This is a genomic window from Ralstonia sp. Ralssp110, from assembly GCF_047325135.1.
GTDB lineage: Bacteria > Pseudomonadota > Gammaproteobacteria > Burkholderiales > Burkholderiaceae > Ralstonia > Ralstonia mojiangensis.
In genome coordinates this window covers 2,202,720-2,258,474 of the sequence record NZ_CP168610.1, presented here as the reverse complement: position 1 = coordinate 2,258,474, position 55,755 = coordinate 2,202,720, and the positions used below count along the sequence as shown (strand labels likewise).

General features: G+C 64.0%; 54 protein-coding genes and 3 tRNA genes (2 of these 57 running past the window's edge). 40 read left to right on the top strand and 17 right to left on the bottom strand.

What is annotated here, in order from left to right; genetic code table 11:
- The 5 genes from ACEN9T_RS19470 to ACEN9T_RS19450 form a co-directional block, all read left to right on the top strand.
- On the top strand, positions 1-698 hold the final stretch of the coding sequence (locus tag ACEN9T_RS19470) for a FecR domain-containing protein (RefSeq protein WP_413708481.1). The gene continues 982 nt to the left of window position 1, outside the view; the window shows 698 of its 1,680 coding nt (coding positions 983-1,680); its start codon lies beyond the left edge, outside the window; it ends in the stop codon at positions 696-698.
- Positions 691-3,024: a CHASE2 domain-containing protein gene (locus tag ACEN9T_RS19465; RefSeq protein ID WP_413706805.1), complete on the top strand. Its 2,334-nt coding sequence runs from the start codon at positions 691-693 to the stop codon at positions 3,022-3,024. The genes ACEN9T_RS19470 and ACEN9T_RS19465 overlap by 8 nt, the downstream gene beginning before the upstream one ends.
- Positions 3,025-3,200: 176 nt before the next feature.
- Entirely contained in the window at positions 3,201-3,404 is a 204-nt protein-coding gene (locus ACEN9T_RS19460; protein ID WP_092971560.1) for a hypothetical protein, read from the top strand.
- 34 nt (positions 3,405-3,438) lie between these two features.
- A complete protein-coding gene (locus ACEN9T_RS19455) occupies positions 3,439-4,146 on the top strand; it encodes a response regulator transcription factor (protein WP_092971559.1) in 708 nt (235 codons plus the stop codon).
- A 25-nt stretch (positions 4,147-4,171) separates the two neighbouring features.
- On the top strand, positions 4,172-4,423 hold the full coding sequence (locus ACEN9T_RS19450; RefSeq protein ID WP_092971558.1) for a GlsB/YeaQ/YmgE family stress response membrane protein: 252 nt from the start codon (positions 4,172-4,174) through the stop codon (positions 4,421-4,423).
- A 304-nt stretch (positions 4,424-4,727) separates the two neighbouring features.
- Here the strand turns inward: ACEN9T_RS19450 and ACEN9T_RS19445 are convergent, their stop codons facing one another.
- Positions 4,728-5,483, bottom strand: coding sequence for a FadR/GntR family transcriptional regulator (locus ACEN9T_RS19445; RefSeq protein ID WP_413706804.1), 756 nt, complete (start codon positions 5,481-5,483; stop codon positions 4,728-4,730).
- Between the two features lie 87 nt (positions 5,484-5,570).
- On the opposite strand from ACEN9T_RS19445, the gene gudD reads away from it, so the two are divergent.
- The 5 genes from gudD (at position 5,571) to ACEN9T_RS19420 (ending at position 12,981) form a co-directional block, all read left to right on the top strand.
- Complete coding sequence (gudD, locus tag ACEN9T_RS19440) at positions 5,571-6,941, top strand: glucarate dehydratase (protein ID WP_092971556.1); 1,371 nt, start codon at positions 5,571-5,573, stop codon at positions 6,939-6,941.
- 87 nt (positions 6,942-7,028) lie between these two features.
- The gene (locus ACEN9T_RS19435; protein WP_092971555.1) at positions 7,029-8,321 is read left to right on the top strand and encodes an MFS transporter; all 1,293 of its coding nucleotides are present in this window, start codon (positions 7,029-7,031) and stop codon (positions 8,319-8,321) included.
- 10 nt (positions 8,322-8,331) lie between these two features.
- Entirely contained in the window at positions 8,332-10,743 is a 2,412-nt protein-coding gene (locus ACEN9T_RS19430; protein WP_413706803.1) for a TIM-barrel domain-containing protein, read from the top strand.
- 94 nt (positions 10,744-10,837) lie between these two features.
- On the top strand, positions 10,838-12,046 hold the full coding sequence (locus ACEN9T_RS19425) for a porin (RefSeq protein WP_413706802.1): 1,209 nt from the start codon (positions 10,838-10,840) through the stop codon (positions 12,044-12,046).
- The gene (locus ACEN9T_RS19420) at positions 12,046-12,981 is read left to right on the top strand and encodes an aldose 1-epimerase (RefSeq protein ID WP_413706801.1); all 936 of its coding nucleotides are present in this window, start codon (positions 12,046-12,048) and stop codon (positions 12,979-12,981) included. Before ACEN9T_RS19425 ends, ACEN9T_RS19420 begins: the two co-directional genes overlap by 1 nt.
- Before the next feature lie 14 nt (positions 12,982-12,995).
- Here ACEN9T_RS19420 and ACEN9T_RS19415 read toward each other — a convergent pair whose 3' ends face one another.
- Positions 12,996-13,910 carry a LysR family transcriptional regulator gene (locus ACEN9T_RS19415; protein WP_413706800.1) on the bottom strand — a complete coding sequence of 305 codons (915 nt, stop codon included), beginning with the start codon at positions 13,908-13,910 and terminating at the stop codon, positions 12,996-12,998.
- 130 nt (positions 13,911-14,040) lie between these two features.
- Here ACEN9T_RS19415 and leuC point away from each other — a divergent pair, with 130 nt between their 5' ends.
- From leuC to ACEN9T_RS19400, 3 genes are all read left to right on the top strand, one after another.
- Positions 14,041-15,477 carry a 3-isopropylmalate dehydratase large subunit gene (gene leuC, locus ACEN9T_RS19410; protein ID WP_413706799.1) on the top strand — a complete coding sequence of 479 codons (1,437 nt, stop codon included), beginning with the start codon at positions 14,041-14,043 and terminating at the stop codon, positions 15,475-15,477.
- Positions 15,470-16,132 carry a 3-isopropylmalate dehydratase small subunit gene (gene leuD / locus ACEN9T_RS19405; protein ID WP_413706798.1) on the top strand — a complete coding sequence of 221 codons (663 nt, stop codon included), beginning with the start codon at positions 15,470-15,472 and terminating at the stop codon, positions 16,130-16,132. Before leuC ends, leuD begins: the two co-directional genes overlap by 8 nt.
- Before the next feature lie 98 nt (positions 16,133-16,230).
- Positions 16,231-17,553: a 2-hydroxycarboxylate transporter family protein gene (locus tag ACEN9T_RS19400; RefSeq protein WP_413706797.1), complete on the top strand. Its 1,323-nt coding sequence runs from the start codon at positions 16,231-16,233 to the stop codon at positions 17,551-17,553.
- Between the two features lie 141 nt (positions 17,554-17,694).
- Here ACEN9T_RS19400 and ACEN9T_RS19395 read toward each other — a convergent pair.
- Together ACEN9T_RS19395 and ACEN9T_RS19390 are read right to left on the bottom strand one after the other, a co-directional pair.
- Positions 17,695-17,770: transfer RNA gene (locus ACEN9T_RS19395), tRNA-Lys, on the bottom strand.
- A gap of 39 nt (positions 17,771-17,809) precedes the next feature.
- Positions 17,810-18,736: a LysR family transcriptional regulator gene (locus ACEN9T_RS19390; protein WP_413706796.1), complete on the bottom strand. Its 927-nt coding sequence runs from the start codon at positions 18,734-18,736 to the stop codon at positions 17,810-17,812.
- A gap of 92 nt (positions 18,737-18,828) precedes the next feature.
- On the opposite strand from ACEN9T_RS19390, the gene ACEN9T_RS19385 reads away from it, so the two are divergent.
- Together ACEN9T_RS19385 and ACEN9T_RS19380 are read left to right on the top strand one after the other, a co-directional pair.
- On the top strand, positions 18,829-19,932 hold the full coding sequence (locus tag ACEN9T_RS19385) for a YeiH family protein (protein ID WP_413706795.1): 1,104 nt from the start codon (positions 18,829-18,831) through the stop codon (positions 19,930-19,932).
- 148 nt (positions 19,933-20,080) lie between these two features.
- A complete protein-coding gene (locus tag ACEN9T_RS19380; protein WP_413706794.1) occupies positions 20,081-20,815 on the top strand; it encodes a DUF899 domain-containing protein in 735 nt (244 codons plus the stop codon).
- A 42-nt stretch (positions 20,816-20,857) separates the two neighbouring features.
- Here ACEN9T_RS19380 and ACEN9T_RS19375 read toward each other — a convergent pair.
- The 5 genes from ACEN9T_RS19375 to ACEN9T_RS19355 form a co-directional block, all read right to left on the bottom strand.
- Positions 20,858-20,948: transfer RNA gene (locus ACEN9T_RS19375), tRNA-Leu, on the bottom strand.
- 80 nt (positions 20,949-21,028) lie between these two features.
- Positions 21,029-21,104: transfer RNA gene (locus ACEN9T_RS19370), tRNA-Asn, on the bottom strand.
- 108 nt (positions 21,105-21,212) lie between these two features.
- On the bottom strand, positions 21,213-21,542 hold the full coding sequence (gene fdxA / locus ACEN9T_RS19365; protein WP_004626101.1) for a ferredoxin FdxA: 330 nt from the start codon (positions 21,540-21,542) through the stop codon (positions 21,213-21,215).
- 178 nt (positions 21,543-21,720) lie between these two features.
- Positions 21,721-23,415 carry a single-stranded-DNA-specific exonuclease RecJ gene (gene recJ, locus ACEN9T_RS19360; protein ID WP_413706793.1) on the bottom strand — a complete coding sequence of 565 codons (1,695 nt, stop codon included), beginning with the start codon at positions 23,413-23,415 and terminating at the stop codon, positions 21,721-21,723.
- A gap of 12 nt (positions 23,416-23,427) precedes the next feature.
- On the bottom strand, positions 23,428-24,507 hold the full coding sequence (locus tag ACEN9T_RS19355; protein WP_092971543.1) for a hypothetical protein: 1,080 nt from the start codon (positions 24,505-24,507) through the stop codon (positions 23,428-23,430).
- A 71-nt stretch (positions 24,508-24,578) separates the two neighbouring features.
- Here ACEN9T_RS19355 and ACEN9T_RS19350 point away from each other — a divergent pair, with 71 nt between their 5' ends.
- From ACEN9T_RS19350 to ftsB, 14 genes are all read left to right on the top strand, one after another.
- A complete protein-coding gene (locus ACEN9T_RS19350) occupies positions 24,579-25,829 on the top strand; it encodes a lipoprotein-releasing ABC transporter permease subunit (RefSeq protein ID WP_092971542.1) in 1,251 nt (416 codons plus the stop codon).
- A complete protein-coding gene (gene lolD, locus ACEN9T_RS19345) occupies positions 25,822-26,550 on the top strand; it encodes a lipoprotein-releasing ABC transporter ATP-binding protein LolD (protein WP_092971541.1) in 729 nt (242 codons plus the stop codon). Before ACEN9T_RS19350 ends, lolD begins: the two co-directional genes overlap by 8 nt.
- An 84-nt stretch (positions 26,551-26,634) precedes the next feature.
- Entirely contained in the window at positions 26,635-27,447 is an 813-nt protein-coding gene (locus ACEN9T_RS19340; RefSeq protein ID WP_413706792.1) for a TatD family hydrolase, read from the top strand.
- A 9-nt stretch (positions 27,448-27,456) separates the two neighbouring features.
- Positions 27,457-29,979, top strand: a complete 2,523-nt coding sequence (locus ACEN9T_RS19335; RefSeq protein ID WP_413706791.1) for a DNA internalization-related competence protein ComEC/Rec2 — start codon at positions 27,457-27,459, stop codon at positions 29,977-29,979.
- A 103-nt stretch (positions 29,980-30,082) separates the two neighbouring features.
- Positions 30,083-31,567 carry a circularly permuted type 2 ATP-grasp protein gene (locus ACEN9T_RS19330; RefSeq protein ID WP_045204342.1) on the top strand — a complete coding sequence of 495 codons (1,485 nt, stop codon included), beginning with the start codon at positions 30,083-30,085 and terminating at the stop codon, positions 31,565-31,567.
- Between the two features lie 65 nt (positions 31,568-31,632).
- Positions 31,633-32,583, top strand: coding sequence for an alpha-E domain-containing protein (locus ACEN9T_RS19325; RefSeq protein ID WP_092971878.1), 951 nt, complete (start codon positions 31,633-31,635; stop codon positions 32,581-32,583).
- Positions 32,584-32,640: 57 nt separating this feature from the next.
- The gene (locus tag ACEN9T_RS19320; RefSeq protein ID WP_092971537.1) at positions 32,641-33,486 is read left to right on the top strand and encodes a transglutaminase family protein; all 846 of its coding nucleotides are present in this window, start codon (positions 32,641-32,643) and stop codon (positions 33,484-33,486) included.
- A gap of 83 nt (positions 33,487-33,569) precedes the next feature.
- The gene (locus tag ACEN9T_RS19315) at positions 33,570-34,472 is read left to right on the top strand and encodes a peptidase (protein ID WP_092971536.1); all 903 of its coding nucleotides are present in this window, start codon (positions 33,570-33,572) and stop codon (positions 34,470-34,472) included.
- 18 nt (positions 34,473-34,490) lie between these two features.
- Positions 34,491-35,312 carry an alpha/beta fold hydrolase gene (locus ACEN9T_RS19310; protein ID WP_413706790.1) on the top strand — a complete coding sequence of 274 codons (822 nt, stop codon included), beginning with the start codon at positions 34,491-34,493 and terminating at the stop codon, positions 35,310-35,312.
- 91 nt (positions 35,313-35,403) lie between these two features.
- A complete protein-coding gene (locus ACEN9T_RS19305) occupies positions 35,404-37,068 on the top strand; it encodes a CTP synthase (protein ID WP_092971534.1) in 1,665 nt (554 codons plus the stop codon).
- A 23-nt stretch (positions 37,069-37,091) separates the two neighbouring features.
- Positions 37,092-37,946, top strand: a complete 855-nt coding sequence (gene kdsA, locus ACEN9T_RS19300; RefSeq protein WP_092971533.1) for a 3-deoxy-8-phosphooctulonate synthase — start codon at positions 37,092-37,094, stop codon at positions 37,944-37,946.
- Positions 37,947-38,039: 93 nt separating this feature from the next.
- The gene (locus tag ACEN9T_RS19295) at positions 38,040-38,330 is read left to right on the top strand and encodes a DUF1330 domain-containing protein (protein WP_413706789.1); all 291 of its coding nucleotides are present in this window, start codon (positions 38,040-38,042) and stop codon (positions 38,328-38,330) included.
- Between the two features lie 54 nt (positions 38,331-38,384).
- Positions 38,385-39,668, top strand: coding sequence for a phosphopyruvate hydratase (eno, locus tag ACEN9T_RS19290; RefSeq protein ID WP_092971532.1), 1,284 nt, complete (start codon positions 38,385-38,387; stop codon positions 39,666-39,668).
- Between the two features lie 91 nt (positions 39,669-39,759).
- The gene (gene ftsB / locus ACEN9T_RS19285; RefSeq protein ID WP_252692910.1) at positions 39,760-40,095 is read left to right on the top strand and encodes a cell division protein FtsB; all 336 of its coding nucleotides are present in this window, start codon (positions 39,760-39,762) and stop codon (positions 40,093-40,095) included.
- Between the two features lie 57 nt (positions 40,096-40,152).
- On the opposite strand, the gene ACEN9T_RS19280 is transcribed toward ftsB, so the two are convergent.
- The 3 genes from ACEN9T_RS19280 to ACEN9T_RS19270 all read right to left on the bottom strand — a co-directional run bounded on the left by ACEN9T_RS19280 (position 40,153) and on the right by ACEN9T_RS19270 (position 42,209).
- The gene (locus tag ACEN9T_RS19280) at positions 40,153-40,566 is read right to left on the bottom strand and encodes a hypothetical protein (RefSeq protein ID WP_413706788.1); all 414 of its coding nucleotides are present in this window, start codon (positions 40,564-40,566) and stop codon (positions 40,153-40,155) included.
- 105 nt (positions 40,567-40,671) lie between these two features.
- Entirely contained in the window at positions 40,672-41,685 is a 1,014-nt protein-coding gene (locus tag ACEN9T_RS19275) for an Hsp33 family molecular chaperone HslO (RefSeq protein ID WP_413706787.1), read from the bottom strand.
- A complete protein-coding gene (locus ACEN9T_RS19270; RefSeq protein ID WP_004626140.1) occupies positions 41,682-42,209 on the bottom strand; it encodes a gamma carbonic anhydrase family protein in 528 nt (175 codons plus the stop codon). The genes ACEN9T_RS19275 and ACEN9T_RS19270 overlap by 4 nt, the downstream gene beginning before the upstream one ends.
- A 115-nt stretch (positions 42,210-42,324) precedes the next feature.
- Here ACEN9T_RS19270 and ACEN9T_RS19265 point away from each other — a divergent pair, with 115 nt between their 5' ends.
- Complete coding sequence (locus ACEN9T_RS19265; protein WP_413706786.1) at positions 42,325-43,167, top strand: ferritin-like domain-containing protein; 843 nt, start codon at positions 42,325-42,327, stop codon at positions 43,165-43,167.
- A gap of 79 nt (positions 43,168-43,246) precedes the next feature.
- Complete coding sequence (locus ACEN9T_RS19260) at positions 43,247-44,164, top strand: alpha/beta fold hydrolase (RefSeq protein ID WP_413706785.1); 918 nt, start codon at positions 43,247-43,249, stop codon at positions 44,162-44,164.
- A 9-nt stretch (positions 44,165-44,173) separates the two neighbouring features.
- On the opposite strand, the gene ACEN9T_RS19255 is transcribed toward ACEN9T_RS19260, so the two are convergent.
- The 3 genes from ACEN9T_RS19255 to ACEN9T_RS19245 are packed head-to-tail and all read right to left on the bottom strand — an operon-like array spanning position 44,174 to position 46,194.
- Positions 44,174-44,563 carry a thiol-disulfide oxidoreductase DCC family protein gene (locus tag ACEN9T_RS19255; RefSeq protein WP_092971527.1) on the bottom strand — a complete coding sequence of 130 codons (390 nt, stop codon included), beginning with the start codon at positions 44,561-44,563 and terminating at the stop codon, positions 44,174-44,176.
- Positions 44,560-45,105 carry a DUF4166 domain-containing protein gene (locus tag ACEN9T_RS19250; RefSeq protein ID WP_092971526.1) on the bottom strand — a complete coding sequence of 182 codons (546 nt, stop codon included), beginning with the start codon at positions 45,103-45,105 and terminating at the stop codon, positions 44,560-44,562. The genes ACEN9T_RS19255 and ACEN9T_RS19250 overlap by 4 nt, the downstream gene beginning before the upstream one ends.
- A 9-nt stretch (positions 45,106-45,114) precedes the next feature.
- A complete protein-coding gene (locus ACEN9T_RS19245) occupies positions 45,115-46,194 on the bottom strand; it encodes an NAD(P)/FAD-dependent oxidoreductase (RefSeq protein WP_092971877.1) in 1,080 nt (359 codons plus the stop codon).
- Between the two features lie 149 nt (positions 46,195-46,343).
- Between ACEN9T_RS19245 and ACEN9T_RS19240 the strand changes: the two genes are divergently transcribed.
- The 8 genes from ACEN9T_RS19240 to ACEN9T_RS19205 all read left to right on the top strand — a co-directional run bounded on the left by ACEN9T_RS19240 (position 46,344) and on the right by ACEN9T_RS19205 (position 53,465).
- Positions 46,344-47,204 (top strand): 3',5'-nucleoside bisphosphate phosphatase, encoded by an 861-nt coding sequence (locus ACEN9T_RS19240; RefSeq protein WP_413706784.1) that lies wholly within the window; start codon positions 46,344-46,346, stop codon positions 47,202-47,204.
- A gap of 13 nt (positions 47,205-47,217) precedes the next feature.
- Positions 47,218-47,841 (top strand): L-threonylcarbamoyladenylate synthase, encoded by a 624-nt coding sequence (locus ACEN9T_RS19235; protein ID WP_413706783.1) that lies wholly within the window; start codon positions 47,218-47,220, stop codon positions 47,839-47,841.
- A gap of 66 nt (positions 47,842-47,907) precedes the next feature.
- The gene (locus tag ACEN9T_RS19230) at positions 47,908-48,573 is read left to right on the top strand and encodes a site-2 protease family protein (RefSeq protein ID WP_092971523.1); all 666 of its coding nucleotides are present in this window, start codon (positions 47,908-47,910) and stop codon (positions 48,571-48,573) included.
- Positions 48,574-48,594: 21 nt separating this feature from the next.
- On the top strand, positions 48,595-49,797 hold the full coding sequence (locus ACEN9T_RS19225) for a tryptophan--tRNA ligase (protein WP_092971522.1): 1,203 nt from the start codon (positions 48,595-48,597) through the stop codon (positions 49,795-49,797).
- Positions 49,798-49,807: 10 nt separating this feature from the next.
- Positions 49,808-50,374 (top strand): class I SAM-dependent methyltransferase, encoded by a 567-nt coding sequence (locus tag ACEN9T_RS19220; RefSeq protein WP_413706782.1) that lies wholly within the window; start codon positions 49,808-49,810, stop codon positions 50,372-50,374.
- 118 nt (positions 50,375-50,492) lie between these two features.
- The gene (dapA, locus tag ACEN9T_RS19215; RefSeq protein ID WP_413706781.1) at positions 50,493-51,377 is read left to right on the top strand and encodes a 4-hydroxy-tetrahydrodipicolinate synthase; all 885 of its coding nucleotides are present in this window, start codon (positions 50,493-50,495) and stop codon (positions 51,375-51,377) included.
- Positions 51,378-51,448: 71 nt separating this feature from the next.
- Positions 51,449-52,645: an outer membrane protein assembly factor BamC gene (bamC, locus tag ACEN9T_RS19210; protein WP_092971519.1), complete on the top strand. Its 1,197-nt coding sequence runs from the start codon at positions 51,449-51,451 to the stop codon at positions 52,643-52,645.
- A 34-nt stretch (positions 52,646-52,679) separates the two neighbouring features.
- Positions 52,680-53,465, top strand: a complete 786-nt coding sequence (locus ACEN9T_RS19205; RefSeq protein WP_413706780.1) for an MBL fold metallo-hydrolase — start codon at positions 52,680-52,682, stop codon at positions 53,463-53,465.
- A gap of 156 nt (positions 53,466-53,621) precedes the next feature.
- On the opposite strand, the gene ACEN9T_RS19200 is transcribed toward ACEN9T_RS19205, so the two are convergent.
- Positions 53,622-53,867, bottom strand: a complete 246-nt coding sequence (locus ACEN9T_RS19200) for a hypothetical protein (protein WP_253536844.1) — start codon at positions 53,865-53,867, stop codon at positions 53,622-53,624.
- Positions 53,868-54,105: 238 nt separating this feature from the next.
- Positions 54,106-55,335 carry a JmjC domain-containing protein gene (locus ACEN9T_RS19195; RefSeq protein WP_413706779.1) on the bottom strand — a complete coding sequence of 410 codons (1,230 nt, stop codon included), beginning with the start codon at positions 55,333-55,335 and terminating at the stop codon, positions 54,106-54,108.
- Positions 55,336-55,346: 11 nt separating this feature from the next.
- On the opposite strand from ACEN9T_RS19195, the gene ACEN9T_RS19190 reads away from it, so the two are divergent.
- Positions 55,347-55,755: the 5' portion of an FKBP-type peptidyl-prolyl cis-trans isomerase gene (locus tag ACEN9T_RS19190; RefSeq protein WP_092971515.1), read on the top strand. The gene runs 119 nt beyond the window's last position; the window shows 409 of its 528 coding nt (coding positions 1-409); its start codon is at positions 55,347-55,349; its stop codon lies beyond the right edge, outside the window.

Sequence of the window (55,755 nt, the reverse complement as noted above, 5' to 3'; positions counted from 1 at the left end):
AAAGCATCGATGCGCTCGGGCTGACAAGCGAGTCGGCCACGCGGCCGTTCACCGTGCGCCTGCACCCGGAAGCGCCCTATACGATCCAGCCCGCCACCGGCCGGACTTACCGCAGCGGCGACGTGGCATTCGCATGGGCTGCCGTGTCCGATGCTGGCAGCTACGACATGGAAGTCGCAGACGCAGAGACCTTTGCCTCGCCGGCTGTCCAGCAGCATGCCAAAGATGTGCGTCTGACCAAGCCATTGACGGCCGGCACATGGTGGTGGCGTGTGCGCTCCGTGGCCGCAGACGGCAAGACGGGCCCGTGGAGCGATGCGCTGCGTTTTCGCGTGCTCGACATTCCACCGGATGCCGTGCCGACAGCCGCAGTGGAAGCCGGCGACGATGGCAAGCTGCACGCTCACTGGTCTGCGCTGCCGCCGGAGTTGGCGGCATCTGGCGCGCGCACGCGTGTGCAACTGGCGGGCGACACAAGCTTCGCCAAGCCCATCGCCGACATTGTGAGCGAAGGCAATGAGGCCACCATTCCGCGGCCGCCGTCCGGCGTGTATTACATCCGCACCGGCGTAGACCTGGGCGATGCGGCATCGGTGGTCTACGCTAAGCCGCAGCGCATTGACGTCGGCACCTTCGTCGGTGACTCCGCGCGCAGCCCGGTGCAGAGCGGCGGCAGCAATCTCCTTCTCAATGACTGAACCCGTACCCGCCAAGTCGGATGTGCGCAGCCTGGGGCGGCGCGCGTTGGTGGAGTGGGGCGTGCTGGTGGTGTTGGCTGCGCTACTGACGTTGGGTGCGGTGCGCTGGAGCGTGGTCGCGCGGCTTGACGCGGCGCTGTACGACACCGTCATCACGCTGCACGGGCATGCGCCGCGCGACGATATCGTCATCGTGGCCATTGATGACCAAAGCCTTGACGCGGTGGGGCGCTGGCCGTGGCCGCGCAGCCGGCTGGCCGATCTGATTGCGCGCGTGGGCCAGGCGCAGCCGCGCGCCATCGGCGTCGATATTCTGCTGATCGAGCCCGATCTTGCGCAGCCCGAAGGCGATCGGGCGTTGACCGCTGCCATCGAGCGGGCTGGAAACGTCATCCTGCCCGCGCTGCCTGAGCGCACGGAGCAGGGGCGCGTGTATCACTATCCGTTCCTTGGTATCAACGCGTCCGTCGCACATATCAATGCCGCTCCCGACGCGGACAGCGTCGTGCGTGGCATGTATCTGGCCGAGGGCCCGCGTGCTCATGTGCTGGACCATCTTGCCGTGCAGCTCGCGCGGCAGGTAGCGCAACCGCCGGCCTCCATACCGGTGTTGTCTGATGTGGAGACCGATGCCGGCGGCTGGACGCGGCGGGCGCATATCCGCCTGAATTTTGCGGGCCCGGCCGGTACATACCGGCATGTGCCGGCGCTGGATGTGCTCAATGGTCACGTGCCGCCCGAGGTGCTTGCCGGCAAGCTGGTGCTAATCGGGGCGACGGCATCGGGCGTGTCCGATATCTTTGCGACGCCGCCTTCGCGCACGATGAGCGGCGTCGAAGTGCTGGCCAACGCCACGCAAACCGTACTCGACGGCAGCGCCATCCTGCCTGTGCCTGCGGGCGTGTTCTGGGCGATGACGCTGCTTCCCTTGCTGATGACCGCGTTTGCCGTGCGTTGGCTCACGCCGCGCATGGCGCTTGCCGTGGCGCTGGCGGGTGCCGCCGTGTTGTTGTTGAGCACGGTTGGTGCGCTGGTGTTCGGCAATCGCTGGTTGCCGCCGTTTGCCGCGTTGGTTGGCCCGCTGGTGCTGTATCCGCTGTGGAGTTGGCGCCAGCAGGAAGCCGCGTTGCGCTTTCTGCGCGACGAGATGCAGCGCCTGGCGCGCGAGCCCGGCTTGTTGGGCGATACCGCGCCGCTCGCCCGCACCGGCCGCACCTTGGGCGCGCACATGGATGCCGTCGCCTCGCTCATTGACAAGCTGCGCGGGCTGCGCCGCTTCCTGGCCGATGCCCTGGAGAGCCTGCCTGATGCCACGGTCGTCTGCACGCACGACGGCGCGATCCGCCTGGCGAACGGCCGCAGCGCAGATCTGGCCGGCCAATTGCAGACGCCCGGCCAGAACCGCGCCGCCGCGTTGCGCGACCTGCCGACGCTGCTGGCGCGTGCGTTTTCCGACCCCGCCGCTGGCGAGTACTACTGGGCGCGCTGGCTGGCCAATCCCACCGGGCTCGAGCCTGTCGAGTTGCAGACACACGATGGCCGCTCGATGTTGATGCACGCAGCCGCGTTGCGGGACGAAGCGGGTCGCCCCGTCGATATCATCGTCAGCTTTGCCGACATCACCCCCGTGCGCCAGGCCGAGCGCCATCGCGAAGAAGCGCTGCGCTTCATCTCACACGACATGCGTTCGCCGCAGAGCGCCATCCTGGCTCTGATCGAACTGCAGCGCGATGCGTCGCGCGCGTTGGATCGCGACGTGCTGCTCTCACGCATTGAGCAACTGTCGTCGCGCACGCTGGAACTGGCCGACGCCTTCATCGACCTGGCGCGCGCCGAATCGCAAACACTCAAGCTGGTGGATGTGGACCTGGTGGGCCTGGTCCTCGACGCCGCTGACGAGGTCTGGCCGCTCGCGAATCGTCACCAGGTGGAAGTGCGCGTGGTGGCCGACATCGAAGCGGCCGTGCGGGCCGAGCCGCGTTTGCTCGTGCGCGCACTGGTGAATCTGCTCAACAACGCCATCAAGTTCAGCGCGGCGGGTTCTGTGGTCACCGTGTCGGTAGAACAGGACGAGGCGACGTTCTCAGTGGCCGTGGCCGACCAAGGTGCCGGTATTGCCCTGCCTGATCAGCCGCGCTTGTTCCAGCCGTTCCACCGCTTGCATGAGGACATGGCCAACGCGCCGTCCGGCAGCGGGCTGGGCCTCGTATTCGTGAAAACGGTGGTCGACCGGCACGGCGGCCGCATTGCCGTGCAAAGCGCTCCGGGGCTTGGTTCCACCTTCACGCTGTCGCTACCGCGCGTCGCGCATCGCCACGACGCCTGAGGCCATCGCGGTCTCGTGTGGCCTTTGCCACATTTCCTTTTCAATCATTTGCATTTTGGTATTGCGGCGGCCCTACAGTTCATTGGCCGACCCGCACAGCATGCGCCGGTGACACACCGGTCGAGAGACGACGGCACCTTGGAAAACTGAGCACAGACACGCCCGAGGCGCCACGAATGTTGAGCCAGACTGCAACCGATGTTTTGAGCGAATGCGAATACGAACGCGTTCGCGCCCAACTGCATCAAGCCCTGCGCGGCGACGGGAACCCGCCGCAGGTCGAACGCTTCTGGCTGGCTGGTCGGCACGTATCCATGTGGCGCGGCGATGGTCGCGACGACAGCAATGCACAACTGCACTATCGTCGCACCACCGCTTGACCGCGCCGCACGCAGTCAACTACGAAACCGAGCCATGAAAATCGGTCTGATCGACACGCACCTCGCCCGCCAGCAGGCGATTCACAACGCGCTGCAGCCCACGCGCTTCGAATGTGTGCCGCTGTTTCTCTCCCGCCAAGTTTTTGAAGCCATTGATGTGCACGGCATCAACTTGCTGATGGTCGGCGCGCATGCGCATGACATGCCGGGCCTATCGCTCGTGCGTACCGTGCGCGAGCGCGTCGGCCCAGGTATGGCAATCGTCTACCTTGCCGACGGTCAGGCCGATACCGAGACGGCAGACGCACTCAACCACGGCGCAGACCTGTGCTTCCAAGGCGATATCCGTCCACCGGAGTTGCTCGCGCGGCTCGATGCGTTGATCCGCCGCTTTGCCGTGAGCCGGGCTGTGAGAGCGTCGGAGATTCGACTAGGGCCGTACACGCTCGATCGACAGAACCGTTCCATCCGCCTGCATGATGCTTCGGTGTCAGTACATGCGCGTGAATTTGAGCTCGCGCTGTTGTTGTTCGCGAATGCGGGGCGTGTGCTCTCGCGCGCAGACATCGAACTCGCGCTCTGGGGCCGCGAGCTGAGCCCATATTCACGTACGCTCGATACACATGTCTCGCGCCTGCGCAAGAAGTTGCGGCTTGGCACGGAGAACGGTCTGCGCCTGCGCGCCATCTACGGGCAGGGCTTCTGCCTGGAGCGCGTGATGGAAGCGGTGGCAACGCACTGACCGCCTTGACCACGGAGCCACTGCCATGCAATTGCTCTGTATCACCATCCTCATCGGCTTTCTTGCCGGGCTTGTGTCCCGGTGGATCACGCCAGGACGAGGCGTCAGCGGTTTCCTTCTCACGATCATGGTGGGAATTGCCGGCGCGCTGACAGCCGCATTTCTCGGCCAGTTGATGCGCTGGTATGAGCCTGGGCAGTCGGCGGGGTTTGTCGGGTCGGTGGCGGGCGCCGTCATCCTGCTGGCCGGTTATCACCTGATGGCACGCGAGCGCTGAGCTCGGCGTTCGAAAGCATAAAAGCCCCGCGAGTCGGGGCTTTTTCATTGGTCGGGCAGGCGGCTCGAGCGGCGGCTGCCAAAAAGAAACGCCCTGATACTCGGGACAGCAGCATCAGGGCCAAGAAGGCCGCGGCTCTCTCTTCCGCGACCGGAGCGCACCCACGAGGGGTCGGTGCAAGCTCAGGTTACGTGGCTGAGAGCGAGGGAATGCAAATCTTTATCAACGGCGCCAGCACGTCGGGGCGCGATATGGTGGTGCTGCGTAATAAGATGTCGTACAACTGAACGTTCTTCGGGTCAACTCAGCCCGCCGTTGCCGCTGCTTGCGTGCCGGCCGCTTCATGCGCGCGGCGCAGGCGTTCGCGGCTGTTTGACAGGTGCATGCGCATGGCAGCGCGCGCCGCTTCCGGGTCTTTGCGGGCGATGGCTTCAAAGACGCTGTGGTGCTCGCGGTTGACCGTGGCGCGCAATTCCGGAGCGTTCAGGTAGCCTACCTGCGCCAGCCCCATCCGCGTTCGTGGGATGAGCGTTTTGCCGAGCTGGGCAAGGGCGCCGACGAAGTGTTCATTGCCCGTGGCGCGAGCGATGCTCAGGTGAAATTGCAGATCGGAGGTAGCGCTGTCGTTGCCGTCCGCCTGGTCCTGCTCGATGGCTTCAAGTGCCATGCGCAGGGCGTCGATCTCGGCGGGAGAGATGCGCTGCGCGGCCAGCCCTGCGCACTCTGTCTCGATGGCGACGCGCAATTCCAGCATGCTCAGGATGTCGTGCAGTGTGGACGCATCGCCCAGCTGGATGCTGTTGTCGGCGCGCGGCGGCAGGACAAAGCTGCCAATGCCGTGGCGCGTTTCGATCAGCCCCTTGGCCTGCAGGCGCGAAATGGCTTCGCGTATCACCGTGCGGCTTACGCCCAGTGCTTCCATCAAAGCGGATTCCGTCGGCAGCTTGTCGCCAACGCGCAGGGATTCATTGGCAATACGCCCCTTGATGTGGTCCACCACCACGTCCGCCAGGCTTTGGGTGCGGCGCACAAGCGTTGCGGGCGAATTGGGGGCGGGCATGCGGTCTCCGGATGGGGGCGGGTTTACCAGGGGTGGTTCGACAGGAATGGGTCAATTATAGTCCCATTCCATGTTGTACGACGACTGATGACATACGTGATGACTATGAATCACCCTGCCTCTGGCACCCCAGTACACACGCCGCGCGTTACGCGCCTGCAGGTCATTCCCGTGGCTGGCCGCGACAGCATGCTGCTGAACCTGAGCGGCGCACACGGCCCGTTCTTTACCCGCAACATCGTCATTCTGGAAGACTCCGAGGGGCATACCGGCGTGGGCGAGGTGCCGGGTGGCGAGTCCATCCGCAAGACCATCGAGGACGCGACGCCCCTGGTTGTCGGACAACCGATCGGCGCGTACAACAACGTGCTCAACAGCGTGCGCCGTCAATTTGCCGACCGCGACGCCAGCGGCCGCGGGTTGCAGACCTTCGATCTGCGCACCACCGTGCATGCGGTGACGGCGCTGGAAAGCGCGTTGCTCGACTTGCTCGGCCAGCACCTGGGCGTGCCCGTGGCGGCGCTGCTGGGGCAGGGGCAACAGCGCGACAAGGTGCCGGTGCTCGGCTACCTGTTCTTCGTGGGCGACCGCAAACGCACCGACCTGGATTACGCCGACGGCAGCGACGCCACGGACGACTGGACCCGTGTGCGCCACGAAGAAGCGCTCACGCCGGAGGCGGTCGTGCGCTTGGCCAAGGCGGCCCATGCGCGCTACGGCTTCAAGGATTTCAAGCTCAAGGGTGGCGTGCTGAGCGGCGATGATGAAATGGTCGTCACGACGGCACTGGCCGAAGCGTTTCCTGAGGCGCGTGTCACGCTGGACCCGAACGGCGCGTGGTCGCTGGCAGAGGCTATTCGCCTGTGCCGCGACAAGCACGACGTGCTCGCCTACGCCGAAGACCCGTGCGGCGCCGAGGGCGGTTACTCGGGCCGCGAGGTGATGGCCGAGTTCCGCCGTGCCACCGGCCTGCCGACGGCCACCAACATGATCGCCACCGACTGGCGCCAGATGGGGCACGCCATTCAGTTGCACTCGGTCGACATTCCGCTGGCCGATCCGCATTTCTGGACGATGCAGGGCTCGGTGCGCGTGGCACAGATGTGTGACGACTGGGGTCTGACCTGGGGTTCGCACTCCAACAACCACTTCGACATTTCGCTGGCGATGTTCACGCACGTGGCCGCAGCCGCGCCGGGCAACATCACCGCGATCGATACGCACTGGATCTGGCAAGACGGACAGCGCCTGACCCGCGAGCCGTTCCAGATCGTGGGCGGCGAGATTGACGTACCGGCCGCACCGGGCCTGGGCGTCACGATCGACATGGCGCAACTGGAGAAAGCCCACGCGCTCTACAAGCAGCACGGCCTGGGCGCGCGCGACGACGCGATCGCCATGCGCCAACTGATTCCCAACTGGCAGTTCGACAACAAGCGCCCCTGCATGGTGCGCTGACCGCTACGGCGGAAATCGAGGCGGCGCACGTCGTGGCACGCCGCCTCGTAGATCGGTAACCAATAAAAAAATATCGGAGACAACACCGTGAAGACCATCAAGGGCTTGCGCTGGTGGATCATCGTGCTGGTGTGCCTGGGCACGATCGTCAACTATCTGGCGCGCAACTCGCTGGGCGTGCTGGCGCCTACGCTCAAGGACGAGCTGGGGATGAGCACCCAGCAGTATTCCTATGTGGTGGCGGCCTTCCAGGTCGGCTACACGATCATGCAGCCGGTCTGCGGCTTTATCGTTGACCTTGTCGGCTTGCGTATCGGCTTTGCGTTGTTTGGGGTGTTGTGGTCGTTTGCCGGCGTGCTGCATGCGGGCGCTACCGGCTGGCTGTCTCTGGCAGGTTTTCGCGCCTTGATGGGGTTGACCGAAGCCGCTGCCATTCCGTCCGGCATGAAAGCCGTGGCCGAATGGTTTCCCGACAAGGAAAAGTCCGTTGCCGTCGGCTGGTTCAATTCGGGTACGTCGCTCGGCGCGATGTTGGCGCCGCCGCTGGTGATCTTCCTGCATCTGCGTTACGGCTGGCAGTCGGCATTTGTGGTGACCGGCGCCCTCGGCTTCTTGTGGGCCGCGTTGTGGTTCGCGTTCTACCGTTCGCCGAAGGACCACGCCGCGCTGTCCGACGCCGAGCGCGAAAAGATCATCGGCGGGCAGCTCCGCCCCGTGAGCGCCGAACGCGGCAAGCGCCCGGTCAAGGACGTCGTGACGTCCCGCCGTTTCTGGGCGATTGCGCTGGCGCGCTTCTTTGCCGAGCCTGCCTGGCAGACGTTCAGCTTCTGGATTCCGCTGTACTTCGTGAACGAGCGCCACCTCGATCTGAAAGCGATCGCCATGTTCGCGTGGCTGCCGTTCCTGGCGGCGGACCTGGGCGGCCTGGTGGGCGGTTACCTGTCGCCGTTCCTGATCAAGCGTTTCCGCATTCCGCTGGTGTGGTCGCGTGTGTGCGGCGTTGTGCTCGGTGCATTCATGATGATCGGTCCGGCGTGCGTCGGGCTCGTGGCGTCTCCTTACACGGCGATTGCGTTGTTCTGCGTGGGCGGCTTTGCGCACCAGATGATCTCCGGCCTGGTCAACACGTTGTCTGCGGACGTGTTCGACCCGGAGGAGGTCGGCACCGCCAGCGGCTTTGCCGGCATGGCGGCGTGGATCGGCGGCCTGGGCTTCTCGCTGTTGGTGGGCGCGCTGGCTGACAAGGTCGGTTATGGTCCGCTGTTCGGCCTGCTCGGCGCGTTTGACCTGATTGGCGCTGCGTTGCTGATTGTGCTGATTCGCGGCCAGTCGCATGAAGAACGTGCCGCGCGTCAGATGCGTCTGTCTGCTTCAAACTGAGTTGAAACCGATGTCCATGTTGCATCCCCCCCGATTCGAACTCCAGGCGCACGAAGGCAACCGGCTGCGTCTGGCCAGCAGCGCCGGCGCTGCGATTGAACTCTTCGTGCTGGAAGAAGACATCATCCGCGTGCTCGTGCTGCCGCAGGGCGACCTGCGCGGCCCGGCCACGTGGTCGATCGCCCCCGGCGGTGACGACACGCCGCTCGAAGGGCGCGACCGCCGTGACCTCGCTGGCTTCTCGCTCCCAGCATTCCAGTTGCACAGCGATGCCGACACGCTGCGCGTGGAAACCAGCAAGGTCCGCCTGAGCGTTGCGCTCGCCGGGGGTTTTTGCACATGGCAGATCCGCGGGGCTGGCGAATGGCAGACCGTGCTGAATGATCGCCCCACGCAGGCCTACAACTTTGGCTACTGGGACGAGCAGGTCTACCACTACGTGCGCCGCGAATCCGGCGAGATGTACTTCGGCCTGGGCGAGCGCGCTGGTGATATGAACCGCGCGCACCAGCGCTACGAGATGCGCAACATCGATGCGATGGGCTACAGCGCGCGCACGACCGATCCGCTGTACAAGCACATCCCGTTCTACGTGACGTGGCAGCCGGAAAACCGCACCGGCTTCGGGCTGTTCTACGACACGCTGTCCGATTGCAGCTTCGACATGGGCCGCGAGCTGGACAACTATCACGGCCTCTATCGCTACTTTGTCGCGCCGCATGGCGATCTCGACTACTACTTCATCGCCTCGCCCGACACGCCGCTCGACGCCACGCGCCGCTTTACGTGGATGACCGGCCGCCCCGCGTGGATGCCGAAATGGGGCCTCGGTTATTCCGGCTCGACCATGACGTACACCGACGCGCCCAACGCGCAGGAACAGATGGCCGAGTTCATCAAGGGGTGCCGTGAGCACGACATCCTGTGCGATTCGTTCCATCTGTCGTCGGGCTATACGTCGATCGGCCCGAAGCGCTACGTCTTCAACTGGAACACCGACAAGTTCCCGGATGCGCGCGGCTTCGTCCAGAGCTATCTGGACGCGGGCATTCGGCTGTGCCCCAACATCAAGCCGTGCCTGCTGCGCGATCACCCGAAGTTTGAAGAAGCCAGGGAAGCCGGCCTGCTGATTTGCGACGCAAACGGCGAGCCGGCCTGGGTGCAATTCTGGGATGAGGTGGGTGCGTATCTCGACTTCACCAACCCGAAAACGCTCGACTGGTGGAAGGCCAACGTCAAGAGCGCGCTGCTTGAATACGGCATGGCGTCGACCTGGAACGACAACAACGAGTTTGAAGTCTGGACGCCCGACGCTTTCGCTTACGGGTTTGGCAAGAAAGCGCCCATCCGAGAAGCCAAGGTGCTGCACACGATGCTGATGATGCGCGCCTCGCGCGAAGCGCAGCTTGAGTTCGCGCCACAGCGTCGGCCGTTCCTGGTGTCGCGCTCGGGCGGTGTGGGCATGCAGCGCTACGTGCAGACGTGGTCTGGCGACAACTACACGTCGTGGGAAACGCTGCGCTACAACCTCAAGATGGGACTGGGGCTCGCGTTGTCGGGTGTCTCGAACATCGGTCACGACATCGGCGGGTTTGCAGGCCCGGCGCCGTCGCCGGAGCTGCTGGTGCGCTGGGTGGCGTTTGGCGTGTTCATGCCGCGCTTCTCCATCCACTCGTGGAACGATGACAAGACCGTCAACGAACCGTGGATGTATCCGCAGGTCACCTCGCAAATCGCCTCACTGATCAAGCTGCGCTATCGGCTGATTCCGTATCTGTACGAACTGCTGTGGCAATCCACGCAGGCCTACGAGCCGGTGCTGCGTCCTACATTTGCCGAGTTCCCGAACGACCGCCGCTGCTACGCCGAGTGCGATGACATGATGCTCGGCTCGTCACTGCTGGTGGCGCCTGCCGTGGACGAAGGGCAGACCGAACGCACCGTCTATTTGCCAGCCGGCGCGCGCTGGGTCTCGTACTGGAGCGGGGAAGCATTCGAGGGCGGACAGACCGTCACGCTGCCTTCGCCGTGGGACCAACCCGTCATGCTGATTCGCGAAGGCGGCGTGATCGCGCTGAACGTGGCGGAACAGCATTTCGACCAGCGCGCCGATCAACGCGGCTTCCTTGTCGTGCCCATGCAAGGTGTTGGTGAGACCGCTGGCGGCAGTGTTGAAGACGACGGCGAAACCGAAGCGTGGCGCGACGGCGAGCAGAGCCGCTGGAGCGTGCGTGCGATGTCAGACGCGCAATCCATCACGCTGCACGTATCGCGCGAAGGCAAGATGCCGACGCCGACCGACACGGTGGAGATTCATCTGCCCGCCAGTGATGCGCGGCAGGTGCAGACGCCGCATGCCCGCGTGCTGGAAACTGTTGTTGTGGGTGGCTGGCGCCGCCTGACGTTGCAATTGCTGGCCTAGTGCCGCATTCTCGCTGCGCAGCACGTTCGGGTCCGCAGAGACTCCGTGATGCGCGGTGTTTCCCTTGGTGCAGGAGATTTCCGAGATAACAACGATGAAAACCACACGAGCCAAACGTTCCCGTTCCCTCACGCCGGTCTATGCGTCGGTTGCGCTGCTTTGCGCGGGCGCTTCGATGCACGCCGCAGCGCAAACGTCGGTCACGCTGTATGGCGTGGTTGACAATGCCTTTGCCTATTCGAGCAACCAGGGCGGCCACTCCAACACCTACATCAATTCGGGCGCCTTGCTGGCCAGCAAGTTCGGCCTGTACGGCACGGAAGACCTGGGTGGCGGCAACACGGCGCTGTTCCGTCTGGAGAGCGGCTTCAATGCCGACACAGGCCAGCAAGCCCAGGCCGGCTACATCTTCAACCGTCAGGCCTACGTCGGCCTGAGCAACACGAACTACGGCCAGGTCACGCTGGGCCGTGCATACACGCCGTACTTCCAGTACGTCGCGTCGCTGGGCCCGACCAACGTGCTGACGGGTGCCACCGGCGCGCACCCCGGCGATGTGGATGCGTTGGATACCACGCTGCGCTTCAATAACTCCATCACCTACACCACGCCGGTGTGGGGTGGTCTGCAAGCCGGCGTGCAATACGGCTTTGGCGAGCAAGCCGGCAGCGTTTCGAACGGCAGCAGCGTGAGCACCGCGTTGCGCTACGACTACCAGGCCTTTTCGTGGGGCGTCGGCTACACGCGTCTGAAGAACGTGTCGACCGGCACGACGGCCGGCAACTTCAGCAACGTCGGGACGTTCGCCAACAACTCGCCGGTCAACGCCGGCTATGCCACGGCAGACTCCGCCCAGCTCATCGCTACGGCCGCGCGCTATACGTTCGGCAAGCTGATGGTGGGCCTGAACTACTCGAATGTTCAGTACAAGCCGGGCGCGCTGTCGCTGTTCACGCAATCGGCCACGTTCAATACGGTGGGCGCGATTGCCACCTACGATCTGACGCCCGCATTGCGGCTCGCTTTTGGCTACAGCTACACGGCTGAGAAGGCACGTAACGGCATCAGCTCGCCGGCCAAGTACAACCAGTTCTCGATGGAACAGTTGTATTCGCTGTCCAAGCGCACCGCGTTCTACGCAATTCAGGCGTACCAGCGCGCCAACGGCCAGACGCTGCGCGCTTCCGGGACGAGCACCTCCATCGTGGATGCGGTGGCGTCGGTGGGCGACTCGCAGAACGGTACGCCGTCGAATGGACGCAGCCAGTTTGTGGGCATGGTCGGCATTCGGCATTCGTTCTGATGCATAGCCAGACCTGGCTTGCGCCCGGGCCGGTGCACACGCTGCAGGCCGGCGCGTTGACGATGGTCGTCGCGCCGGCGGCAGGTGGCCGCATTGCCTCGCTGGCTTCGGCCGGCGAGGGCGGACGGCGTGTCGACTGGCTCGCGCCGATGTCGGCGGAGTCCCTCCGCGACGGCTTCGAGGGGCTGGCATGGCCCAAGGCCGGGTGCTATCCGCTGCTGCCGTTCTCCAACCGCATCCGCGATGGGCGCTTCCATTGGGATGGCCGCGAGGTCCGTCTCGCGCCGCATCCCGGCCAGGCGCATGCCATGCATGGACTGGCGCATGCACGCGCCTGGACGGTGGAGCACGTGACAGCGTCGTCGATCGACCTCGGCTTGCGCTATGTGCCGCAGCCAGACAACTGGCCCTGGCCGTTCACCGCCACGCAAACGCTGGTGCTGGGCGAATCCGGTCTGGAGGCTGTCATGACCCTGCGCAACGACGGCGACAGCAGCATGCCGGCGGGTGGCGGCTTTCATCCGTACTTCGCGCGCACGCCCGATACACGCGTGCAGTTCGATGCTGCAACGATGTGGCCGACCGACGCCGGTGAAGTTGCCGTCCGTCGCGAGCGGATCACGCCGCGGGAAGATTTCCGTCACGCCCGCGCATTGCCGGATGCAGCACTCAGTGTCTACTACAGCGAATGGCAGCAGCGTGCCGTGGTGTCGTGCGCGGGTGGTGTGCTGACGCTCAGCGCCGATGGCCCGCTCGATCACTTCATCCTCCACGCGCCACACGCGCAGCCGTATTTCTGCCTGGAGCCCATTTCGCACGTGGCCGACGCGATCAACTTGGCGGCCAAGGGATGGGGAGGTACGGGCCTGCGCGCTTTGGCGCCGGGCGAGACGCTGCATATGCGCATGCAATTGCGCATCGAAACGACGGCCTGAAGTGCGACGCGGCGTTAGCGGCGCTCACCCGCCCACACCGCTTCTTTGCCGAACCACTCCGTCAGGAAGTCGATAAACGCGCTGACCTTGGCCGACAGATTGGCGCGTTCCGGATACACGGCGAAGATGTCCGCCACGGGGAGCGCCCAGTCCGCCAGCACCGGCACCAGCCGGCCCGCGCGCACATGCTCGTGGATATCCCATTCCGATCGCATGAGGATGCCGTAACCGGCCAGAGCCCAGAGCACGCCGGTTTCGCCGTCGTTCGTGCTGAGCACGCCGCGCACCTTGATGGTTTCCTGTCGGCTGCCGCGCGTGAGATACCACGTGCCGTAAGCGGCGTCACTTTCGCGCAGCACGATGCACTGATGAGATTGCAGATCGCGCGGCACCTGCGGTATGCCTGCACGCCTCAGATAATCGGGCGAGGCGCACAGCATGCGCTTATTGCTCACGATCTTGCGCGCCACCATGCGCGAATCGGGCACCGTGCCAAACCAGATGCCGATGTCGAACGCCTTGTCGGTCAGGTTGACGGAGCGGTCGGTCAGTTCAAGCTGCACCTCCACCTCCGGATACCGTCGCGCGAATTCCACAATGGCGGGCGCCACATGCTGGCGCCCGAAGCCGAACGTGGCGTTGATGCGCAGCAGACCCTTGGGCGTGCCACGGCTGCTGGAGACAGTCTGCTCCAGCTCCTGCAGCTCTTCGAGCAAGCGTGCGCCGGTGGCCAGATAGATTTCACCTTCGTGGGTGACGCTCAGCCGCCGCGTGGTGCGGTTCAGTAGCCGCACGCCCAGTCGCTTTTCCAACTGCGCCAGACGCGCGGTGATGGCGGGCGGCGTCACGCCAAGCTCGCGCGCCAGCGCCGCCAGCGAGCCCTGCTTGACGAGCTGGGTGAAAAACTCCAGATCCGATACGCGATCCATTATTCAGATGAAATGAAGAATAGATAAATTTTCGCGCCAATTATAAAACCGTTCTGCATGTCTACACTTCTTCTGGCCAGTGGTCCGGTCGCCTTTAGTGAAGCGGCCGGCCACGCGAATTGGAGGAAGCATGGCGAAGACGCTGTATCAGAAGCTGGTCGAATCGCACACTGTTGCCCAGCTCGATGCGCAGAACGTGCTGCTCTACGCAGACCTGCACATCATGAACGAATACACCAGCCCCCAGGCCTTTGCCGGCTTGGCGGAAGCTGGCCGCGCGGTGGTTGTGCCGGGCCAGCAGATTGCGGTGGTGGACCACATCATCCCGACGCATCCGGTGCGCGTGCGTGTCATCCAGGACCCAGCGTCGGCGCTGCAGGCGTCCAACCTAGCGAAGAACTGCCGCGAACACGGCATCGTCCTGTTCGACACCAACGATGCGCTGCAGGGCATCGAGCATGTGATTGCGCCCGAGCTGGGCATGATCCGACCGGGCATGGTGGTGCTTTGTGGAGACAGCCACACGACCACTTATGGCGCGTTCGGCGCGCTCGGTTTCGGTATCGGCACGTCTGAGGTCGAGCACGTGCTGGCGACGCAGACGCTGGTCTACCGGCTGGCGCAGGACATGCGCATCCGTGTAGAGGGCGAACTGCCCGTTGGCACCACGGCAAAAGACCTCATCCTGCACATCATCAGCCGCATCGGCGCGCAGGGCGCCCGCGGCTATGTGGTCGAGTTCACGGGCAGTGCCATTGCCGCGCTTTCGATGGAGGCGCGCATGACCCTGTGCAACATGGCTGTCGAGGCCGGCGCGCGCGGCGCACTGATCGCGCCCGACGCCAAGGCCACGCGCTACGTGCTCGAACATGCGCGCGACGTGGCGCATACCCATGTAAGCGCCGCGCTGGCGGATTGGCGGCAGTTGTTCAGCGATGCACAGGCGCATTTCGACGTCGAGCACGCGTTTGACGCGCGCGACGTTGCCCCGTACGTGACATGGGGCACCAGCCCCGATCAGGCGATTCCCATCACCGGCAAGATTCCGCAACCCGACGGGGGAGACGACGCGGCGGCGCGCGCCGCCTCGGCCCGGGCATTGCGCTATACGGGCCTGCAGGCCGGCGCCGCCATCGAGGGCGTGCCCGTGCAGCGCGTGTTCATCGGCTCGTGCACCAACGCCCGGATTGAAGACCTGCGCGCCGTGGCCGGCATCGTCAAGGGCCGCAAGGTGGCGCAGGGGGTGCGCGCCATGGTCGTGCCGGGTTCTGGCGCCGTGCGTGTGCAGGCGGAGCAAGAGGGGATTGCCGACATCCTGATCGCCAGCGGCTTTGAATGGCGCCAGCCCGGCTGCTCGATGTGCCTTGCCATGAACGACGACGTTCTTGCCCCCGGTGAACGCTGCGCCTCCACCACAAATCGCAACTTTGAAGGGCGTCAGGGGCGGGGCGGCATTACGCATCTGATGAGCCCGGCCATGGCGGCGGCGGCGGCCATCATCGGCCGCATCACCGACGTCCGCAAACTGCAGACGCACCCGGCGCAAGCGGAGGCTGCCCATGTCTGACACCAAACACATCCATGGCACGGCGGCACCGTTGCCCACGCCCAACCTCGACACCGATCAGATCATGCCCAAGCAGTTCCTGCGCGGTATCGACAAATCGGGGCTGGACAAGGGGCTGCTCTACGACCTGCGTTACGACGCCGATCACCAGTTGCGCGGCGATTTCGTGCTCAATCAGCCGGCGTATCAGGGCGCGTCCATCCTCGTGGGCGGCAGCAACTTCGGGTGCGGCTCCAGCCGCGAGCACGCGGTGTGGGGGCTGCAGCAATTCGGTATCCGCGCCGTGATCGCGCCCAGCTTTGGCGAGATCTTCTACAGCAACGCCATGAACAACCGCCTGCTGCTCGTGATGCTCGACGAGGCGACGGTGGAACGCATCCTGGCCGACGTGTCGGACGCGGCCACGAGCCGCATCGCCATCGACGTGGAATCGATGACCGTGCGCAGCCATAGCGTGGAGGCGTCGTTCACGCTGTCCGAGCGCCACCGCCACATGTTCCTGCACGGGCTCGACATGATCGGCGCGACGCTCGCACGCTGGAGCGACATCGACACGTTCCAGCAGGCGCATTGGAAGACGCGCCCGTGGCTGCGCGACATCGCGGCCACTACCCGTGCACGTCTGGCTGCCATGGCGCCGAGCGGCAGCCTCTGAATTTTCCCAATACGTTTTCGCAATCCCACACAGCGACGCCGGCGCTTGTTCATCTCGCGTGAAGACGAGGCGCGCCGCGCGGCTGATCAGGAGACATCATGGAAGCATCCATTCGGGCGCAGGAAGACGCGCGCGCGGGCCTTTGGCGCACGCTCAGCGGGTACAGGATCGGGCCGTTGCCTCTTCCCGTGTACGCCACGATTGCCGTCATCACGCTGCTAGCCGCGTTCAACAAGAAGCTGCCCGACGACATGATCGGCGGCTTGGCCGTGCTGATGCTGCTCGGTTTCCTGCTGGGCGAAATCGGTGCGCGGCTGCCGGTGTTCAAACACATTGGTGGCGCGGCCATCCTGTGCCTGTTCGTGCCGTCGGCGCTGGTCGGCTACAAGGTGATCGACCCCGAGATGTTGAAGGCGCTCACGACGACGATGAAGACGGCCAACCTGCAATATCTGTACATCGCCTGCCTGGTGGCGGGCAGCATCCTGGGGATGAGCCATCGCGTGCTGGTGCAGGGCTTCATGCGGATGTTCATTCCGCTGCTGATCGGCACGCTGGCGGCCATCGTGGCGGGGGTGACGGTCGGGCTGTTCTTTGGCTATGACCCCAAGCACACGTTCTTCTTCATCGTCATCCCGATCGTCGGGGGCGGTATCGGTGAAGGCATCCTGCCGCTGTCGATCGGATATTCCGAGATTCTCGGTCGGCCGCAGGCAGAGTTGATTGCCATGCTGGTGCCGGCGGCGCTGCTGGGCAACGTTGTTGCCATCTTGTCGAGCGGCGTGCTCAAGTCGCTGGGCGACAAGCGGCCGCACCTGACCGGCAATGGTGATCTCGTCAGATCGGGCAGCGACACCGATCTGCTGTGCAATGATCACAACGAGGCGCCGGTCAATCTGGGCCTGATGGGCGCCGGCCTGCTGATCAGCTGCGCGTTCTTCATCTTCGGCGCGCTGCTGTCGCGCTTCACGGGGATTCCCGGTCCGATCCTGATGATCATCAGCGCGGCGCTGCTGAAGGTGTCGAAGGTGCTGCCGCAGAACATGGAGCTCGGCGCTTATCAGATGTACAAGTTCGTTTCGACCAACCTGACGTTCGCGATTCTCGTCGGCCTCGGCACGCTGTTCGTGTCGTGGAAGGGGCTGGTGGCGGCGTTCACGCCTGGCTATTTCGCGATCTGCGCGGCGACGGTCTTGGCGCTGGTGGCGTCAGGCTTCTTTGTCGGCAAATGGCTGGGGATGTATCCGGTGGAGTCCGGCATCGTGACCGCGTGCCATAGCGGATTGGGTGGCACGGGTGATGTGGCGATTCTCTCGGCGTCGAATCGTATGGGTCTGATGCCGTTCGCGCAGATTTCGACGCGTATCGGCGGGGCGGCGACGGTGGTGATCGCGACGATCCTACTCAAGCTGCTGCATTAAGCAGGGGGCAGGGATTCTGGGGGAGCATCGGCCGGCGCACGAGCGTCGGCCGATTTGTTTTCTGCGCACTGAAGCGAAAGCGCGTCGCAAATCGCACAAATGAAAAAGGCCCGACAGTTGCCTGTCGGGCCTTCCATATTCTGGTGGGGCGTGAGTGACTCGAACACTCGACCTACGGATTAAGAGTCCGCTGCTCTACCAACTGAGCTAACGCCCCGCGAAGAAACGAGACTATATCAACCTTTTTTGGATCGCGCTAGTCCTTTGCGCGAATTTTTTTCGAATCGGCGCTGCGACTGCGTAGCACGTCGATGAATTGCGTGAGTCCGTGCGTCGGGTGCTTGTCGCGATGGCGCACGATCAGCAGCGGTCGGGCGATGCGCGGCAGGCCGCTGGCGACCTCGACCAAGCGGCCATCGCGCAAGGCGTCGGCCACCACGTGACGCGACAGGCAACTGATGCCGTAGCCGGCTGCCACCGTGCGCTGAATGGCTTCGGAGTGGCCAAGTTCGAGCGCCACATGCAGCGGCCCGACCACCGAAGCAATGCGGCTATCGATCAGTTCGCGCGTGCCGGAGCCCGGTTCGCGCATCAGCCAGCCCGCTTCGCGCAGCGCTGCGTGTGAGACAGGCCCTGTTCCTTGGGTGAGCGGGTGCCCGGGCGCGGCCACGATCACCATCTCATCGTCGATCCATGTTTCGATTTCCAACGCCTCGCCGCGACACGTGCCTTCAATCAGGCCGATGTCGACCTCGAAACGCTGCACGGCATCGACCACGTCCTGCGTATTGCCGATCAGCACGTCGAGCTGGCTGTCGGGTGCGATCTCGTGCCGGAAGCCCGCCAGCAGGGCGGGCAGCACGTAATTGCCGATCGTGCTGCTGGCCGCGAGCTTCAGGCGCACGTTTGGCTGAGCGGTTGCATGTTCCAACGCATCGGCATGATCCAGCAGCGCCTGCGCTTGTGGCAGAAGCTGCCGGCCCAGCGCATTCAGATGCAGGCGGCGGGCATGCCGGTCAAACAGCGGATGTCCGAGTGTGGATTCCAGCTCTGCCAGCGCTGCGCTAACGGCCGATTGCGACAAGCCAAGAGCGTCGCCGGCCGCGGTGGTCGTCTCACTGCGTGCGATGGTGGCGAAAACGGCCCATTGCCGGAGGGTGACGCGAGGCGCTTTGTTATCCATAAAACTGGTTGGAATTACAAAAATTACCTGTTTTACATGTTATCACGGTCCGCATATCGTTATGCGTATAACGAATAAGCAAGGCGGATGTGATGACGATTGCACAGAAGCAGTTGGCGCCCCAAGGCGTGACGGCGGGATTTGATGGGTGGACGCTCGCCAGCGTGGCGGTGTTGTTCGGGTGTGCGGGGACTGCGGTGGTGCTCGGGGCAATGCCGTGGGCAGGGCATCTTGGCTTGAGCGCACTGACGCTCGCTATCCTGCTCGGCATGGCTGTGGGTCATGTGCCGGGGCACCAGCGTTGGCTGACGCCGGGGGCAATCCAGTTTGCACGCCATACGCTGCTGCGCGCTGGCGTGATTCTCTACGGCGCCCGGCTGACGCTGGCGCAGATCCAGGATCTGGGTACTTCGGGCGTGGTGATTCCGCTGGTGGTGTTGGCTGCGACGATGCTGGCCGGCACGTGGATCGGCACGCGTTGGTTTCGCCTCACGCGCTCACAAGCTGTGCTGGTGGCAGCAGGCAGTGCAGTATGTGGGGCGGCGGCTGTGCTGGCTGTTGCGCCAGCGGTGAAGGCCTCACCACGCGAAACGGCCGTGGCGATCGCTAGCGTGGTGCTGTTCGGCACGATCGGCATCTTTCTGTACCCGTGGCTGTACGCGCTTGTGGCGCATGCCGGGGTGGCCATCACACCGGAGCACTTTGGCGTCTACATCGGTTCGACGATGCACGAAGTTGCGCAGGTGATTGCCGCAGCGCGTCCGCTGGGCGACGACGCCACCAACGCGGCGGTCGTCAGCAAGATGGTGCGTGTGCTGGCGCTGGCCCCCTTGCTGGTTGTGCTGGCGTGCACAACCCCCAGTGAAGCTCAGGGTCCTGCTTCGATGTCTCCGTGGAAAGCGCTTCGCAAAGCCGCCGGCCACGCATGGAAAGCCATGCCCTGGTTTGCGGTTGGGCTGCTGATTGTGACGCTGCTCAATTCCGCCGGTGCGATCCCCGCTGCATGGCATGCCCCCATCGACGCCATCGACACTGCCATGCTGGCCTGTGCGATGTTTGCTATCGGCACGCAAACGCATGTGCCGATGCTGCTGAAGTCCGGCGTGCGACCGCTGCTGTGCGCCGCTGTGTTGTGGGTCGGGCTGGTAGGCGGCGGCGCGCTTATCAACGTGGGCGTGCGCTGGCTGGTGGGCTGATCCGGCACCTGCAGTTGCATGTGCAGAGACGGCTGATTCTCTTCGATGGCGCGTAAGTCGCATCCGGGTGGCGACTTGCGCGCCGCGGCTTTTCATTCGAGTGAGGCCGCCTAGTATGAAGTCCTGAGTCTTAGACAGAGGGGCAACCATGCAAACGCATCCCGTAGTTTCAAGAGACGAATGGCTCATCAGGCGCCGAGCGTTGCTGGCGCGCGAGAAAGAGGCCATCCACCTGCGCGACGCCGTCAACGCCGAGCGCCAGGCGCTGCCGTGGGTCAAGGTCGACACGGAATACGTATTTGAATCATCGGAAGGCAAGAAGACGCTGGCCGAGTTGTTCGACGGCCGTAGCCAGTTGGTGGTCTACCACTTCATGTTCGGGCCCGACTGGGATGCGGGCTGCCCAGGGTGCTCCTTCTTCTCCGACCATGTTGGCGGCATGCTCACGCATCTGAACCACCATGACGTGACGTTCGTCGCCGTGTCGCGCGCGCCGATGGACAAAATCGCGGCTTACAAGAAGCGCATGGGCTGGCAATTCCCGTGGGTGTCGTCGTTCGGCACAACGTTCAATCACGACTATCGCGTGAGCTTCTCGCAAGACGAACTCGCTAGCGGCTCGGTCGACTACAACTACACCGCTACGCCCCGCGAAGAAGCTCATGACGAGCTGCCCGGATTAAGCGCGTTTTACAAGGACGAGGCGGGCGATGTCTTCCACACGTACTCGACCTATGCGCGCGGCTTGGAAGACATGGTGGGTACGCTGCTACTGCTCGATCGCGCGCCGCTCGGCCGCAACGAAGCCGGCCCCTTGTCATGGGTGCGCCGTCACGACGAATACGAAGAAGCACCGAAGGCGCATGCGTGCTGCGCATCGTAAGGCGCTGGAGGGGAAGGGCGCGAGGGGAGGCGAAGAAAGGATTGGTGCCCGAGGCCGGGATCGAACCGGCACGCGCCGATTAGGGCGCAGCGGATTTTAAGTCCGCGGTGTCTACCAATTTCACCACTCGGGCTTGGGGCGGGTGCAAAACAATACACGACACCGACGCCACAAATGAAAACGCCCCGCACGAAGCGAGGCGTTTTGTTATTTTGGCTCCCCGACCTGGGCTCGAACCAGGGACCTACGGATTAACAGTCCGGCGCTCTACCGACTGAGCTATCGGGGAATCGCTGCAACAGCGAAGAAATGAATTCTAGCTAGTTTCCGATCTGCCCGTCAACACCTTTTTGCGATGCACTACAAAAAATGTGCCGGGCAAGTTCACTCAACTAGTTCAGCCGCGGTCGAGGTACTGCTCCTTGTCCTTCACGTCCTTCCAGTCGTCGGCGTCGGGCAAGGGTTGCTTGGTCTTGGTGATGGACGGCCAGCCGGCTTGTGCAAGCTCGACATTGATGGCGATCCATTTCTGCTGATCAGCGGGCACGTCTTCTTCGGCATAGATGGCGTTGACCGGGCACTCGGCCACGCAGACGGCGCAGTCGATGCACTCGTCCGGATCAATCGTCAGGAAGTTCGGGCCTTCACGGAAGCAGTCGACGGGGCAGACGTCCACGCAGTCGGTGTACTTGCAGCGGACACAGCTTTCGGTAACGACGTGAGTCATTTCGCTTGGAAGTTGAAGCTAGGAATTCGTGGGGCGCGCGGCCATGGATGCTTGTGCGTCCCCATGCCGGCAATCCCGCATTGTAACGCACCGGCCGTGCCCGACCGCAGCGTTATCCGTGCGCCGTCAGACAGTTTTGGCATGTGTTTATGCGTTGGCGCAAGGTTTGACCAATCCACTATTGCGCATGCTCGATCACCATCTGCACGCGCGTGATGCCGTTGAAGGTGTTGTTGTCGAGCCGGTAGGCCACATACGCCGAGGCACCCAGCGGCTCTGCGTGGTTGAACCAGATCGCGTCGAAATGCTGCTTGCCGCGGCCGAGCTTGAGCTTCAGGTGCTTGTCTTTCAGCACGGCCTGCGAGAGCACATCGAATTCGCCGCAGAAGCTTGGTGCCGGAAAGCCCTGACCCCAGACCTGGGTTTCAAGCAGCTCGACGAACTGCGGTGTGAAGCATTCAGGGTCGGCTTCGCCATCGGTCTCGAGCACGCGTGAGAGCAGCGCCTCGGTCAGCCATTCGCGGCCGACGGCCTCGAAGGTGGAGACGAATGCATCGAAACCGTCTTCGCGCAGCGTGAGTCCTGCCGCCATGGCGTGGCCGCCGAACTTCACGATCAGGCCCGGGCTGCGCTTGTGTACGGCGTCCAGCGCATCGCGCAGGTGGAAGCCGGGAATCGAACGGCCCGAGCCCTTGATGACGCCGTCGTCGCCGGGCGCGAAGGTGAAGACGGGGCGATGGAATTTGTCCTTGATGCGAGAGGCGACGATGCCGATCACACCCTGGTGCCACGTCTCGTTGTAGACCGCGATGGTGTGGCGGCCCGCGCCATCCAGGGCGTTCATGCTGTCAAGGATGGCGAGCGCTTCCTGCTGCATGCCGGCTTCGATCTCGCGGCGCTCGCGGTTCATGCCGTCGAGTTCGGCGGCGATGGCCATGGCGCGGTCGTAGTCATCGGTGAGCAGGCATTCGATGCCCAGTGACATGTCGGCCAGGCGCCCGGCGGCGTTCAGGCGCGGGCCCAGGCCGAAGCCCAGGTCGAACGTCGACGCGCGACGCGCCTCGCGGCCAGCCACGCGGAACAGCGCGGCAATGCCCGGGCACATCCGCCCCGCGCGCATGCGCTTGAGGCCTTGCGCGACCAGCAGGCGGTTGTTGGCGTCGAGCTTGACCACGTCGGCCACGGTGCCGAGTGCCACCAGATCGAGCAGCGCATCCAAGCGCGGCTGATCCTGCGGAGTGAATACGCCGCGCTTGCGCAACTCCGCCCGCAGTGCCAGCAGCACGTAGAACATCACGCCCACGCCTGCCAGATTCTTGCTTGGGAAGCCACAGCCCGGCTGGTTCGGGTTGACGATCACGCGCGCCTCGGGCAACTGCGCCCCGGGCATGTGGTGGTCTGTCACGACAACGTCGATGCCCAGCGCATTGGCCGCAGCCACGCCCGCCACGTCGGCGATGCCGTTATCGACGGTGACCAGCACGTCCGGCTTCTCGCGCGCCGCCAGTGCCACGATTTCGGGCGACAGGCCGTAGCCGTACTCAAAGCGGTTCGGGACGATGTAGCTGACCTGCGCGCCGAGCATGCGCAAGCCGCGCACGCCGACGGCGCAGGCGGTGGCGCCGTCGCAGTCGTAGTCGGCAATGATCAGCAGGCGCTTGCCGGCGGCGATGGCATCGGCGAGGTAGTGCGCTGCGTCGTCAATGCCCTTGAGTTGCGCGGGGGGCAGGAGGTCGGTCAGCTCGGTCGACAGTTCGTCGGGCCGGGCGACGCCCCGGGCGGCGAGGATGCGTGCGAGCACAGGGTGGATGCCGTGGCCGGCCAGCGTGGTGGCGGCGTCAGCGGAATGCGAACGGACAGCGATGCGGGTCATGCAGGATCAGGCTCAAGCGGCCATGGAAAGCGGGGAGAGCGCATCACGCAAGGTGCGTGGACGACTGAAGCGGCGCAGCCAACCAAACGGGCCAATGGCGAGTTCGCGGCGGGTGACACGGTAGTGGGCGTAGTGCGAGTCGCCGGTCAGCACGAGCGAGACGGCGTCGATTCGGCCGTCGGCCAGCGCATCGGCGGCGGGGGTGAACCAGTCGCGGTCGTACGCGCGCAGGGCTTCGATCCAGTCGTACCAGTTGGCGGAGAGATACGGCTTGCCGGCGTCGCCCAGCAGCGCGGCGGCGCTTGTGTCGTCGAACGGCACGGCGGCCAGCATTTCCGCGCACAGCTCGGTAGCGTTGCCGGCGTGACACAGGCCGGCGAAGAACGGATCTGCGCCGATCATGCGTTCAGCAATCGGGCGGGCATCGACCAGCGCGCCCTGGCCAAACAGCCAGACCGAATTGACCGGAAGCAGCCCACGCGCCTCGCGCGCTTGGTTGACGGGGTGGTCGTACCACGTCATCTGAATTTCGTTCTGGAACTTGCGCCAGGCGCGCTCCTGCTCGCCCTTGTGCATCCAGATGTCGATGTTGTGGCCGGTGGCGCGCTGCGGCGCGGCGGCAATCAGGTCGCCAAAGGGCGAATCGGCGACGTACCAGCGCGCGGCGTGCGTGGCATCGAGCGTGATGCCCATCTCGTCAACCAGGGGAGCGATGGCGGCGCGCAGCGCTTCGGCGTCGGCGGCTTCCAGGCGGAGCTGGGCCGGGTCGAGCATCACCAGATGGTCCCGGGCGGCGTGGATGTGGACCGGCTGCAGGCAGGCCCAGGTGCGCGTGTCGGCGCTGCCGCCGTCCGCCAGGCGCATGTACGGCGCCGACGGCAGCGGAGAAATGGGCACCCCGGCATGCGCAGCCAGCCAGCGCTCGTGCGGCAGCGTGGGCAGGTAGGCGTCGTCGTGGCGCTCGCGTTCTGCCTCGCGCGCACGGGCGAGCAACCTTTCCAGGCCTGGCAAGGTCAATTGACGGTAAGCGTCGTCGGCCACCTCGGCAGCGGGCGCGCAAAACGGGACAATCAGGGTGAGTTCAGGAATCATGGCTCCGAGATTGTAAACTTCCGGCTCGTCGGCCAGTGAGCCGGACAAATCACACCCACGGGGAACCCCCTTTGAAACTTCCATACGAATGGCAGATCGGCTGGCGGTATACACGCGCAAGCAAGCGCGCCAGCCGCAACAGCTTCATCTCTTTCATTTCGCTCATCTCCATGCTCGGCATTGCGCTGGGGGTGGCAGCGCTGATCATCGTGCTTTCGGTCATGAACGGCTTCCAGAAGGAAGTACGAGACCGCATGCTGTCGGTGCTGGCGCATATCGAAGTGATGGCGCCGAACAGCCTGCCGGACTGGCAGCGTACCGCCAATGAGGCGATGCAGAACAAGGAAGTCATCGGCGCGGCGCCATACGTGGGCGCGCAGGCCATGATCACGCGGGACGAGGCGGTGCGCGGCGTGCTGCTGCGCGGGGTGTCGCCGGCGGACGAGCCGAAGGTGTCGGACATTGCCAAGGATTTCAAATCTGGCACGATCGACGATCTGAAACCCGGCGAATTCGGCATCGCCCTGGGTAGCCAACTGGCCAACGGCCTGGGCGTGCACCAGGGGGACAAGGTCACGCTGGTGGCACCACAGGGCACCATCACCCCGGCGGGCGTGTTGCCGCGTCTGAAGCAGTTCACTGTGACGGGCATCTTCGAATCGGGTCACTACGAGTTCGACAGCTCGCTGGCGCTGGTCAATATGGAAGACGCCGAGCGCCTGTTCCGCCTGGACGGCCCGACCGGCGTGCGCCTGAAGCTGGTGGACATGGACCGCGCCCCGCAGGTGGCCGAAGCCCTGTCACGCACGCTGACCGGCGAGCTGTACATCCGCGACTGGTCGCGCCAGAACCGCAACTGGTTTGCCGCTGTGAAGACCGAGAAAAAGATGATGTTCATCATCCTCACGCTGATCATCGCCGTGGCGGCGTTCAACCTGGTGTCCACGCTGGTGATGACGGTGACGGACAAGCAGGCCGACATTGCCATCCTGCGCACGATGGGCGCGCAGCCGAGTTCAATCATGAAGATTTTTATTGTGCAGGGCGTGGCGATCGGGTTTATCGGCACGTTGCTCGGCGTCGGCTTCGGCACGCTCATCGCATACAACATCGACGTGATCGTGCCTTTCATCGAGCGTCTCTTCCACGTGCAATTCCTGCCGCGTGACATTTACTTCATCAGCGAACTGCCCTCGGACCCCCGCGTGAACGACATTGCGACCATTGGCATCATTTCCTTCATCCTTGCGTCAGTGGCGACGCTGTATCCAAGCTGGCATGCCTCGCGCGTGAATCCGGCGGAGGCGCTGCGCTATGAGTGAGGCCGTCATGACTTCCATGGAAGCGCCGGCCGCCGCGCCGCAGGGCGTGGTGGTGCAGGCCGAAGGACTCTCCAAGTCGTTTCATCAGGGCGGTTTGAATGTCGACGTGCTCAAGGGCGTGGACATCCGCATCGGCGTGGGCGAGAAGGTCGCCATTGTCGGCGCTTCGGGCTCGGGCAAGAGCACGTTGCTGCATGTGCTGGGCGGGCTGGATGAGCCGACGTCGGGGCGCGTCTCGCTGCTCGGCAAGCCTTTCACCGCAATGAAAGAGCGCGAGCGCAATACGCTGCGCAACCAGGCGCTGGGCTTCGTCTATCAGTTCCACCATCTGCTGCCGGAATTCACCGCACTGGACAACGTCGCGATGCCGCTGCGCATTCGTGGCGTGGAAGAGGCGCAAGCGCGCCACACCGCGCAAGCGATGCTCGAACGCGTGGGGCTGGGCCCGCGCACGGCGCACCGTCCGGGCGAGCTGTCCGGCGGCGAGCGCCAACGCGTAGCGATTGCGCGCGCGCTGGTCGGGTCTCCGGCTTGCGTGCTGGCGGATGAGCCCACGGGCAATCTCGACGACCACACCGCCGGTGAAGTGTTTGACCTGATGCTGGAACTTACGCGCACGCTGGGCACCAGCTTCGTCATCGTCACACACGATATCGAACTAGCAGGCCGCTGCGACCGCATTTTCCGCCTGCGGGAAGGCCATTTGCACCAAGAGCGTTGAGCCGGGCGGCACAATCGGAAAAGACGGATTCCTGAATGCCGCGCTTTCCGGTACGTTGCCGCCTTTTCCAACGCAGAACGGACTATGTGGATCGACACCCATTGCCACCTCGATGCCAGCGACTTTGATGCCGACCGCGATGCGGTCGTCGCGCAGGCGCATGCGGCGGGCGTCAACCACATCGTCGTGCCGGCGGTTGCCCGCTGGAATTTCGATACGGTGCGGGCGTTGGCACATCGGCATGCCGGCTGCAGCTATGCGCTGGGCATTCATCCGATCTACGCAGCGCAGGCCAGTGACGATGACTTGCTCGAACTGCGCCGCCAGATCGCCGCGTCAATGGACGATCCGCGCTTTGTGGCCGTTGGCGAGATCGGCCTCGATTTCTTCATTCCCGACTACGACGTTGCGCGGCAGACCGCCGTGTTCCGCGCGCAACTACGCATCGCTCGTGAATTTGACTTGCCCGTGCTGATGCACGTGCGCAAGTCTCAGGACCAAGTGCACAGCGCTGCCGCCAAGGCGGGGGTGCGCGGCATTGCGCATGCGTTCAACGGCAGCCCGGAACAGGCGCGTCGCTTTGTCGATTCCGGTTTCAAGCTGGGGTTTGGCGGCGTCTTTACCTTCTCGCGCGCCAATCGCGTGCGTCGACTGGCGCAGGACATGCCGATCGAGTCGATCGTGCTGGAAACCGACGCGCCCGACTTGGCCCCCGCTTGGCTGGCCGACGATCAGTTTGGCGAGCAGGGCCGAGTGCGCAATGCACCCACGGAGGTCGCGCGTATCGCCGACGCGATGGCGCAATTGCGTGGCATCCCCATCGAGGCGCTTGCTGCCCAGGCCCGCCGCAACAGCATCGAAGCCATTCCTCGCCTGGCAGCGCTGTTGCCAGTCTGACGGCCGCGCGTGCGTCTGTGGTTGATCGGCTTTGTTGCCGGCTGCATGGCATTGCAGATGCAGGCGACGCTGGCGCCGGTGTGGCAGCCGCTGGGCGTGTTGCTGCTCTGTCTGCTGCTGGTGGCTTTTCTGCGGCGTCGGCCGATGCTGTTTCCCGGGTTGCTGGTCGCCAGCACCATCGCGGCGGGGTTTGGCTGGAGCGATTGGCGTGCACAGCAGCGCATGGCCGTGGCCCTCAGCCCCGCGTGGGAAGGCAAGGACATCATCGCGACCGGCGTGGTGGGCGAGCTGCCGCAGAACGGCGACGACGCCACGCGTTTTCTCTTCCACATTGAATCCAGCAATGCGGGTGATGCCGTGCCACCGCGCGTGCGCCTGTCCTGGTATGGCGCACGAACCTGGGACAACGTAAGCGAGGAGGGCGCAAAGCCCGACCGACGTGCCGGCATCCCTGATCTGCAACCCGGCCAGCGCTGGCAACTGACGCTGCGCGTCAAGCGCCCGCACAGCCTGACCAACCCCGGCGGTTTCGATGGCGAATACGCGATGCTGGCCGACAACATCCGCGCCATCGGCTATGTGCGCACGGGCAAACGCGCCCAGAACATCGCGCTGGAAGAGGCCGGCACCGGTTTCGGCGTTGACGTAGAGCGCTGGCGTGCCAGCGTGCGGCGCCACATCCTCGATGCCTTGCCCGATGCGCGCTACGCGGCCGTCATGGTGGCGCTCGTGGTGGGCGACCAAAGCGGCATCGCCCGCGACGACTGGGACCTGTTCCGCCGCACAGGCATCAGCCACCTCGCCAGCATTTCGGGCTTGCACATCACGATGATCGCCGGGCTGTTTGCTGCGTTGTGGATGGCGTTGTGGCGCCGGTCGTTTGGGCTGGCGCGCTGGCTGCGCACGCCGTTGCCGTTGCGCATGCCTACCCCGCGCGCAGGCGCCATCGCGGCCATGCTGGCTGCGCTTGGCTACTGCCTGCTTGCTGGGATGGGCGTGCCCGCGCAACGCACGCTGCTGATGCTGTTCACTGTCGCCATCGCCAGGCTGACCGATCGCAATGTACCGGCCAGCCTGTCGCTTTGCTGGGCGGCCGCCGTGGTAGCGGTGGTGGACCCGTGGGCGGTTATGTCGGCCGGGTTCTGGTTGTCATTCGGCGCGGTGGCGATCATATTCATCGCCGCGCAGATGGCTCTCGACGGGCGGCGCGATGACAAAATAGGCGGCTGGATCGAACGCGCCCAGCGTGCATTGGCGGGCGGTACGCGGATCCAGCTTGCGGTCACATTCGGCCTGTTGCCATTGACCTTGCTGTTGTTCCAGCAGACCTCGGTGGTCTCCGCGGTGGCCAACGGGCTGGCGATTCCCACCGTGAGTTTCGTGACGACACCGCTGGCGCTGATCGGAGCGGCCCTTCCAGATCCGCTTGCGCAGCTGGTGCTGGTGTTAGCCGACGCGAGCTTCCGCTGGCTGGCCACTTGGCTTGAGTGGCTGGCACAGCCGCGGTGGGCGGTGTGGATTGCGCCGGTCGCGCCCGTGTGGGCGTTGGTGCTGTCGATGGTTGGCGTGGCGTTATTGCTGCTGCCCGGCGGCATGCGTGCATGGGCATGGCGCGCTCAAGGCGCCTTGCTCCTCTTGCCGCTGGTGCTGGCGCGCGAGCCAGCACCAGGGCCTGGTGAATTTCGGCTTGTCGCGTTCGATATCGGCCAAGGTGCAGCGGCATTGGTCGAAACAGCCAGCCATCGCCTCCTATTCGACACCGGCCCGCGGTACGGTGACCATGCGGATGCTGCCGCCCGCGTCATCACTCCCTACCTGCGCGGCCATGGCGCCGAATCACTCGACACGCTCGTCGTCAGCCACGAAGACAGCGACCACGCCGGTGGCACCGAAACGGTGATCGACGCGGTGCCAGTGCGCACCATGTTGGCGTCTTTGCCCCAGGGGCATGCCCTGCGCAGCGTGGCCAATGAAAACGGCATCCGTTTCACCGATTGTTTGGCTGGGCAAGCATGGGCGTGGGACGGCGTCGTCTTTGAGGTGCTGCACCCGCTGCGCCTGCCCGCAAAAAGCGAGCGCGTGTCCAGCAACGCCCGCAGCTGTGTACTGCGCATCGCCAATGGCCGCCACGCTGCGCTGCTGACCGGCGATATCGAAGCCGCCCAGGAAAGCGCCCTCATCGCTGCCGAAACGCCGCAGCGACTGATGGCAGACATCTTGCTTGTGCCGCATCACGGCAGCAAGACAAGCTCCAGCGGCGCGTTTTTGGACGCAGTTTCTCCGCAGGTGGCGGTTTTCCAGGTCGGCTACCGCAATCGGTACGGACATCCGCATCCGCAGGTCTGGCAGCGCTACGTGGCGCGCGACATCGACGGTTTGCGCACGGACAAGACCGGTGCCGTCGTCATCGAGACCGACGGCAATGTGCTGGACGTCCAGACCGCGCGCACCATGCGCCTGCGGTACTGGTCTTCCTCGCAGGAAGTGGAACCCCTGGCAACGGCCACCGGCGCCTTCGACGCTCAGCCGTAAACTTGGTGGCATAACGGGTTGGCCCCATTGTGGGGGTCAAAACCGCTGTGCTATAAAAACCACGTGCCGCGTACACCGCGCGGCGCCGTCAGGGGAGAAAAGCATGGCAGTCCGGTTCTACGATGAAATGCTCAGCTGGCATGATGGGGACCGCAACCCCCATGCCGCCGAACCGGCCCCGGCAGCACTCGTCCAACAGGGTGAGGTACGCGGCCACTACGGACGTTTCGCTGAATGGCTGGGCGCGCAGTCCGCCACAACGCTGCAGAACAAGCGCGCCGAGGCAGATCTGATCTTCCGCCGTGTCGGTATCACTTTTGCCGTGTACGGCGACAAGGACGAATCGAACAGCGGCACCGAACGCACGATTCCGTTCGATATCATTCCGCGCATCTTCCCGGCCAGTGAGTGGGCCAAGCTCGAACGCGGCCTGCGGCAACGCGTTGATGCGCTCAACCGCTTCCTGCACGACATCTATCACGAGCAGAACATTCTGCGTGCTGGTGTCATTCCGCCCGATCAGATCTACAACAACGCCCAATACCGCCCCGACATGCTCGGCGTGGACGTGCCGCGCGATATCTACGCCCACGTGGCCGGCATCGACATCGTGCGTGCTGGGGAGGGCGAGTTCTACGTGTTGGAAGACAATCTGCGCGTGCCCTCGGGGGTGTCGTACATGCTGGAAAACCGCAAGATGATGATGCGGCTGTTTCCGGAGTTGTTCGCACGCAATCGTGTGGCGCCGGTCGCGCATTACCCCGACATGCTGCTCGACATGCTGCGCAGCGTGTCGCCGCAGAACATTGCCGACCCGACGGTGGTGGTGCTTACGCCGGGCATGTACAACTCGGCGTATTTCGAGCACGCGTTCCTTGCGCAGCAGATGGGCGTTGAGCTGGTGGAGGGGCACGACCTTTTCGTGCAGGACGATCATCTCTACATGCGCACGACGCAGGGCCCCCAGCGCATCGACGTCATCTATCGCCGGGTGGACGACGACTTCCTCGATCCGCTGGTGTTCCGGCCGGATTCTTCCCTGGGTGCGGCAGGGCTGCTGTCGGTCTATCGCGCGGGCAACGTCACCATTTGCAATGCGATCGGCACCGGCGTGGCAGACGACAAGTCGATCTATCCGTACGTGCCGGACATGATCCGCTTCTACCTCGGCGAGGAGCCGATCCTCAATAACGTGCCGACGTACATGTGCCGTCGACCGGACGACCTGCAATACGTGCTCGACCACATGGGAGAGCTGGTGGTCAAGGAAACGCACGGTGCGGGCGGCTACGGCATGCTGGTCGGCCCGGCCGCGACGCAGGAAGAGATTGCTGCTTTCCGTGAGGTGGTGAAGGCCCGTCCGGAGCAATACATTGCCCAGCCCACGCTGGCGTTGTCGACTTGCCCAACGTATGTGGAAGCCGGCATCGCGCCGCGCCATATTGATCTGCGGCCGTTCGTGCTGTCCGGAAAGGATGTGCGCATGGTGCCCGGTGGCCTCACGCGTGTGGCGTTGCGGGCGGGCTCGCTGGTGGTCAACTCGTCGCAGGGAGGCGGGACGAAGGATACGTGGGTGCTGGAGCGCTGAACGCTCGCGCATTGTCGCAACTGGCAGTCGATCAATCGCATATCGAATACGTAGAAGGGAACGCCATGCTCAGCCGCACCGCAGACCACCTTTTCTGGATGGCGCGCTATACCGAACGCGCCGAGAACACCGCCCGCATGCTCGACGTGAACTACCAGACCTCGCTGATGCCGCAATCGGCCGAAGTGGCGGAGCAGGGCTGGTGGGCAATGCTCGATATTTCCGAACTCACCCGGGTTTTTGCCGACCGCTACGGCCTGCTTTCGCGCGACGACGTGATTGACTTCATGGTGCGCGACATGACCAACGCGTCGTCGATCATGAGCTGCCTGCGCGGCGCGCGCGAAAACGCCCGAGCCGTGCGCGGCTCCCTCACAACGGAGGTGTGGGAAACCATCAACACCACGTGGCTGGATGTGCAGCGCCTGATTGCCGAAGGCATGTTGCGCGACGATCCATCGCAATTCTTTGAATGGGTGAAGTTCCGCTCGCATCTGTCACGCGGCGTGCAGGTCGGCACCATGCTGACGGACGACGCGTTCCATTTCATGCGCCTGGGCACCTTTCTGGAACGTGCCGACAACACTGCACGGCTGCTTGACGTGAAGTTTCAGTCCACGCCCACGCGCGATGAAACCGCGGCGGAGCAGGGCGACTTCTACCATTGGGCCGCCACGCTGCGTTCGGTGTCAGGCTTCGAGGTCTATCGCAAGATCTATCGCAATGTCATCACGCCGACGCGTGTGGCGGAGTTGCTGATTCTGCGCAGCGATATGCCGCGCTCGCTGCTGGCCAGCATGGACGAAGTGGTTGAGATTCTTTCGACTGTGCGCAACAGTCAATCGGCAGAGACCGAGCGTCGCGCTGGTAAACTGCACGCCGATCTGCGGTACGCCCGCATCGAAGATATTTTTGCGGTCGGCCTGCATGCTTGGCTGACCAACTTCCTGGAGCGGATCGGCGACCTGGGCAACGGCATCAGCCAGGATTTCCTGGTGCCGCTCGAGGTGGCCTGACGTGCAGGACAATGTGCATACATCGGGGCGCCACTTTCGGGTAGCGCCCGTGTCATCGTGAAATACCAAATTCGACACACGACGGTCTACCGTTATGCCGAGCCGCTGCGCCACAGCGTGCATGAGCTGCGGCTGACACCTCGCAGCGGCGAGCTGCAGCAGGTGGACAGCTGGCAGATCCACGCGCCCGGCAACCTCACGCGCGCCACCGACGGTTTCGGCAACGTCGTCCATCACTTCACCCTTGGCAGCCGTACGGATGACGTCATCATCGACGCGCGTGGCATTGTTGAGGTGTTTCCTGCGGGCGCCCCCGGCAGCCAACGGTTTGTCGATGCGCCGGGGCAAGGGCGCTATCGCGTTTCGCCGCTGTACTTTCTGAGTGCCACACCGCTGACTTCCGCGCCGCCGGAAATGATCAACTTTGCGCGAGAGCACAGGCTGGTGCAAGGCGACGCGGAATCTGCAGTGCGCCTTGCGCAAGCCATCGCTACGCGCGTGAGCTACAAACCGAACACCACCCACGTCGGCACCACTGCTGCGGAGGCGTTCGGCCTGGGCACGGGCGTATGCCAGGACCAGGCGCAGGTGATGGTTGCTTGCTGCCGGGCGCTGGGCGTGCCGGCACGCTATGTCAGCGGCTATTTCCACGCCGTGGGCGAAGAGGACCTCGCCAGCCACGCGTGGGCCGACGTCTGCCTCGATGCCGAATCGCACACGTGGTGCAGCATCGACGTCACCCACCAGTGCTTTACCGATGCTCGCCACATCCGATTGGCGGTCGGGCGCGATTACCAGTCTGCGGCGCCGGTGCGCGGCGTGCGGCAGGGCGGAGGCGCGGAGTCGCTGGATGTCAGCATTTCCATTGAGCCGTTGCCCGCCGAGGCTACCCGAGTGAATTGAGCACCTCTTCCAAGCGCGCGGATGGGTTGCGATCGGCGCGCTAGAATGCCTTCAAACCACCGTTTCCGTTTGTTGCTTCGCCCATGACTTATTGCGTCGCCATGCGCCTGGACGCAGGCCTTGTGTTCCTGTCCGACTCCCGCACGAATGCGGGAGTGGACGCCATTTCCACGTTCCGCAAAATGACCGTCTTCGAGCGCGAAGGCGATCGCGTCATGGTGCTGCTGACGGCCGGCAATCTGGCGATCAGTCAGGCGGTGCGCCAAGTGCTGACCGAAGCGCGCGGCAAGCCGCGCTCTCTGTGGACGGCACGGGACATGTTCGAGGCCGCCACGATTGTTGGCGAGGCCGTGCGCGACGTTTACGACCGCGACGCGGCAGCGCTGGCCAAGGCCAAAATCGACTTCAACGTCAGCATCGTCTTCGGCGGGCAGATCGGCGCAGAGCGGCCGCGCCTGTTCAACGTCTATGCGGCAGGCAACTTCATTGAAGCCACGCCCGAGAATTGCTATTTCCAGATCGGCGAAGCCAAGTACGGCAAGCCGATCATCGACCGCGTGGTCAGCCCGGGGTTGCCGCTGGACGAAGCTGCAAAATGCGCGCTGATTTCGATGGATTCAACGCTGAAATCGAATATTTCCGTGGGCTTGCCGCTGGATCTGCTGGTCTATGAGGCCGACTCCCTGCGTGTGACGCGCTTTGTCGCCATCGACGAAGAGAACCCATATTTCGCGATGATTCGCGGCACATGGGGCAAGCGTCTGCGCCAGGTGTTTGCAGAAATCGACGATCCGGATTGGGAAACCGGCACTTCGCCGTTATACCCGCTGCGCCGCGAAGGCCATCCTTCCGCGGAGGTCGGACCCGTGCGCATTGCGCCGCCCGCCGCCGACGCGCCAGCCGTGCCGGAACGCGCGCCCGGTCCTGCGTTGGAGCAGGTTTCCACGATCCAGCGCGTGGCCGGCGGATCGCAGAAGTCGCACTGAGCGGCACAGGGACCTGCGATGCGCGATGTGATGCTTTTTTCGCATGCCAACGGCTTTCCCGTGGGAACGTATCGCAAGATGCTGGGCGTGCTGAGTGACGAATTCGACATCCGCGCCGTGGAGCGTTTTGGGCATGATCCGCGTTTTCCGGTGACCCGTTCCTGGCCCGGTCTTGTGAAGGAGTTGCTCGCCGAAATCGACGCGCAGCCCGAGCCGGTCTGGCTGGTGGGTCATTCGCTGGGCGGCTTCTTGAGTTTGATGGCGGCGCTGCGCCGGCCCGAGCGCGTGCGTGGCGTCGTGATGCTCGATTCGCCGATCATCGCGGGATGGCGCGCCAAGCTGCTGCGCGTAGCGCAATGGCTGGACATCGACGAGAGCCAATCGCCTGCCGCAGCGACGAAAAACCGGCGCCATCTGTGGCCCGATCTCGACGCCGTCTGGAGCCACTTCAAGGCCAAGCGCAAGTTCGATCGTTGGGATGAAGACGTGCTGCGCGACTATGTCGAGCATGGCACCGAGCCCACGGGCCGTGACCGCGAGCGCACACTGCGCTTCTCGCGCGAAATCGAATACCAAATCTATCGGACATTGCCGACCAACATGGGGCGCAAAGTCGCTGGCGGTACGGCATTCCCGGTGAGCTTTGTGGCTGGCACGCGTTCGCGCGAGATTCGCCAAGTCGGACTGGGCGCGACCCGGCGCGTCGTGGGCGGGCGGCTGCGCTGGATCGAAGGCAGTCATCTTTATCCGATGGAAAAGCCGCTCGAAACGGCCCAGTTGATCCGCGAGTTGATCAACGAAATGCGCGCCAACGCAGGCGCCATGCGGCACGCCGCATAGGCGAGGCTGCCTTGGGGCAAATTCCACTGTTCTGTCACGGATCGGAGAGGGGACCTTTGCTATAATCCGGCTTTCCCCGGCAAGCTAGGTCATGACCAAGTTCGTATTCGTTACCGGTGGCGTAGTGTCCTCACTCGGCAAGGGCATCGCCGCCGCCTCGCTCGCGGCCATTCTTGAGTCGCGCGGCCTCAAAGTCACCCTCCTCAAACTCGATCCTTACATCAACGTCGACCCGGGCACGATGAGCCCGTTCCAGCACGGCGAAGTGTTTGTGACCGAGGACGGCGCAGAAACCGACCTCGATCTTGGCCACTACGAGCGTTTTGTCTCGGCCAAGATGCGCAAGGCAAACAACTTCACCACCGGCCAGATTTACGAATCCGTGATCCGCAAGGAGCGTCGCGGCGAGTATCTCGGCAAGACGGTGCAAGTGATTCCGCATATCACCAACGAAATCCAGGCGTTCATTGAGCGCGGCGCCGCGGCCTCACACGACGGCAAGGCCGATGTGGCGATCGTGGAAATCGGCGGTACGGTCGGCGATATCGAATCGCTGCCGTTCCTGGAAGCCGCACGTCAGATGAGCCTGCGCCTGGGTCGCAACCAGGTGGCGTTCGCACACCTGACGCTGGTGCCGTTCATTGCCAGCGCTGGTGAACTGAAGACCAAGCCGACCCAGCACTCGGTGCAGAAGCTGCGCGAAATCGGCGTGCAGCCGACCGCGCTGCTGTGCCGCGCCGACCGCCCGATTCCCGACGACGAGCGCGCAAAGATTTCGCTCTTCGCCAACATGCCGCAGGACGCGGTCATTTCGGTGTGGGATGTCGACACCATCTACAAGATCCCGCAAATGCTCAACGAGCAGGGGCTGGATCGCATCATCTGCGAAGAGCTGCGCATCGAAGCGCCGCCGGCAGACCTGTCGGTGTGGGCGCATATGGTGCACACGCTGGAAAATCCGCAGCACGAGATCACCATCGGCATGGTCGGCAAGTATGTCGACCTGACCGAGTCGTACAAGTCGCTGATCGAGGCGTTGCGCCACGCTGGCCTGCATACCTCGACGCGCGTCAATATCGAGTACATCGATTCCGAAGAGCTGGAGTCGGGCCATACGCAGGTGCTGGACACGCTGGACGCGGTTCTGGTGCCGGGTGGTTTCGGCAAGCGCGGTACGGAAGGCAAGATCCGCGCAATTCAGTACGCCCGTGAAAAGGGCGTGCCGTACCTGGGCATCTGCCTGGGGATGCAGTTGGCCGTGATCGAATTCGCCCGCCATCTGGCCGGCATGAAAGACGCCAACAGCACGGAATTCAACGACGAGACCGAACACCCGGTGGTCGCGCTCATCACCGAGTGGCTGGATCGCGATGGCCGCGTGGAAAAGCGCTCGGCCGACTCCGACCTGGGCGGCACCATGCGTCTGGGCTCGCAGCGCGTGCCGGTGCAATCCGGTACCAAGGCAGCGGCAATCTATGGCGCGGAAGTCAACGAGCGCCATCGTCACCGCTACGAGGTGAACAATCACTACGTGCCTCAGCTGGAAAAGGCCGGGATGATCATCTCCGCGCGCACGCCGTCGGAAAACCTGCCGGAAATGATGGAGCTGCCGGCGTCGATGCACCCGTGGTTCGTCGGCGTGCAGTTCCACCCGGAATTCACCTCGACGCCGCGTGACGGCCATCCGCTGTTCAAGGCCTACGTGGAAGCCGCGCTGGCGCATCACAACCAGACCGCGCAACGCGCTGTCGCCTAACGCGCTGGCGCACGGGAAATACGATGAAACTCTGCGATTTCGAAGTCGGCCTCGACAAACCGTTCTTCCTGATTGCCGGCACCTGCGTGATCGAATCCGAGCAGATGGCGATCGATACCGCCGGCACGCTCAAGGAGATCACGGGCGAGCTGGGCATTCCGTTCATCTACAAGTCGTCGTTCGACAAGGCGAATCGCTCGTCGGACGCCTCGTTCCGCGGTCTGGGCATGGAAGAGGGGCTGCGCATTCTGGCGGAAGTTCGTCGCCAGGTGGGCGTGCCGGTACTGACCGACATCCACGAGATCGACGAGATCAAGCCCGTGGCGGAAGTCGTGGACGTCCTGCAGACGCCGGCGTTCCTGTGCCGTCAGACCGATTTCATCCGCGCCTGCGCACAGAGCGGCAAGCCCGTTAACATCAAGAAGGGCCAGTTCCTCGCGCCGCACGACATGAAGAATGTCATCGACAAGGCGCGTCACGCTGCCCGCGATGCCGGTCTGCCGGAAGACAACTTCATGGCCTGCGAGCGCGGTGCCTCGTTCGGTTACAACAATCTCGTGTCGGACATGCGCTCGCTGGCGATCATGCGCGAGACGGGCGCGCCGGTTGTGTTCGACGCCACGCATTCGGTGCAATTGCCGGGCGGCCAGGGCACCAGCTCAGGCGGCCAGCGCGAGTTCGTGCCGGTGCTGGCACGTGCAGCCATTGCCACCGGCGTGTCGGGCGTCTTCATGGAAACGCACCCTGATCCCGCATGCGCAAAATCAGACGGCCCGAATGCTGTGCCGCTGCGCCGCATGAAAGACTTGCTGTCAGTACTGAAAGAACTGGATGCGCTCACCAAGCGCAGCGGTTTCCTGGAAAATCAGTTCGACTGATTTTTTCCCGACGACCGGCGGCTCCACCAGCCGCCGATGTCGTTTTCGGTTCGGCTCAGTTCAGTTTTTGTTTCCGCATCCGGAGAGAGACACATGGCCGCTGGCTACATCCTCGCGTACGTGGACGTGACAGACCCCGTGCAGTACGAGCAATACAAGACACTGTCCACCAAAGCCATGCAAGCGCACGGCGCCGAGCCGCTGGTGCGCGGCGGCAAGACCGAGCAGCTGGAGGGCGAGTGGAACCCTACCCGCATCGTCGTGCTCAAGTTCCCGAGCTATGACGCCGCCAAGTCGTTCTACGACAGCGAGGAATACCTGGCTGCGCGCAATGCGCGCGCCAAGGCTGCCAACATGAACATGATCGTGGTCGAAGGCGTTTAAGCCGTCTGTCGATCTCGTAGCGTTACCTGCTTTAAGACACCAAGAGGGATTTTCATGAGTGCCATCGTAGATATCATCGGTCGCGAAGTGCTGGACTCGCGCGGCAACCCCACCGTCGAATGCGACGTGCTGCTGGAATCGGGCGTGATGGGCCGTGCGGCGGTGCCGTCGGGCGCCTCCACCGGCTCGCGCGAAGCTATCGAGCTGCGTGACGGCGATAAGTCGCGCTACCTGGGCAAGGGCGTGCTCAAGGCCGTCGAGCACATCAACACCGAAATCTCCGAGGCCATCATGGGCCTGGACGCGTCGGAACAGGCTTTTCTGGACCGCACGCTGATTGATCTGGACGGTACCGAGAACAAGAGCCGCCTGGGCGCGAACGCCATGCTGGCTGTGTCGATGGCTGTTGCCAAAGCCGCCGCCGAAGAAGCTGGCCTGCCGCTGTATCGCTACTTCGGCGGTTCGGGCGCGATGCAGATGCCGGTGCCGATGATGAACATCGTCAACGGTGGCGCGCATGCCAACAACAGCCTGGACATCCAGGAATTCATGGTGATGCCGGTGGGCCAGTCGAGCTTCCGTGAAGCCCTGCGCTGCGGCGCAGAGATCTTCCATGCGCTGAAGAAGATCCTGGCTGACAAGGGCATGAGCACGGCCGTGGGCGACGAAGGCGGCTTCGCACCGAACTTCGCCAGCAACGAAGAGTGCCTGAACACCATCCTGTCGGCCATCGAGCAAGCTGGCTACAAGGCCGGTGAAGACGTGCTGCTGGCGCTGGACTGCGCCGCGTCCGAGTTCTACAAGGACGGCAAATACCACCTTGAAGGCGAAGGCCTGCAGCTGTCGTCGGAAGACTTCGCCAACTATCTGGCGAACCTGGCTGACAAGTTCCCGATCGTGTCGATCGAAGACGGCATGCATGAGAGCGACTGGGCCGGTTGGAAGATCTTGACCGAAAAGCTCGGCAAGAAAGTCCAACTGGTGGGCGACGACCTGTTCGTCACCAACACCAAGATCCTGAAGGAAGGCATCGAGAAGGGCATCGCCAACTCAATCCTCATCAAGATCAACCAGATCGGCACGCTGACCGAGACGTTTGCCGCCATCGAGATGGCCAAGCGCGCCGGATACACCGCCGTGATCTCGCACCGCTCGGGCGAAACCGAAGACAGCACGATTGCCGACATCGCTGTTGGCACGAACGCCGGCCAGATCAAGACGGGCTCGCTGTCGCGTTCGGACCGCATGGCCAAGTACAACCAGCTGCTGCGTATCGAAGAAGACCTCGGTGATATCGCCAGCTATCCGGGCAAGTCGGCGTTCTATAACCTGCGATAATCCCTCGCAGTTTTGCTCCGCATCACTGTGCGACCGCCGCTCTGGCGGTCGCATGGTATTTGGGGTCTGAGTACCGCCAACGCTTGTCTCTATGCGCCTGATTACGCTGTTCCTGCTGCTGTTGCTGCTTGCCATCCAGTACCCGCTTTGGCTGGGCAAGGGCGGCTGGCTGCGCGTGTGGGACATGCAGAAGCAGGTGACGGCGCAGAATCAGCGCAACGCTGAACTGAAGCAGCGCAACACCAAGCTCGAAGGCGAGGTGAAGGATTTGAAGGAAGGCACGGGCGCTATTGAAGAGCGCGCGCGCTATGAGCTGGGGATGGTTAAGGACGACGAAGGCTTCGTGCAGTTCGTCGCGCCGGCTCCGAAAACCAGCGAAACTCCGCCGCCGCCACCCCCTCCGGCGGGCCAGCAGACGCATCATTGAGTCTGCTATGCGAACGCGTCCTGCAGACACGATCGCCTTCAGGGCAACTTCGGGGATTTACCAGTAGTACGGATAACCCCACACGGGTGCCCCGTAGCTGACGCCCCAGCCGCCACGGTGCCGCCATCCGCTGCCGTAATACACCGAATAGCCTCCGTAGTACGGATACGGCGCGTAGTACGGCGTGGCTGCATAGGCTCGCGCTTCTGCATCGCGTTGGATGGCTTGATCGGATTCGCGCAGCGCCTTGGCATTCAGCGCATCGAGCTTCTTGCGGTCTTCCGCCGACAACGGCGCGGTTGCCGCAGCCTGCGTATCGTCCGGCAGCCGGGCAGTGTAGGGCGTACCGCCAGGGCCACGCGGCACGGCAACGCAGGCCGACGCCAGCAGCGCCGCACCAATCGGCAACGCCAGCGCGCCAGCGCGCGCGAGACTCAACGATCGCAAGAACGAGGAAGTGGGCTCAGACATGATGCGCTCCGCAGCAAGCGGCAGATGAAGAAACTGGCGACTTAGAGCGTGGGCGGCACCGATAAGTGCCGCGCGCCACGCGCACTTCATACTATGCCGCCGTGTTCAGTGGCGCTGGTCGGACGCGCCCTGGATGCCTTGCGCGACGGTCCCCTGTGCGAAGAGCTGTGCACAATCCACAGCGTCGAAGCTGTAGTGCTGGCCGCAGAATTCGCAGTCGATTTCCACCTTGCCACGCTCTTCCAGAATGCTGTCGACCTCGGGTTGGCCCAGCGTACGCAGCATGGCTCCCACTCGCAGGCGCGAGCACGAGCAGCGGAAACGCGGGGTTTGCGGCTCGAACATGCGAATGCCGGCTGCTTCCATTTCTTCCCAGTACAGGCGCTTGATGAGCGTGTCGATCGGCTGCTCGAGCAATTCGTCGCGTCGCAGCGTCTTGCCGAGCTGGCAAACGCGTTCCCACGTGTCCAGGTCTTGCTCCTGCACGTCCTTGTGCAGCGGCTGGCCGGTCTCGCCCACTTGTGCGGACACATGGCCCGTGCGGCCTTCCATGGCTCCGCCATACGAAGGCAAGCGTTGCAGCAACATGCCCGACGCGACCTTGCTGTCGGCGGCCAGCCACAGGCGCGTGTCCAGTTGCTCAGAGCTTTGCATGTAGTGCTCAAGCACTTCAGTGATGCTGGCGAGCGGCCCATTTTCGTCCGACAGCGGCACGATGCCCTGATACGGCTGCTGGCCCGGCAATTTGTCTTGCGGATCGAGCGTGATGGCGAAGCGTCCGTTGCCGTGCACGTTGACCATGGCGGCCAGCGTGGCGTCGTCGGCAATCTCGGCGCCTTCGGCAATCTTGGCGGTGGCGCGCATCGACAGGTCGGAGTTGCACTCCACGACCAGCATATGCACCGGCCCGTCGCCGTGCAGTTGCATGACGAGCGCGCCGTTGAACTTGAGGTTGGCTGACAGCAGCGCGGCGGCGGCCATCATCTCGCCCAGCAGCGTGCTGACCGGGCCAGGGTAACGGCGGCGGCTCAGCACCTCCTGCCACGTCCCTTCCAGGCGCACCAGTTCACCGCGCACGGGCGCGGCGTCGAATACAAATTTCTTCAGCTCGTCAGTCATCCATCGATCCGTTTCAGTTGCTGCTTGTACATCGCCTGACGCACCGCATACGTTTCGGTGTTCAGGTGCATTTTGGCGATGTCGTCTTCCGTCAGTTTGCGCACGGCCTTAGCGGGTGCGCCAAGAATGAGTGTGCCGTCTTCGAAGACCTTGCCTTCGGTGACGATCGCGCCCGCGCCTACCAGGCAGTTCTTGCCGATCACCGCGCGATTGAGCACCACCGCCTGGATGCCGATCAGCGAGCCTTCGCCGATCGTGCAACCGTGCAGCATGGCCTGGTGGCCGATCGTCACGCGGTCGCCGATGTTCAGCGGGCAGCCCGGATCGGTGTGCAGCACCGAGCCTTCCTGCACGTTGCTGGCCTCGCCTACGGTAATCGGCTCGTTGTCGCCACGGATGACGGCGCCGGGCCACACGCTCGCGCGTGCTTTCAGCTCCACGCGGCCGATGACGGTCGCTTCCGGGGCCACATAGGCGTTTGCGTCAATGGTCGGGGCAACATCGCCGAGTTGGTAGAGGGCCATGCGATCGGTCTCCAGAATCTGCGTAAATGGGGGAAATGGGCGCGTCTTCAAGCTTGCCGAGCGAGGCAGGCCGATGCGTCGAATTAAAATGGCGGAAAGTCCAAATTGTACGCTGATGACCGCTTCGCAGCCTTGCCCCAAGACGCCCACCGACACGCTGCGCCACGCTGCCTTGGCCGCGCTGTGCCTCACTGATCCTGTCAGCAAGGTGGACGCCACGCTGCGTCTGGGCGAGCGCGCCAAATGTGCCGACGACGCGAGGTGGGGCATTGATGAATCCATGGTGGCGCCAGAGGGCGGTGTCCCCGGCCGACCAGACGCGCCGCTGCTCGTGCCGCCTTCCGAGGTTCCGCGCCGTCGTGCGATCGATACGCCACGCGGTCGGGGCGCGCTGCTGCACGCGCTCGCGCACATCGAATTCAACGCCATCAACCTTGCGCTCGATGCCGTGTGGCGTTTTGCGGGGATGCCCGTGGCGTTCTACCAGGACTGGGCGCGCGTGGCCGCTGAAGAGGCCACGCACTTTTCGCTGCTTTCCGCCCATCTGGCAACGCTCGATTGCCGCTACGGCGATCACCCCGCCCACGACGGCTTGTGGCAGATGACGGAGAAAACCGCCGCCGATCCGCTCGCACGCATGGCGCTGGTGCCGCGCACGCTTGAGGCCCGCGGGTTGGACGCCTCGCCGCCGATTCGCGCCAAGCTGGCCCAGGCCGGCGATATGGCAGCGGCGAGCATTCTCGACATCATCCTGCGCGACGAGATCGGCCACGTTGCGGTCGGCAATCGCTGGTATCGCTGGCTGTGCGAGCGCGCCGGCCTGGACCCCGTGCCGACGTATCGCAAGCTGGCCGAGCAATACGGTGCGCCGCGATTGCGCGGGCCTTTCAACCTCGAGGCGCGCCGCCAGGCCGGTTTCGACGATGACGAAATTGCCGCGCTGGAAGCCTCGTTCTAAGCGCCACGGCGTTGCCCATCCACCGCTATAATTCCCGGAAAAAGAACGATCGTTCGATTTCTATTGGGTAACGGAAACCATGGACTCCACCACACAGCCTGCCGCGCGCCAGGCCTCCCGCTCAACATATCTGCCCGTGCGCGGCTTGCGCTATCACATCCGCGAATGGGGCGAACCCGGTGCGCCCATCCTGTTCCTGTTTCACGGGTGGATGGATGTGTCGGCGTCGTTCCAGTTTCTGGTCGATGCGCTGCGCGAGCGCTGGCATATCGTGGCGCCGGATTGGCGCGGCTACGGCCAGACCGCCCGGCCCACCGAGGGGCCCGGCGTCGAGAGCTATTGGTTTGCCGATTACGTGGCCGATCTCGAAGCCATCATCGATCACTACCAGCCGGAGGGGCAGGTGACGCTGGTGGGGCACAGCCTGGGCGCCAACGTGGTTTGCCTGTACGCGGGTATCCGACCCGAGCGCGTGCGGCGCGTCGTGGATCTGGAGGGCTTCGGCATGTCGGCGTCGAAGGCATCGCAGGCGCCGCGCCGCTATGCGCGCTGGCTTGACGAGCTGAAGGACAAGCCGCGCCTCAACACCTACGCCACCGTTGACGACGTCGCCGCGCGCCTGCAGAAGACCAATCCTCGTCTGCCGGCCGACAAGGCGGCATTTCTGGCGCAGCACTGGTCGAGCCAGAATGCCGAGGGCCGCTGGGAGATTCTTGGCGACCCTGCGCACAAGATCATCAATCCGCAGCTTTATCGGCTGGATGAAGTGATGGAAATCTGGCGCCGTGTGGCCGCGCCCGTGCTGCACGTCGAGGCAGTCGATTCACCCACCTTGAAGGCCATCGCGGGCGATGTGCCGCTGGCCGAGTTCAAGACGCGCTTTGCGGCGTTTCCTGATTTCCGTGAGGTGCTGATTGCGGATGCGGGGCACATGCTGCACCACGATCAGCCGGAACAGGTGGCTGCGCTGATCGAAGAGTTCTGTTTGCAGCGCTGAGCGGCAGGGTCAATCGAGAAAACGCTGTGCCGCACCGGGCGGTGGAAGGATGCAAGTGTCTGACCGCCCAAACCACCGATAGCGATTGCGAGCAACACGGCGATACAACGCGTCGCGCAGCGTTGCCGGGACCAGCCAGCCGATCCATGCCAACCGCCACGGCCAGCCGAGCGCATGCAGGATGCGCAGGACGGCGGCGCTTTCACGCCATGCACGGCCGTCTCGCACGAAGAGCACGGTATCCACGTCATCCGGATTCACGCCAGCCTGGGCGAGCAGTTGCCGTCCGGTTGCGCCCTGCATAGATGCGAAACGCAGCACGCCTTGCCGATCATGTCGCAGCAGAAACTGGATGGACCCGCTGCACAGCAGGCAGTGCGCATCGTAGACAACGATCATTCGCGCCCCACCGTTGTCAGGTCGAGATAACCTCGATATGCCGCAACCACGCCCAGCAAGGGCACGCTGGCGCGTACGTTGAAGTGGAAGCGGTCACCCTTCCCGGATTCCTCTGCCAACACGGCCGGCCGCAGCCACGCTGGGCACGGGACACCGAGGAAGCGCAAACCTTCCAGGCGCATCCGCAACACGCCGTGCTCCGCCTCCAGCGCAAAGAACAGACGCGCCGCACCGAGCCGTTCCGTGATGCGCCCCTCATGCAGCGACAACGTTGAGCGCATCGTGTGGCGCGGGAAATGGCGCGTCCAGGTTTCTTCCATGGCAGCGGCGTCGAGCGTGACGCGAATCGGGCCGCGTGTCGATGTGCGCGGCGTGCGGATGCACCAAGCAAGCCCGCGTGCGAGGCGCGAGGCGGGCGGATCTGTTTCAACTTCACCGTGCAGCGTCACTGCGCCGGTCATTCGGTGGAACGTTTGCACCGCCGGCGCCAGTTGCGCGTATCGCGCGCCGAGCACGGTTTCGTAGAGCGATAGCGCGCGCATGCGGACGACCTACTCGGCAGCCACATGCAGCTTCGTCTGCAGCCCCGCGTCGTTGCTCGAATGCGTATGCACGAGCGTCTTGTCCGGATTCGCGTAGCGGTACGCACGGCGCAGCGCCATCGCCACCTCGTGGAAGCCCGACAGAATCAGCTTCTGCTTGTTCGGATACAGCGCGATGTCGCCCGCCGCGAACACGCCCGGGCGCGACGTCTCGTACGCCGTCGTTTCCACCGTGATGCGGCCCGCGCGCATCTCTACCCCCCAGTTGACAATCGGGCCCGGCTCGGAAACCAGACCATACAGCGCGATCAGTTCATCGCAGGGCAGAACGGTTTCGCCATCGCGCCCCCGGATGGCCGCGCCGGTGAGTGTGCCGTCGGGCGTGCTGTCCAGACGCGAAAGCATGCCCAGCACGAAATCCATTTCGCCGGCGGCGACGGCAGCGCGCATTTCTGCGACGCTCGCATCCGCTGCGCGGAAGCCCTCTCGCCGATGGACCAGCGTCACGCGTGCGGCCACTTTTCGCAGCGCGAGCGCCCAGTCGAGCGCGGAATCCCCGCCGCCGGCGATGATGACGCGCTTGCCCGCAAAGCGCGCAGTGTCGCGCACGGCATAGTGCAGATGGCGGCCCTCCAGCGCGGCCGCTTCAGGCAAAGCCACGCGCTGTGGGGTGAACGCGCCGTTGCCTGCCGTGATGAGTACGGCGGCGCAATCGAACACGTCGCCAGCGCTGGTGGTGACGCGAAAGCGCTGGCCGTGCTCGCTTTCCAGCGTTTCCACGGTTTCCGCGCGGCGACCGCAGAGAATGGGGTAGTTGAACGGCGCGCACTGGGCCATTAGCCGGTCGACGAGTTCCTGCGCCGTACACGAAACCAGCGCAGGGATGTCATAGATCGGTTTTTCCGGGTACAACTCCGTGCATTGGCCGCCCGGGCGGTCCAATGCATCCACCAGCACACACGACATGCCGAGCACGCCCGCCTGGAAGGCTGCAAATAGGCCCACGGGCCCCGCACCCACGACGAGCACGTCAATGCGTTGCTCCACGGGCTGAGGGAAATCGGTGGCGAATGTAGCGGCGGAAGTCATGGCAAAGCGTCGAGAACGAAACAATGCGGCCACTATAGCCTGCAGCAAGCGGCGCACCGCGAACACCGCCACGGGCAGTCGGGTCTTCCGAATGTCGTTCCTTGGTGGGTGAGGCCCCCGGTTGCGCGCCGCAGCAGTAAAATGGCGGAATGCCAAACATCTCTGCCGCCTCCGCCCGAAATGCCGATCTGCACTGCCATTCCACGGTGTCAGACGGCATGCTTGCGCCGCAAGAAGTGGCCGCGCGCGCTGCCGCCCACGGTGTGACGCTCTGGGCGTTGACCGACCACGACGAAGTGGGTGGGCAGGCCGCCGCACGCGAAGCCGCAACGGCCTTGGGCATGGATTACCTCTCGGGCGTAGAGATTTCCGTGACCTGGGCGGGGCGCACGCTGCACATCGTCGGCCTGGGCATCGATCCGGACAACGCCGATCTGGTCCAGGGGCTGGAACGCACGCGCTCCGGCCGCTGCGCGCGCGCCGAAGACATCAGCGCTGCGCTTGCCAAGCTCGGCATCGAAGGCGCCTACGAGGGTGCGTTGGGCTACGCCGGCAATCCCGACATGGTCTCGCGCACCCATTTCGCCCGCTTCCTGGTCGAGCATGGCCACTGCCGCGACATCCATGAAGTGTTTGACCGCTACCTGGGTGACGGCAAGCCGGGCTACGTGCCGCATCGCTGGGCGCGCCTGGCCGACGCGATCAACTGGATCAAGGGCGCGGGCGGTGTCGCGGTGATGGCGCATCCTGGGCGTTACACGCTGTCGCTGGTCGAGCACGGCGCGCTGTTCGATGAATTCAAGGCGCTGGGCGGCGAGGGCGTCGAGGTCATCACCGGCAGCCATACGCCCGACCAATATGCGTTGTACGCCGACGTGGCCCGCCGTTACGGTCTGCTGGCGTCACGCGGTTCAGACTTCCACGGCCCGGGCGAGGGCCGCGTCGAACTCGGCACGCTGCCGCCGCTGCCCGACAACCTGACGCCGGTGTGGAGCCGGTGGATGTCCTGATCACGCGGCGGCCATGTCCCAGTTCTTCCAGATTCACCCGACCACCCCGCAAGGGCGCTTGATTCGCCAGGCCGCGGAGATCATCCGAGCCGGCGGCTTGGTCGCGCTGCCCACCGATTCCTGCTACGCGCTCGCCTGCCATCTGGACGACAAATCGGCCGTCGAGCGCCTGCGCCGCGTGCGCGGAATCGACGAAAAGCACCACCTCACGCTGATGTGCCGCGACCTTTCCGAGCTGGCCACGTTTGCGCGCGTCGACAACAAGCAGTACCGCGTGCTGAAGGCGGCGACGCCGGGGCCGTTCGTCTTCCTGCTGGAGGCGACCAAGGAGGTGCCGCGCCGGCTCTCGCACCCGTCGCGCAAGACAATCGGCCTGCGCGTACCGGAACACGCGATTCCCCTCGCGCTGATGGCCGAACTGGGTGAGCCGCTGCTCTCGGCCACGCTGCAGCTGCCCGGCGACGACGAACCGCTCAACGAGGCAGAGGCCATTCGGGATCGGCTTGAAAAGCAGCTCGAACTCGTCATCGACGGCGGCCCGGCCCCGGCAGAACCGACTACGGTTATTGACTTGACGAGCGGCGAGCCTGAACTCGTGCGCCAGGGCCGGGGTGATCCGGCTCGCGTGGGCCTGTAGGCGAGGCCTTGGCGCGCGCTTCGGTGGCGCCGTGCCGTGGCGCGCGCTTGCTACAATAGCCCGCCTATGGACCCCACACTGATCCAAAACATCGCGGTTTACGCGATTCCCGTGCTGTTTGCCATCACGCTGCATGAGGCGGCGCATGGCTATGTCGCCAAGCATTTCGGCGACGACACGGCCTATGTCATGGGCCGCATCAGCATTAATCCGCTGCGGCACATCGATCCCATCGGCACGATTGCGATGCCGTTGCTGCTCTATTTCGCAACCAAAGGCGCTTTCGTGTTCGGCTATGCCAAGCCTGTGCCGGTGCGCTTCGGCCGTCTACGCGATCCGCGCTGGCATGGCATGTGGGTGGCCCTGGCGGGGCCGGCCACCAACTTTGTCCAGGCGATCTTCTGGGGCGTGCTGGCAGTTGTGTTCGCGATGGGCGGGGTGAACGAGCCGTTCCTGATTGGCATGGCGCGCGCTGGCATTCTCGTCAATATGGTGATGGCGGCGTTCAACATGTTTCCGCTGCCCCCGCTCGATGGCGGGCGCGTGCTGGCAGCACTCCTGCCGCCTCGGATGGCGCTTGGCCTGTCGCGCATCGAACCGTTCGGTTTTTTCATCGTGATGGCGTTGATCATTTCCAACGTCATCACCAATGTCTGGATGCGCCCAATCATGGCGCTGCTGTTTCAACTGCTGCAGTGGATTCTGAGCCCGCTGCAGATGCTGTTTTCCTGAGTCTTCAACTCCATTTCCCACATGTTTCCTGACCGCGTTCTCTCCGGCATGCGTCCGACCGGTGCTCTGCACCTGGGGCATTACCACGGCGTCCTGAAAAACTGGGTCCGGCTGCAAGCCGAGTACCCGTGCTTCTTCTTCGTCGCCGATTGGCATGCGCTGACCACGCACTACGAGTCGCCCGAGGTGATCGCGGAATCGGTGTGGGAAATGTTGATCGACTGGCTTGCTGCCGGCGTCGATCCGACACAGGCCACGCTGTTCATCCAGAGCCGTGTGCCCGAGCACGCCGAGCTGTTCCTCCTGCTCTCGATGGGCACACCGCTAGGCTGGCTTGAGCGCGTGCCGACATACAAGGATCAAATCGAGAAGCTCAAGGAGAAGGACCTTTCCACCTACGGCTTCCTCGGCTACCCGCTGCTGCAGGCCGCCGACATCTTGATCTACCGCGCCGGTTTTGTCCCGGTCGGCGAAGACCAAGTGCCGCACGTCGAGATGACGCGCGAAGTTGCCCGCCGCTTCAACTACCTCTATGGCCGCGAGCTGGGCTTCGAGGAGAAAGCGCTGGAAGCGGCCAAGAAGCTCGGCGGCAAGCGCGCCAAGCTGTATCTGGAACTGCGCACCGCGTACCAGGAGCGTGGCGAAGACGAGGCTCTGGAGCAGGCGCGCGCGCTGTTGGCCGAGTCGCAGAGCCTTTCAATGGGCGACCGCGAACGCCTGTTCGGCTACCTGGAAGGTGCCCGCAAGATCATCCTGCCTGAGCCGCAGGTGCTGCTGACCGAGGCTTCCCGCATGCCGGGTCTCGACGGCCAGAAGATGTCCAAGTCGTACGGCAACACGATCCGCATGCGCGAGGACAAGGAAACCGTCGAGAAAAAGGTCCGCACCATGCCGACCGACCCGGCCCGCGTGCGCCGCACTGATCCAGGCGACCCGGACAAGTGCCCGGTCTGGCAATTGCACCAGGTCTACTCCGACGCCGACACGAAAGAATGGGTGCAGAAGGGCTGCCGCAGCGCCGGCATCGGCTGCCTGGAGTGCAAGCAACCCGTGATCGAGGGCATTCTGCGCGAACAGCAGCCGATGCTCGAACGCGCGCAGAAATACATGGACGATCCGTCCCTGCTGCGCGCCATCATCGCCGATGGCTGCGACAACGCTCGCAAGGTCACGCAAGAGACCATGCGGGAGGTGCGCGAGGCGATGGGTCTGACGTATAGCTGATGGGCCGGTGATGTCTGCTGTCGCATTGGATCCGCACACGCTGGCTGCGCCATCGCCGTGGGTGGCGCGTTGGGCGGCTGAACTGCCTGCCGGCACCTCCGTTCTGGATGTGGCTTGCGGCAGCGGCCGCCACGTACGTTGGCTCGCTGCACGCGGCCTGCAGGTGACGGGCATCGACCGCGATGCGGCGGCGCTTTCGGGCCTGGCGGGCATCGCCCAAACCATCGTCGCCGACATCGAAGGGAACCCGTGGCCGTTGCCCGCCGGTGCCACTTTCGATGCCGTCGTCGTCACGAATTACTTGCACCGACCGCTCTGGCCGCGCTTGCTGGCGGCCGTCGCGCCGGGCGGCCGCCTGATCTACGAAACCTTTGCCGTCGGAAACGAAACCGTCGGGAAGCCGTCCAATCCTGCGTTCCTGCTGGCGCCCGGCGAACTGCTCGACGCCGTGCGCGGCCAGTTGCGGGTAATTGGCTACGAGGATGGCTTTCTCGAGTCACCCCGAGAAGCTTACATGCAGCGGGTTTGCGCAGTTCGCGAGCCGGCCGGGTCGGTTGCGCCGCGCTACGCACTTTGAAGTTGCTGAGGACGGCGGCTTACCCGTCTCTTGGCGGGTCTCAGATGTGGCGAATCCGTTCTGACGATCCGGTACAATCCGACTGTTTACGTTCACGCTTTTGTCTGCTTTCGAAACCATGATCCAGATTTCCGGCAGTCTCGTCGCCATCGTCACGCCCATGCACGAGGACGGCAGCCTTGATTTTCCGTCCCTGCGCAAGCTCATCGACTGGCACATCGCCGAAGGCACCGACGGCATCGTGATCGTCGGCACCAGCGGTGAATCGCCGACGGTGTCGGTCGAAGAGCACCGTGAGTTGATCCGCGTGGCGGTCGAGCAGGCCAGCAAGCGCGTCCCCATCATTGCAGGCACCGGCGGCAACTCCACAACTGAGGCGGTCGAGCTGACGGCCTACGCAAAGCAGGTCGGCGCAGATGCCTCCCTGCAGGTCGTGCCGTACTACAACAAGCCGACGCAGGAAGGGATGTACCTGCACTTCCGCAAGGTGGCCGAGTCGGTTGATCTGCCTGTCATCCTGTACAACGTGCCGGGCCGCACGGTGGCCGATATGACGGTCGAAACCATGCTGCGTCTGGCCGAAGTGCCGGGCATCATCGGCGTGAAGGAAGCCACCGGCAACATTGACCGCGCCGCACACCTCATCAAGGGCGCTCCGGACTCGTTCAAGATTTACAGCGGGGATGACCCGACGGCCATTGCGCTGATGCTGCTGGGGGGCCACGGGAACATTTCCGTGACGGCCAACGTAGCGCCGCGCGCCATGCACGAGCTGTGCGTAGCCGCCATGCGCGGCGACGTGGAAACGGCTCGCCGTATTCATATGCAACTGCTGTCGGTGCACAAGAATCTGTTCGTGGAGTCGAACCCGATTCCCGTCAAGTGGGCGCTCCAGGCCATGGGCAAGATGGAAGGCGGCATTCGCCTGCCGTTGACGCCGCTGGCATCCCAGTATCACGAGGTTGTGCGCGCATCCCTGAAGGATGCCGGGCTGCTCTCCTGATTGTTTCAAGGTCCCCTCCAGACGCTTCTGGGCCCTTAAGCCATCGTTCTCATCTGAAGGATCGCAAGTCAATGAAACTGCACCAAACCCGTCGCGGGGCTGTGGCGACGTCCGCTCAACTGTTGCTGGCCGCGCTGTCGGTTGCCCTGATTTCCGGTTGCGATACCGTCAATGAGGTGATGCAGCCGGACCGCATCGATTACAAATCGCAGGCAAAGAAGGGTCCGACGCTTGAAGTCCCGCCCGACCTGACCGGCATCCAGGCTGACCGCCGCTATGCCGCGCCTGATACGGGCACGACCACGCTCTCGGCCTACACGTCGACTGCGCCCAAGGTCACGACGCCTGGTTCGGGCACCGACAACGTGCTGCCCGCCGTGTCTGACATGCGCATCGAGCGCGATGGCAATCAGCGCTGGCTTGTCGTGAAGACCACGCCGGACGCCCTGTGGCCGCAATTGCGTACGTTCTGGCAAGAACTCGGCTTCCTGCTGGTGATCGACTCGCCCGAGACCGGCATCATGGAAACCGACTGGGCGGAGAACCGGGCGAAGATTCCGCAGGACATCATCCGCCGCACTGTAGGCAAGGTGTTCGATGGCCTGTACTCGACGTCGGAGCGCGACAAATTCCGCACCCGCATTGAGAAGGGTCCGAATGGTTCGGTCGAGGTCTACATCTCGCATCGCGGCGCCCAGGAACAACTGGTCGGTTCGTCCAAGGACCAGACCGTGTGGACGCCGCGTCCAGCCGATCCGGAACTCGAAGCGGAATTCCTCTCGCGCCTGATGCAGCGTCTGGGCGCCAGCAAGGAAGCTGCGCAGCAGAAGCTTGCGCAAACACAGGCTGCGCACCCGGTGCAAGACGGCACGAAGGCTGAACCGGCGCCGCGTACCGGCCCGTCGTTGCTGACGCAATCGAATGGCCAGCCGGTCCTGCAGGTGCCGGAGCCCTTCGATCGCGCTTGGCGTACCGTGGGCTTGGCACTGGACCGCGTGAACTTCACCGTGGATGATCGCGACCGCTCGCAAGGCGTGTACTTCGTCCGCTATGCTGATACGCGTGCTGAAGCCAACGCACCGGGCTTCTTCTCGCGCCTGTTCTCGGGCACGAAGATTGAAGACCTCAAGCGCGCCAAGCGTTACCGCGTAGTTGTGAAGGACGCGGGCACGTCGTCGACGGTTCTGGTGCAGAACGACGATGGCTCGGCGCAGACCGGCGACATCGGCAAGCGCATCCTGTCGCTGCTCGACGAGCAACTGCGGTAATCGGCATCATGCAGTACGGCTGCCTGGGTGGGCGATGACACTGAAATTCGCCAGCCTTGGCAGTGGCAGTGAAGGGAATGCGCTGCTCGTCGAATCCTCGAGCGGAGCGACGTGCACGCGCATTCTTCTGGATTGCGGATTCGGTATCCGCGAGACCGTTCGGCGGCTCGAACGCTTGGGCTGTACGCCGGAATCCCTCAACGCCATCCTCGTCACGCACGAGCATAGCGATCACGTTGGCAGCGCCTATGCGGTTGCCGCCAAATTCAATATCCCCGTCTGGACCAGCCACGGCACGTATCGCGCCACGGAAAGCCTGCGCGGCGCCGACCGGGCGGCAGTGCGCTTCTGCCGCGCCGACGATATGTTCTGTGTCGGCGATCTGCAGATATTGCCGTACACCGTGCCGCACGACGCGCGCGAGCCGCTGCAGTTTGTTTTCAATGACGGTGCGAGGCGCCTGGGTGTGCTGACCGATGCCGGCATGTCGACGGAATACCTCTGCACCCGTCTAGTGGGCATGCATGCCCTCGTACTCGAATGCAATCACGACCGGGAGATGCTGGCCAATTCAGCCTATCCGTGGTCATTGAAGCGTCGTATCGGTGGAGATTTTGGCCACCTGGCCAATGACATCGCCGCCGCAATCCTCACGCGCGTGCGCCACGACGCGTTGCATACGGTGGTGGCTGCGCATCTGTCCAAGCAGAACAACACGCCGTTATTGGCTGCTGAGGCGATCGCCGTGCCCCTGGGAGCTAGTGTGGAAGACGTGCCGATTGCGGATCAGGAAGAGGGGCTGCTCTGGCGCACCGTTTGAGGGCGCTAGGTTCGATCGAAACGGCTTGTAAGATTCAGAAACAACTTTGAATGGCGGATGGGCCACGGAGTTGCAGCCAGAATGCTCCAGCGCCAGATTGCGCTCATGAAAAAAGCCGACCCGGAGGTCGGCTTTTTTGTCTCGCGAGAAACGCGATTATTGCTTAGCAGCCGGAGCCGAAGCGTCAGCAGCCGGAGCCGATGCAGCAGCGTCCGAGGCAGCTGGAGCAGCAGCAGCGTCCGAAGCAGCGGGAGCAGCAGCAGCGTCCGAAGCAGCCGGAGCGGCAGCGGCCGGAGCCGAAGCTTCCGGAGCGGCGGCCGGAGCAGCAGCTTCTTCCTTCTTACCGCAAGCAGCCAGAGCCACAGCAGCCATCAGCGAGGCGATCAGGAGAGACTTTTTCATTTTTTCGATCCTTAAACTGAATATGGAAAGCGGACAACAGAAAGGCGATGAATAATTACCGGTAATTATCGCTCAGGTACTACACCTTCTTCTATGCTGGCAGCCAAGTCGCACGAGGGCTGCTCGGCCTGCAAGCTAGCGTCGGATTATAGCGAGCTTTACCTACCCTGTGTAGCGGAGTCGGGGCTGACGCACGTGCGATTCAGACGCTTTTGTAACGATCTGTTTCAGCGCGGAATTATCGCTGCGCGGGGCCGGCCAGCCTAAGCCAGCCTTCTTCGTACCATGCATGCAGCGTATCCATCAGATCCGGTAAGCCGGCCGCCGCATCAACAGAAGCACCGCTTGCACGACGTGCGTCCGCCAACGCGGAGAGCCACGCAAGCAGCGTTCCCGAAGGCTCGAACGTATCGCCGTTGATCCAGAACCGGTGCGCGTCATACAGTGCCTGCGTGCGGGCGTCGAGCACGATGCCTTCCTTGCGCGCCCGGGCTGTGAAGCGGGCGAGTGGCAACCGGGGCTGCGTGACGAAGTCGACGTGATCCTTTGGCTCGGAAAGGTACGCGCCGAGGAATTCACCGACGAGTTCGGGCGTCCAGCGCAATGCGTTGAGCTTCTGAGCAAGCGCCTTGACCATGGCAGCGGGCAGCTCGCCGGGGCGGGCCGTGGGTTTCTGTTCGGGGTCGGCGTAACGGCCTTCGAAGTTGGGATCGTCTTCCAGCGTTTGCGACAGGAAGCCCAAGAAGTGGCCGGCCAGTTCACGGTACGAGGGTGAGCGGAAACCAATCGAGTACGTCATGCAGTCGCCCTCGGCTACGCCATCGTGTGCGTAGTGCGGGGGCAGATACAGCATGTCGCCGGGCTCGAGCACAAATTCCTCTTCAGGCTGGAAGTTGGCCAGGATTTTGAGCGGTAGATCGGGGACGAGCGTGAGATCGTCCTGGGCGGAAATGCGCCAGCGGCGTTTGCCATGGGCCTGCAGCAGGAACACGTCGTACGAATCGAAGTGCGGGCCAACGCCGCCGCCGTCGGTGGCGAAGCTGATCATCACGTCATCGAGCCGCGCGTCGGGAATGAATCGGAAACGCTGCATGAGCGCCTCGACTGCCGGCTCGACGAGGTTTGCGCCTTGCACAAGCACCGACCAGTTGCGCGTCTTGCGGGAAGGCAGCGGACGTTCGTCAAAGGGGCCGTGGTTGAACGACCAGCGCCCGCGCGATTGCGCAATCAGGCGGGACTCGACGTCGGGACGCGCAGCCAGGGCAAGTACACGTTCTGGTGATAGTGGAAAGTGCAGTGCACGCATCTCTTCCGGAGAGAGTGCTTGCCGGATCAGCAGAGGCTTTTTCTGCCAGTGCGTGCGCATGAAGTCGCGCGGCGAAAGCCCGCCAAGGAGTTGCGCCGGACGCTCTATCGGAAGGGCGGGTTGGACGCCGCCATCGGCAGCGTATAATGGGACTTCGTTCATGGAGTGCGCAATTGAAAATCGCGAAGAATACGGTGGTGTCGGTGGCTTACAAACTGTCCGACGCGCAGGGCAACGTCATCGAGGAATCCGATGAGCCGATGGTGTATTTGCACGGCGGCTATGATGGCACGTTCCCCAAGATCGAGGAAGCGCTGGACGGCCAGGAGCAAGGCTTCGAGACAAAACTGCAGCTTGAGCCGGATGACGCCTTCGGTGACTACGATCAAGAACTGATCAAGATCGAGCCGCGTGATCGCTTTCCGGAGCCGCTCGAAGTTGGCATGCAGTTCGAAGGCGTGCCCGAAGATGGCGACGAGGAAGATGCCATCGTCTACACCGTCACCGACGTGGCGGAAGACAAGGTTGTGCTGGACGGCAATCACCCGCTGGCCGGCATGGCGCTGCGCTTCGAGCTGCGGG

Excerpts from the sequence above, each read along its gene's own strand:
- ACEN9T_RS19465 (WP_413706805.1), top strand. The coding sequence starts at position 691 with ATGACTGAACCCGTACCCGCCAAGTCGGATGTGCGCAGCCTGGGGCGG.
- ACEN9T_RS19460 (WP_092971560.1), top strand. The coding sequence starts at position 3,201 with ATGTTGAGCCAGACTGCAACCGATGTTTTGAGCGAATGCGAATACGAA.
- ACEN9T_RS19455 (WP_092971559.1), top strand. The coding sequence starts at position 3,439 with ATGAAAATCGGTCTGATCGACACGCACCTCGCCCGCCAGCAGGCGATT.
- ACEN9T_RS19450 (WP_092971558.1), top strand. The coding sequence starts at position 4,172 with ATGCAATTGCTCTGTATCACCATCCTCATCGGCTTTCTTGCCGGGCTT.
- ACEN9T_RS19445 (WP_413706804.1), bottom strand. The coding sequence starts at position 5,483 with ATGCCCGCCCCCAATTCGCCCGCAACGCTTGTGCGCCGCACCCAAAGC.
- gudD (WP_092971556.1), top strand. The coding sequence starts at position 5,571 with ATGACATACGTGATGACTATGAATCACCCTGCCTCTGGCACCCCAGTA.
- ACEN9T_RS19430 (WP_413706803.1), top strand. The coding sequence starts at position 8,332 with ATGTCCATGTTGCATCCCCCCCGATTCGAACTCCAGGCGCACGAAGGC.
- ACEN9T_RS19425 (WP_413706802.1), top strand. The coding sequence starts at position 10,838 with ATGAAAACCACACGAGCCAAACGTTCCCGTTCCCTCACGCCGGTCTAT.
- ACEN9T_RS19420 (WP_413706801.1), top strand. The coding sequence starts at position 12,046 with ATGCATAGCCAGACCTGGCTTGCGCCCGGGCCGGTGCACACGCTGCAG.
- ACEN9T_RS19415 (WP_413706800.1), bottom strand. The coding sequence starts at position 13,910 with ATGGATCGCGTATCGGATCTGGAGTTTTTCACCCAGCTCGTCAAGCAG.
- leuC (WP_413706799.1), top strand. The coding sequence starts at position 14,041 with ATGGCGAAGACGCTGTATCAGAAGCTGGTCGAATCGCACACTGTTGCC.
- leuD (WP_413706798.1), top strand. The coding sequence starts at position 15,470 with ATGTCTGACACCAAACACATCCATGGCACGGCGGCACCGTTGCCCACG.
- ACEN9T_RS19400 (WP_413706797.1), top strand. The coding sequence starts at position 16,231 with ATGGAAGCATCCATTCGGGCGCAGGAAGACGCGCGCGCGGGCCTTTGG.
- ACEN9T_RS19390 (WP_413706796.1), bottom strand. The coding sequence starts at position 18,736 with ATGGATAACAAAGCGCCTCGCGTCACCCTCCGGCAATGGGCCGTTTTC.
- ACEN9T_RS19385 (WP_413706795.1), top strand. The coding sequence starts at position 18,829 with ATGACGATTGCACAGAAGCAGTTGGCGCCCCAAGGCGTGACGGCGGGA.
- ACEN9T_RS19380 (WP_413706794.1), top strand. The coding sequence starts at position 20,081 with ATGCAAACGCATCCCGTAGTTTCAAGAGACGAATGGCTCATCAGGCGC.
- fdxA (WP_004626101.1), bottom strand. The coding sequence starts at position 21,542 with ATGACTCACGTCGTTACCGAAAGCTGTGTCCGCTGCAAGTACACCGAC.
- recJ (WP_413706793.1), bottom strand. The coding sequence starts at position 23,415 with ATGACCCGCATCGCTGTCCGTTCGCATTCCGCTGACGCCGCCACCACG.
- ACEN9T_RS19355 (WP_092971543.1), bottom strand. The coding sequence starts at position 24,507 with ATGATTCCTGAACTCACCCTGATTGTCCCGTTTTGCGCGCCCGCTGCC.
- lolD (WP_092971541.1), top strand. The coding sequence starts at position 25,822 with ATGAGTGAGGCCGTCATGACTTCCATGGAAGCGCCGGCCGCCGCGCCG.
- ACEN9T_RS19340 (WP_413706792.1), top strand. The coding sequence starts at position 26,635 with ATGTGGATCGACACCCATTGCCACCTCGATGCCAGCGACTTTGATGCC.
- ACEN9T_RS19330 (WP_045204342.1), top strand. The coding sequence starts at position 30,083 with ATGGCAGTCCGGTTCTACGATGAAATGCTCAGCTGGCATGATGGGGAC.
- ACEN9T_RS19325 (WP_092971878.1), top strand. The coding sequence starts at position 31,633 with ATGCTCAGCCGCACCGCAGACCACCTTTTCTGGATGGCGCGCTATACC.
- ACEN9T_RS19315 (WP_092971536.1), top strand. The coding sequence starts at position 33,570 with ATGACTTATTGCGTCGCCATGCGCCTGGACGCAGGCCTTGTGTTCCTG.
- ACEN9T_RS19310 (WP_413706790.1), top strand. The coding sequence starts at position 34,491 with ATGCGCGATGTGATGCTTTTTTCGCATGCCAACGGCTTTCCCGTGGGA.
- ACEN9T_RS19305 (WP_092971534.1), top strand. The coding sequence starts at position 35,404 with ATGACCAAGTTCGTATTCGTTACCGGTGGCGTAGTGTCCTCACTCGGC.
- kdsA (WP_092971533.1), top strand. The coding sequence starts at position 37,092 with ATGAAACTCTGCGATTTCGAAGTCGGCCTCGACAAACCGTTCTTCCTG.
- ACEN9T_RS19295 (WP_413706789.1), top strand. The coding sequence starts at position 38,040 with ATGGCCGCTGGCTACATCCTCGCGTACGTGGACGTGACAGACCCCGTG.
- eno (WP_092971532.1), top strand. The coding sequence starts at position 38,385 with ATGAGTGCCATCGTAGATATCATCGGTCGCGAAGTGCTGGACTCGCGC.
- ftsB (WP_252692910.1), top strand. The coding sequence starts at position 39,760 with ATGCGCCTGATTACGCTGTTCCTGCTGCTGTTGCTGCTTGCCATCCAG.
- ACEN9T_RS19280 (WP_413706788.1), bottom strand. The coding sequence starts at position 40,566 with ATGTCTGAGCCCACTTCCTCGTTCTTGCGATCGTTGAGTCTCGCGCGC.
- ACEN9T_RS19275 (WP_413706787.1), bottom strand. The coding sequence starts at position 41,685 with ATGACTGACGAGCTGAAGAAATTTGTATTCGACGCCGCGCCCGTGCGC.
- ACEN9T_RS19270 (WP_004626140.1), bottom strand. The coding sequence starts at position 42,209 with ATGGCCCTCTACCAACTCGGCGATGTTGCCCCGACCATTGACGCAAAC.
- ACEN9T_RS19265 (WP_413706786.1), top strand. The coding sequence starts at position 42,325 with ATGACCGCTTCGCAGCCTTGCCCCAAGACGCCCACCGACACGCTGCGC.
- ACEN9T_RS19260 (WP_413706785.1), top strand. The coding sequence starts at position 43,247 with ATGGACTCCACCACACAGCCTGCCGCGCGCCAGGCCTCCCGCTCAACA.
- ACEN9T_RS19255 (WP_092971527.1), bottom strand. The coding sequence starts at position 44,563 with ATGATCGTTGTCTACGATGCGCACTGCCTGCTGTGCAGCGGGTCCATC.
- ACEN9T_RS19250 (WP_092971526.1), bottom strand. The coding sequence starts at position 45,105 with ATGCGCGCGCTATCGCTCTACGAAACCGTGCTCGGCGCGCGATACGCG.
- ACEN9T_RS19245 (WP_092971877.1), bottom strand. The coding sequence starts at position 46,194 with ATGACTTCCGCCGCTACATTCGCCACCGATTTCCCTCAGCCCGTGGAG.
- ACEN9T_RS19240 (WP_413706784.1), top strand. The coding sequence starts at position 46,344 with ATGCCAAACATCTCTGCCGCCTCCGCCCGAAATGCCGATCTGCACTGC.
- ACEN9T_RS19235 (WP_413706783.1), top strand. The coding sequence starts at position 47,218 with ATGTCCCAGTTCTTCCAGATTCACCCGACCACCCCGCAAGGGCGCTTG.
- ACEN9T_RS19230 (WP_092971523.1), top strand. The coding sequence starts at position 47,908 with ATGGACCCCACACTGATCCAAAACATCGCGGTTTACGCGATTCCCGTG.
- ACEN9T_RS19225 (WP_092971522.1), top strand. The coding sequence starts at position 48,595 with ATGTTTCCTGACCGCGTTCTCTCCGGCATGCGTCCGACCGGTGCTCTG.
- ACEN9T_RS19220 (WP_413706782.1), top strand. The coding sequence starts at position 49,808 with ATGTCTGCTGTCGCATTGGATCCGCACACGCTGGCTGCGCCATCGCCG.
- dapA (WP_413706781.1), top strand. The coding sequence starts at position 50,493 with ATGATCCAGATTTCCGGCAGTCTCGTCGCCATCGTCACGCCCATGCAC.
- bamC (WP_092971519.1), top strand. The coding sequence starts at position 51,449 with ATGAAACTGCACCAAACCCGTCGCGGGGCTGTGGCGACGTCCGCTCAA.
- ACEN9T_RS19205 (WP_413706780.1), top strand. The coding sequence starts at position 52,680 with ATGACACTGAAATTCGCCAGCCTTGGCAGTGGCAGTGAAGGGAATGCG.
- ACEN9T_RS19200 (WP_253536844.1), bottom strand. The coding sequence starts at position 53,867 with ATGAAAAAGTCTCTCCTGATCGCCTCGCTGATGGCTGCTGTGGCTCTG.
- ACEN9T_RS19195 (WP_413706779.1), bottom strand. The coding sequence starts at position 55,335 with ATGAACGAAGTCCCATTATACGCTGCCGATGGCGGCGTCCAACCCGCC.